Annotated in this window: 74 protein-coding genes and 7 tRNA genes (1 of these 81 running past the window's edge); 77 read left to right on the top strand and 4 right to left on the bottom strand. The window is 36.2% G+C overall.

The window, feature by feature from the left end:
• The 5 genes in view from C8E03_RS20530 to C8E03_RS20510 are tightly spaced (at most 59 nt apart) and all read left to right on the top strand, a layout consistent with a single transcriptional unit that may run on beyond the window.
• Positions 1-144, top strand: the final stretch of a protein-coding gene (locus C8E03_RS20530; protein ID WP_094376980.1) for an ABC transporter permease. 777 nt of this gene lie to the left of the window's left edge; the window shows 144 of its 921 coding nt (coding positions 778-921); its start codon lies off the left edge, out of view; it ends in the stop codon at positions 142-144.
• A gap of 12 nt (positions 145-156) precedes the next feature.
• Positions 157-1,164: an ABC transporter permease gene (locus C8E03_RS20525; protein WP_094376981.1), complete on the top strand. Its 1,008-nt coding sequence runs from the start codon at positions 157-159 to the stop codon at positions 1,162-1,164.
• A 12-nt stretch (positions 1,165-1,176) separates the two neighbouring features.
• Complete coding sequence (locus C8E03_RS20520; protein ID WP_110292012.1) at positions 1,177-2,187, top strand: ABC transporter ATP-binding protein; 1,011 nt, start codon at positions 1,177-1,179, stop codon at positions 2,185-2,187.
• Entirely contained in the window at positions 2,187-3,161 is a 975-nt protein-coding gene (locus C8E03_RS20515) for an ABC transporter ATP-binding protein (RefSeq protein ID WP_094376983.1), read from the top strand. The genes C8E03_RS20520 and C8E03_RS20515 overlap by 1 nt, the downstream gene beginning before the upstream one ends.
• Before the next feature lie 59 nt (positions 3,162-3,220).
• Entirely contained in the window at positions 3,221-4,912 is a 1,692-nt protein-coding gene (locus C8E03_RS20510) for a peptide ABC transporter substrate-binding protein (RefSeq protein WP_242993671.1), read from the top strand.
• Between the two features lie 192 nt (positions 4,913-5,104).
• Here C8E03_RS20510 and C8E03_RS20505 read toward each other — a convergent pair whose 3' ends face one another.
• Positions 5,105-6,247 (bottom strand): pyridoxal-phosphate-dependent aminotransferase family protein, encoded by a 1,143-nt coding sequence (locus tag C8E03_RS20505; RefSeq protein WP_094376984.1) that lies wholly within the window; start codon positions 6,245-6,247, stop codon positions 5,105-5,107.
• A 329-nt stretch (positions 6,248-6,576) separates the two neighbouring features.
• On the opposite strand from C8E03_RS20505, the gene C8E03_RS20500 reads away from it, so the two are divergent.
• Positions 6,577-7,062: a DUF1700 domain-containing protein gene (locus C8E03_RS20500; protein ID WP_094376985.1), complete on the top strand. Its 486-nt coding sequence runs from the start codon at positions 6,577-6,579 to the stop codon at positions 7,060-7,062.
• Positions 7,063-7,091: 29 nt separating this feature from the next.
• Here C8E03_RS20500 and C8E03_RS20495 read toward each other — a convergent pair whose 3' ends face one another.
• A complete protein-coding gene (locus C8E03_RS20495; protein WP_110292011.1) occupies positions 7,092-7,673 on the bottom strand; it encodes an ECF transporter S component in 582 nt (193 codons plus the stop codon).
• Positions 7,674-8,134: 461 nt separating this feature from the next.
• Between C8E03_RS20495 and C8E03_RS20490 the strand changes: the two genes are divergently transcribed.
• The 15 genes from C8E03_RS20490 to C8E03_RS20420 all read left to right on the top strand — a co-directional run bounded on the left by C8E03_RS20490 (position 8,135) and on the right by C8E03_RS20420 (position 15,843).
• A complete protein-coding gene (locus tag C8E03_RS20490) occupies positions 8,135-8,335 on the top strand; it encodes a hypothetical protein (protein ID WP_110292010.1) in 201 nt (66 codons plus the stop codon).
• 380 nt (positions 8,336-8,715) lie between these two features.
• Entirely contained in the window at positions 8,716-9,018 is a 303-nt protein-coding gene (locus C8E03_RS20485) for a rhodanese-like domain-containing protein (protein ID WP_094376988.1), read from the top strand.
• Positions 9,019-9,125: 107 nt separating this feature from the next.
• On the top strand, positions 9,126-9,668 hold the full coding sequence (gene yfcE, locus C8E03_RS20480) for a phosphodiesterase (protein ID WP_110292016.1): 543 nt from the start codon (positions 9,126-9,128) through the stop codon (positions 9,666-9,668).
• Between the two features lie 50 nt (positions 9,669-9,718).
• Positions 9,719-10,867, top strand: coding sequence for a THUMP domain-containing class I SAM-dependent RNA methyltransferase (locus C8E03_RS20475; protein WP_094376989.1), 1,149 nt, complete (start codon positions 9,719-9,721; stop codon positions 10,865-10,867).
• Positions 10,868-10,869: 2 nt separating this feature from the next.
• The gene (locus C8E03_RS20470) at positions 10,870-12,582 is read left to right on the top strand and encodes a lectin like domain-containing protein (protein ID WP_110292009.1); all 1,713 of its coding nucleotides are present in this window, start codon (positions 10,870-10,872) and stop codon (positions 12,580-12,582) included.
• A gap of 42 nt (positions 12,583-12,624) precedes the next feature.
• Positions 12,625-13,716, top strand: a complete 1,092-nt coding sequence (locus C8E03_RS20465) for an N-acetylmuramoyl-L-alanine amidase family protein (protein ID WP_110292008.1) — start codon at positions 12,625-12,627, stop codon at positions 13,714-13,716.
• Positions 13,709-14,308: an XTP/dITP diphosphatase gene (locus tag C8E03_RS20460; protein WP_110292007.1), complete on the top strand. Its 600-nt coding sequence runs from the start codon at positions 13,709-13,711 to the stop codon at positions 14,306-14,308. Before C8E03_RS20465 ends, C8E03_RS20460 begins: the two co-directional genes overlap by 8 nt.
• Positions 14,309-14,806, top strand: a complete 498-nt coding sequence (locus C8E03_RS20455) for a YfcE family phosphodiesterase (protein ID WP_110292006.1) — start codon at positions 14,309-14,311, stop codon at positions 14,804-14,806.
• Between the two features lie 316 nt (positions 14,807-15,122).
• A tRNA-Pro gene (locus C8E03_RS20450) sits at positions 15,123-15,197 on the top strand.
• A gap of 25 nt (positions 15,198-15,222) precedes the next feature.
• A tRNA-Gly gene (locus C8E03_RS20445) sits at positions 15,223-15,293 on the top strand.
• Between the two features lie 58 nt (positions 15,294-15,351).
• Positions 15,352-15,425 (top strand) — tRNA-Arg (locus tag C8E03_RS20440).
• 25 nt (positions 15,426-15,450) lie between these two features.
• A tRNA-His gene (locus tag C8E03_RS20435) sits at positions 15,451-15,524 on the top strand.
• Positions 15,525-15,553: 29 nt separating this feature from the next.
• Positions 15,554-15,625 (top strand) — tRNA-Gln (locus C8E03_RS20430).
• 43 nt (positions 15,626-15,668) lie between these two features.
• Positions 15,669-15,741, top strand: a tRNA-Lys gene (locus C8E03_RS20425).
• A 22-nt stretch (positions 15,742-15,763) separates the two neighbouring features.
• A tRNA-Leu gene (locus C8E03_RS20420) sits at positions 15,764-15,843 on the top strand.
• A gap of 83 nt (positions 15,844-15,926) precedes the next feature.
• Here the strand turns inward: C8E03_RS20420 and C8E03_RS20415 are convergent.
• Both C8E03_RS20415 and C8E03_RS20410 read right to left on the bottom strand, forming a co-directional pair.
• Entirely contained in the window at positions 15,927-17,165 is a 1,239-nt protein-coding gene (locus C8E03_RS20415) for a tyrosine-type recombinase/integrase (RefSeq protein ID WP_110292005.1), read from the bottom strand.
• 5 nt (positions 17,166-17,170) lie between these two features.
• On the bottom strand, positions 17,171-17,479 hold the full coding sequence (locus C8E03_RS20410) for a helix-turn-helix domain-containing protein (protein ID WP_110292004.1): 309 nt from the start codon (positions 17,477-17,479) through the stop codon (positions 17,171-17,173).
• A gap of 162 nt (positions 17,480-17,641) precedes the next feature.
• Here C8E03_RS20410 and C8E03_RS20405 point away from each other — a divergent pair, with 162 nt between their 5' ends.
• The 56 genes from C8E03_RS20405 (at position 17,642) to C8E03_RS20160 (ending at position 55,614) form a co-directional block, all read left to right on the top strand.
• Positions 17,642-17,881, top strand: a complete 240-nt coding sequence (locus C8E03_RS20405; protein WP_110292003.1) for a helix-turn-helix domain-containing protein — start codon at positions 17,642-17,644, stop codon at positions 17,879-17,881.
• A gap of 41 nt (positions 17,882-17,922) precedes the next feature.
• Positions 17,923-18,162 carry a hypothetical protein gene (locus tag C8E03_RS20400; protein WP_110292002.1) on the top strand — a complete coding sequence of 80 codons (240 nt, stop codon included), beginning with the start codon at positions 17,923-17,925 and terminating at the stop codon, positions 18,160-18,162.
• A gap of 347 nt (positions 18,163-18,509) precedes the next feature.
• Entirely contained in the window at positions 18,510-19,295 is a 786-nt protein-coding gene (locus tag C8E03_RS20390) for a Rha family transcriptional regulator (RefSeq protein WP_110292000.1), read from the top strand.
• A gap of 13 nt (positions 19,296-19,308) precedes the next feature.
• A complete protein-coding gene (locus C8E03_RS20385; RefSeq protein WP_110291999.1) occupies positions 19,309-19,512 on the top strand; it encodes a helix-turn-helix domain-containing protein in 204 nt (67 codons plus the stop codon).
• Positions 19,513-19,600: 88 nt separating this feature from the next.
• Positions 19,601-19,786, top strand: coding sequence for a hypothetical protein (locus C8E03_RS21805; RefSeq protein WP_146212346.1), 186 nt, complete (start codon positions 19,601-19,603; stop codon positions 19,784-19,786).
• Between the two features lie 13 nt (positions 19,787-19,799).
• Entirely contained in the window at positions 19,800-20,042 is a 243-nt protein-coding gene (locus tag C8E03_RS20375; protein ID WP_110291997.1) for a hypothetical protein, read from the top strand.
• On the top strand, positions 20,039-20,740 hold the full coding sequence (locus C8E03_RS20370; RefSeq protein WP_110291996.1) for a bactofilin family protein: 702 nt from the start codon (positions 20,039-20,041) through the stop codon (positions 20,738-20,740). The genes C8E03_RS20375 and C8E03_RS20370 overlap by 4 nt, the downstream gene beginning before the upstream one ends.
• 3 nt (positions 20,741-20,743) lie before the next feature.
• A complete protein-coding gene (locus C8E03_RS20365; protein ID WP_110292015.1) occupies positions 20,744-21,004 on the top strand; it encodes an AbrB/MazE/SpoVT family DNA-binding domain-containing protein in 261 nt (86 codons plus the stop codon).
• Positions 21,001-21,123, top strand: a complete 123-nt coding sequence (locus tag C8E03_RS22655; RefSeq protein WP_278321207.1) for a hypothetical protein — start codon at positions 21,001-21,003, stop codon at positions 21,121-21,123. The genes C8E03_RS20365 and C8E03_RS22655 overlap by 4 nt, the downstream gene beginning before the upstream one ends.
• Positions 21,107-21,574: a hypothetical protein gene (locus tag C8E03_RS20360; RefSeq protein ID WP_242993669.1), complete on the top strand. Its 468-nt coding sequence runs from the start codon at positions 21,107-21,109 to the stop codon at positions 21,572-21,574. Before C8E03_RS22655 ends, C8E03_RS20360 begins: the two co-directional genes overlap by 17 nt.
• Positions 21,574-22,758 (top strand): DUF2800 domain-containing protein, encoded by a 1,185-nt coding sequence (locus tag C8E03_RS20355; RefSeq protein WP_110291995.1) that lies wholly within the window; start codon positions 21,574-21,576, stop codon positions 22,756-22,758. Before C8E03_RS20360 ends, C8E03_RS20355 begins: the two co-directional genes overlap by 1 nt.
• Before the next feature lies 1 nt (position 22,759).
• On the top strand, positions 22,760-23,542 hold the full coding sequence (locus C8E03_RS20350; RefSeq protein WP_110291994.1) for a DUF2815 family protein: 783 nt from the start codon (positions 22,760-22,762) through the stop codon (positions 23,540-23,542).
• A gap of 53 nt (positions 23,543-23,595) precedes the next feature.
• A complete protein-coding gene (locus C8E03_RS20345; protein WP_110291993.1) occupies positions 23,596-25,575 on the top strand; it encodes a DNA polymerase in 1,980 nt (659 codons plus the stop codon).
• A gap of 12 nt (positions 25,576-25,587) precedes the next feature.
• Entirely contained in the window at positions 25,588-27,996 is a 2,409-nt protein-coding gene (locus C8E03_RS20340; RefSeq protein WP_110291992.1) for a virulence-associated E family protein, read from the top strand.
• A 350-nt stretch (positions 27,997-28,346) separates the two neighbouring features.
• Entirely contained in the window at positions 28,347-28,523 is a 177-nt protein-coding gene (locus C8E03_RS22160; protein WP_170123085.1) for a hypothetical protein, read from the top strand.
• 11 nt (positions 28,524-28,534) lie between these two features.
• Positions 28,535-28,852, top strand: a complete 318-nt coding sequence (locus C8E03_RS20335) for a VRR-NUC domain-containing protein (RefSeq protein WP_110291991.1) — start codon at positions 28,535-28,537, stop codon at positions 28,850-28,852.
• A gap of 148 nt (positions 28,853-29,000) precedes the next feature.
• Positions 29,001-30,284, top strand: coding sequence for a DEAD/DEAH box helicase (locus C8E03_RS22900; protein ID WP_110291990.1), 1,284 nt, complete (start codon positions 29,001-29,003; stop codon positions 30,282-30,284).
• Between the two features lie 190 nt (positions 30,285-30,474).
• Positions 30,475-31,251 carry a DNA adenine methylase gene (locus C8E03_RS20325; protein ID WP_110291989.1) on the top strand — a complete coding sequence of 259 codons (777 nt, stop codon included), beginning with the start codon at positions 30,475-30,477 and terminating at the stop codon, positions 31,249-31,251.
• Between the two features lie 30 nt (positions 31,252-31,281).
• Positions 31,282-31,470: a hypothetical protein gene (locus C8E03_RS20320; RefSeq protein ID WP_110291988.1), complete on the top strand. Its 189-nt coding sequence runs from the start codon at positions 31,282-31,284 to the stop codon at positions 31,468-31,470.
• Positions 31,471-31,513: 43 nt separating this feature from the next.
• Positions 31,514-31,672, top strand: a complete 159-nt coding sequence (locus C8E03_RS22155; protein WP_170123084.1) for a hypothetical protein — start codon at positions 31,514-31,516, stop codon at positions 31,670-31,672.
• A gap of 16 nt (positions 31,673-31,688) precedes the next feature.
• Complete coding sequence (locus tag C8E03_RS20315; protein WP_110291987.1) at positions 31,689-31,997, top strand: hypothetical protein; 309 nt, start codon at positions 31,689-31,691, stop codon at positions 31,995-31,997.
• A gap of 77 nt (positions 31,998-32,074) precedes the next feature.
• Complete coding sequence (locus C8E03_RS20310; RefSeq protein ID WP_110291986.1) at positions 32,075-32,701, top strand: DNA cytosine methyltransferase; 627 nt, start codon at positions 32,075-32,077, stop codon at positions 32,699-32,701.
• Between the two features lie 34 nt (positions 32,702-32,735).
• Positions 32,736-32,963, top strand: coding sequence for a hypothetical protein (locus tag C8E03_RS20305; RefSeq protein WP_094375899.1), 228 nt, complete (start codon positions 32,736-32,738; stop codon positions 32,961-32,963).
• A gap of 11 nt (positions 32,964-32,974) precedes the next feature.
• The gene (locus C8E03_RS22150) at positions 32,975-33,115 is read left to right on the top strand and encodes a hypothetical protein (protein WP_170123083.1); all 141 of its coding nucleotides are present in this window, start codon (positions 32,975-32,977) and stop codon (positions 33,113-33,115) included.
• A 73-nt stretch (positions 33,116-33,188) separates the two neighbouring features.
• A complete protein-coding gene (locus C8E03_RS20300; protein WP_110291985.1) occupies positions 33,189-34,316 on the top strand; it encodes a hypothetical protein in 1,128 nt (375 codons plus the stop codon).
• A 58-nt stretch (positions 34,317-34,374) separates the two neighbouring features.
• The gene (locus C8E03_RS20295) at positions 34,375-34,800 is read left to right on the top strand and encodes a hypothetical protein (RefSeq protein ID WP_110291984.1); all 426 of its coding nucleotides are present in this window, start codon (positions 34,375-34,377) and stop codon (positions 34,798-34,800) included.
• A 270-nt stretch (positions 34,801-35,070) separates the two neighbouring features.
• Complete coding sequence (locus tag C8E03_RS22145) at positions 35,071-35,298, top strand: hypothetical protein (RefSeq protein ID WP_170123082.1); 228 nt, start codon at positions 35,071-35,073, stop codon at positions 35,296-35,298.
• A complete protein-coding gene (locus C8E03_RS20290) occupies positions 35,255-35,701 on the top strand; it encodes a DUF2335 domain-containing protein (RefSeq protein ID WP_170123081.1) in 447 nt (148 codons plus the stop codon). Before C8E03_RS22145 ends, C8E03_RS20290 begins: the two co-directional genes overlap by 44 nt.
• 93 nt (positions 35,702-35,794) lie before the next feature.
• Positions 35,795-36,541: a phage terminase small subunit gene (terS, locus tag C8E03_RS20285; protein ID WP_110291982.1), complete on the top strand. Its 747-nt coding sequence runs from the start codon at positions 35,795-35,797 to the stop codon at positions 36,539-36,541.
• Positions 36,526-37,803: a PBSX family phage terminase large subunit gene (locus tag C8E03_RS20280; protein ID WP_110291981.1), complete on the top strand. Its 1,278-nt coding sequence runs from the start codon at positions 36,526-36,528 to the stop codon at positions 37,801-37,803. Before terS ends, C8E03_RS20280 begins: the two co-directional genes overlap by 16 nt.
• Before the next feature lie 13 nt (positions 37,804-37,816).
• On the top strand, positions 37,817-39,202 hold the full coding sequence (locus C8E03_RS20275; RefSeq protein ID WP_110291980.1) for a phage portal protein: 1,386 nt from the start codon (positions 37,817-37,819) through the stop codon (positions 39,200-39,202).
• Complete coding sequence (locus C8E03_RS20270; RefSeq protein WP_110291979.1) at positions 39,189-40,220, top strand: minor capsid protein; 1,032 nt, start codon at positions 39,189-39,191, stop codon at positions 40,218-40,220. The genes C8E03_RS20275 and C8E03_RS20270 overlap by 14 nt, the downstream gene beginning before the upstream one ends.
• A 22-nt stretch (positions 40,221-40,242) precedes the next feature.
• Positions 40,243-40,602 carry a hypothetical protein gene (locus tag C8E03_RS20265; protein ID WP_242993667.1) on the top strand — a complete coding sequence of 120 codons (360 nt, stop codon included), beginning with the start codon at positions 40,243-40,245 and terminating at the stop codon, positions 40,600-40,602.
• 110 nt (positions 40,603-40,712) lie between these two features.
• The gene (locus tag C8E03_RS20260) at positions 40,713-41,417 is read left to right on the top strand and encodes a phage scaffolding protein (protein WP_242993666.1); all 705 of its coding nucleotides are present in this window, start codon (positions 40,713-40,715) and stop codon (positions 41,415-41,417) included.
• Positions 41,418-41,437: 20 nt separating this feature from the next.
• Positions 41,438-42,385 carry a major capsid protein gene (locus tag C8E03_RS20255; RefSeq protein ID WP_110291976.1) on the top strand — a complete coding sequence of 316 codons (948 nt, stop codon included), beginning with the start codon at positions 41,438-41,440 and terminating at the stop codon, positions 42,383-42,385.
• A gap of 14 nt (positions 42,386-42,399) precedes the next feature.
• Positions 42,400-42,528, top strand: coding sequence for a hypothetical protein (locus tag C8E03_RS22650; RefSeq protein WP_278321206.1), 129 nt, complete (start codon positions 42,400-42,402; stop codon positions 42,526-42,528).
• 11 nt (positions 42,529-42,539) lie between these two features.
• Positions 42,540-42,884 (top strand): phage head-tail connector protein, encoded by a 345-nt coding sequence (locus C8E03_RS20250; RefSeq protein ID WP_110291975.1) that lies wholly within the window; start codon positions 42,540-42,542, stop codon positions 42,882-42,884.
• A complete protein-coding gene (locus C8E03_RS20245; RefSeq protein WP_110291974.1) occupies positions 42,875-43,255 on the top strand; it encodes a hypothetical protein in 381 nt (126 codons plus the stop codon). The genes C8E03_RS20250 and C8E03_RS20245 overlap by 10 nt, the downstream gene beginning before the upstream one ends.
• Positions 43,256-43,266: 11 nt before the next feature.
• Complete coding sequence (locus C8E03_RS20240) at positions 43,267-43,764, top strand: HK97 gp10 family phage protein (protein ID WP_110291973.1); 498 nt, start codon at positions 43,267-43,269, stop codon at positions 43,762-43,764.
• A complete protein-coding gene (locus C8E03_RS20235) occupies positions 43,764-44,195 on the top strand; it encodes a phage tail terminator family protein (protein WP_110291972.1) in 432 nt (143 codons plus the stop codon). Before C8E03_RS20240 ends, C8E03_RS20235 begins: the two co-directional genes overlap by 1 nt.
• A complete protein-coding gene (locus C8E03_RS20230; protein WP_110291971.1) occupies positions 44,196-44,381 on the top strand; it encodes a hypothetical protein in 186 nt (61 codons plus the stop codon).
• On the top strand, positions 44,378-45,685 hold the full coding sequence (locus C8E03_RS20225) for a phage tail sheath family protein (RefSeq protein ID WP_110291970.1): 1,308 nt from the start codon (positions 44,378-44,380) through the stop codon (positions 45,683-45,685). The genes C8E03_RS20230 and C8E03_RS20225 overlap by 4 nt, the downstream gene beginning before the upstream one ends.
• 15 nt (positions 45,686-45,700) lie before the next feature.
• Entirely contained in the window at positions 45,701-46,201 is a 501-nt protein-coding gene (locus C8E03_RS20220) for a phage tail tube protein (RefSeq protein ID WP_242993664.1), read from the top strand.
• A 10-nt stretch (positions 46,202-46,211) separates the two neighbouring features.
• Positions 46,212-46,628, top strand: coding sequence for a phage tail assembly chaperone (locus C8E03_RS20215; RefSeq protein ID WP_110291969.1), 417 nt, complete (start codon positions 46,212-46,214; stop codon positions 46,626-46,628).
• Positions 46,629-46,868: 240 nt separating this feature from the next.
• Positions 46,869-47,354 carry a hypothetical protein gene (locus tag C8E03_RS20210; protein WP_110291968.1) on the top strand — a complete coding sequence of 162 codons (486 nt, stop codon included), beginning with the start codon at positions 46,869-46,871 and terminating at the stop codon, positions 47,352-47,354.
• Between the two features lie 58 nt (positions 47,355-47,412).
• The gene (locus C8E03_RS20205) at positions 47,413-49,539 is read left to right on the top strand and encodes a tape measure protein (protein WP_110291967.1); all 2,127 of its coding nucleotides are present in this window, start codon (positions 47,413-47,415) and stop codon (positions 49,537-49,539) included.
• A gap of 3 nt (positions 49,540-49,542) precedes the next feature.
• Positions 49,543-50,226, top strand: coding sequence for a LysM peptidoglycan-binding domain-containing protein (locus C8E03_RS20200; protein WP_110291966.1), 684 nt, complete (start codon positions 49,543-49,545; stop codon positions 50,224-50,226).
• Positions 50,227-50,239: 13 nt separating this feature from the next.
• Positions 50,240-51,199, top strand: coding sequence for an XkdQ/YqbQ family protein (locus C8E03_RS20195; RefSeq protein WP_110291965.1), 960 nt, complete (start codon positions 50,240-50,242; stop codon positions 51,197-51,199).
• Positions 51,199-51,558, top strand: a complete 360-nt coding sequence (locus C8E03_RS20190) for a DUF2577 domain-containing protein (RefSeq protein WP_110291964.1) — start codon at positions 51,199-51,201, stop codon at positions 51,556-51,558. The genes C8E03_RS20195 and C8E03_RS20190 overlap by 1 nt, the downstream gene beginning before the upstream one ends.
• An 11-nt stretch (positions 51,559-51,569) precedes the next feature.
• Positions 51,570-51,980: a DUF2634 domain-containing protein gene (locus tag C8E03_RS20185; protein WP_110291963.1), complete on the top strand. Its 411-nt coding sequence runs from the start codon at positions 51,570-51,572 to the stop codon at positions 51,978-51,980.
• Positions 51,980-53,056 (top strand): baseplate J/gp47 family protein, encoded by a 1,077-nt coding sequence (locus C8E03_RS20180; protein ID WP_110291962.1) that lies wholly within the window; start codon positions 51,980-51,982, stop codon positions 53,054-53,056. Before C8E03_RS20185 ends, C8E03_RS20180 begins: the two co-directional genes overlap by 1 nt.
• On the top strand, positions 53,049-53,594 hold the full coding sequence (locus tag C8E03_RS20175) for a putative phage tail protein (protein ID WP_110291961.1): 546 nt from the start codon (positions 53,049-53,051) through the stop codon (positions 53,592-53,594). The genes C8E03_RS20180 and C8E03_RS20175 overlap by 8 nt, the downstream gene beginning before the upstream one ends.
• A gap of 11 nt (positions 53,595-53,605) precedes the next feature.
• The gene (locus C8E03_RS20170; RefSeq protein ID WP_110291960.1) at positions 53,606-54,601 is read left to right on the top strand and encodes a phage baseplate protein; all 996 of its coding nucleotides are present in this window, start codon (positions 53,606-53,608) and stop codon (positions 54,599-54,601) included.
• Between the two features lie 16 nt (positions 54,602-54,617).
• A complete protein-coding gene (locus C8E03_RS20165) occupies positions 54,618-54,995 on the top strand; it encodes a hypothetical protein (RefSeq protein WP_110291959.1) in 378 nt (125 codons plus the stop codon).
• Entirely contained in the window at positions 54,995-55,120 is a 126-nt protein-coding gene (locus tag C8E03_RS22645; protein WP_278321205.1) for a CD1375 family protein, read from the top strand. Before C8E03_RS20165 ends, C8E03_RS22645 begins: the two co-directional genes overlap by 1 nt.
• A 20-nt stretch (positions 55,121-55,140) precedes the next feature.
• Positions 55,141-55,614: a phage holin family protein gene (locus C8E03_RS20160; RefSeq protein ID WP_110291958.1), complete on the top strand. Its 474-nt coding sequence runs from the start codon at positions 55,141-55,143 to the stop codon at positions 55,612-55,614.
• Positions 55,615-55,661: the final 47 nt, after the last annotated feature.

Here is a 55,661-nt window from a genome sequence, read left to right as displayed (position 1 = left end):
TATTTTATAAAGGCTATAGAAAATAGAGACTATTCACTCATTATGGGAACTACAGTTTTTTTAGCAGTACTGATTATAGTAATGAATCTGTTTTGTGACATCTTATATAAGGTAGTAGACCCTAGAATAAAACTTGGTGAATAGGAGGAAAAAGGAATGGTATTAAATAATGAAAGATTTTTTAGCTTACACATAGAAGTAAATGATGAGGACTTTAAGCCTGTTTTAAAGGAGGAGCAAAAGCAGTTAGTTCAAATGAGGACAAATGTCAGCTATTGGAAAGATGCATGGAGGAGATTAAAAGGGAATAGAATAGCAATGATATCTCTTATTGTTATTATAGCAGTTATTATTTTTGCATTTATTGGACCTCTATTTAGTCCATATACATATGATATGCAAAACAGGGGAGACGAGAGTTTGTTTCCATGTACTGAATATCCATTTGGAACAGATCAGTTTGGAAGGGATCTTTTGGTTAGAACAATGATTGGTGCACGCATTTCCTTAATTATTGGTATTGGAGCCTCTTTTTTAGTCTTAGTGATAGGATCCGTTTATGGTGCAATATCAGGTTTATTTGGGGGAAAAGTCGACAGTATTATGATGAGAATTTGTGAGCTTATTTATTCAGTTCCAGATATTTTAATTATTATTCTATTGCAGATTACGCTAAAGGATCCTTTGATAGCCCTAGCTAATGCAGGAAAATTGGGGCCACTGCAAAAGTTAGGACCTGGTATATTAGCTATTTTTATTGTTTATGCACTTTTATATTGGGTGGGCATGGCAAGAATTATTCGAGGACAGGTTCTTCAATTAAAGGAGATGGAATTTATTAGTGCAGCAAGAGCGTTAGGAGCAGATAATAAGAGACTAATTTTTAAACATCTCCTTCCAAACTGCACAGGTCAAATAGTAGTAACAGCAATGTTGCAGATACCGTCTGCTATTTTCACAGAGGCATTTTTGAGCTTTTTAGGTCTGGGAGTCAGTATGCCAATGGCCAGTTTAGGTTCCTTGGCGTCAGAAGCATTAAACGGCCTTTCTTCTTATCCTTATAAATTAATATTTCCGGCTCTAACAATTAGTATTATTATTCTGGCATTTAATTTATTTGGTGATGGTCTTCGTGATGCTCTTGATCCGATGATGAAGAAATAAGGAGGGGACAAAATGCAATCAAATGAACACATACCTTTATTAAGGGTACAGGATTTAGAGATATCTTTCTTTACGTATGTAGGAGAGGTGAAAGCTGTTAGGAAGATATCCTATGATCTTTATCCGGGAGAAGTCATGGGAATTGTAGGTGAATCTGGTTCTGGTAAATCAGTATCCTCTTATGGGGTGATGGGAATTTTACCTAATCCCGGAAAAATTGTAGGAGGTCGAATTCTATTTGATGGTAGGGATATCACTCATTTACCTGAAAAAGAGCTTTTAAAGATACGTGGAAAAGATATCAGTATGATTTTTCAAGATCCTATGACATCTTTAAATCCTGTGTTTACTGTTGGAAATCAAATTAATGAGGTTCTAATAAAACACACAAGCCTAACAAATAAAGAACGCCTAGACAGAATAATTGAATTGTTTGAATTAGTCGGAATTACTCAGCCGGAAAAAAGAATACAACAATATCCACATGAATTTTCCGGCGGTATGCGACAGCGCGTTATGATTGCTATGGCTTTGGCTTGTAATCCTAAGCTGTTGATTGCAGATGAACCTACCACGGCACTTGATGTCACAATTCAAGCACAAATTATAGCTTTATTAAAGGAATTGAAAGACAAAATTGACATGTCTGTTATTTTTATTACGCATGATTTAGGTGTTGTTGCCGATGTTTGTGATAAGGTTGCAGTGATGTATGGAGGCAGTTTAATTGAAAAAGGAAATATTGATGATATTTTCTATGAACCAAAGCATCCGTATACATGGGGACTATTAAGGTCTGTACCTAAAATTAATGCAGATGAGCATGAACGGTTAATTCCGATTGAAGGCAATCCAGTCGATTTAATTAATCCGCCAAAGGGATGTGCTTTTGCTCCGAGATGTGAGCATTGTATGAAAGTTTGTATGACAAAAAGACCACCAGTATATGCTGTTAATAAAGAGCATGAAGTTGATTGCTGGCTTACTGTGAAAGAAGTCTATGAAAAGGAGAAAAATCAATAATGATTACTAATAAGAATGAAAATTTACTTGAGATTACTGGACTTAAAAAGTATTTTTCTGTAAAAGCCGGTTTTGCTAAAACTTCTTATGTAAAGGCTGTAGATGATGTAAGTCTGACAATTAGAAAAGGTGAAACACTTGGTCTTGTTGGTGAATCTGGGTGTGGAAAAACTACTTTTGGGCGTACTTTATTACGGTTATATGAGCCGACAGAGGGAAAAATAATTTATGATGGAGTAGATATTACAAAGGTAGATATGCTTTCTTATCGAAAAAAAATGCAGATTATTTTTCAGGATCCATATGCATCATTAGATCCTAGAATGACGATAGGTGATATTATAGGTGAGCCATTGGATATTCATAAGCTTTATTCTTCAAAGGTACAAAGGCAGGCCAGAATATATGAGTTGTTAAAAACAGTTGGTTTAAATGAAGAACATGCTGATCGATTTCCTCATGAGTTTTCAGGAGGTCAAAGACAAAGAATTGGAATAGCAAGAGCTTTGGCAGTGAATCCTGAATTTATTGTTTGCGATGAACCAATTTCAGCATTGGATGTTTCGATTCAGGCACAAGTAGTTAATATGTTAGAAGATTTACAAAAGGAAAAGGGGTTTACTTATTTATTTATCGCACATGATTTATCAGTAGTTAAGCATATCAGTAATCGTATTGGTGTTATGTATTTGGGGCATCTTGTAGAGCTTAGCAATAGTAATGAGCTTTATAAAAATCCGATGCATCCGTATACACAAACATTGTTATCAGCAATACCAATTGCCGATCCCAAAGAGTCTAGAATAAAGGAAAGAAAAATTTTAACAGGTGATATTCCAAGTCCATTGGATTCGCCCAGTGGCTGTACTTTTCAAACGCGCTGTCCATACGCAACCGAGATTTGCACAAAAAAGGCTCCAGAGTTTAGGGAGCATAAAAAAGGGCATCTTGTGGCATGTCACAATCTTAAGTGAATCAGTAGATTTTAGGGCAGATTGCTTTAGAATAAATATAAAATAGAGGAGAGTTATAAATGAAAATGTTCAAGAAAATTATGACGTTGGTATTAGCTGTGAGTATGATTATGGTATCCGCAACCGGTTGTCAGTCTAAAGAAGAACAAAAACAAAAAACAGTTGTTGCTACAGAAGCATCATTGGCTGATACAAATGATACAAATGCAACGAATGATACAACTGCAAAAGGCGGAACGATTAATGTACATGTAGGACCAGAACCAAATTCGATTGACCCTGCGCTTAATGTTACAGTGGATGGAGGAAGCTTACTAAACCATGCATTTGAAGGCTTAACGAAAATAGACCAAGATGGCATTTATGTAGATGCGCAGGCTGCATCTCATACGGTAAGTGAGGATGGATTAGTATATACATTTACACTTCGTGATGATATTAGATGGTCAGATGGACAGTCTGTTAAAGCTTCTGATTTTGTTTATGCATGGCAGAGATTAGTTGATCCAGCAACAGGAGCAGAATACAATTATATTATTGATATGGTACAAAATGCAAATGCAATTATGACAGGTGATGCAAAGCCGGATACATTAGGGATAAAAGCACTTGATGACAAGACAGTTGAAATAACTCTTGTTGCTCCGTGTGCTTATTTCTTAGAAATTTGTGCTTTCCCAAATACTTTTCCGGTCAGGCAGGATATTATAGAAGCTTATGGTGATGCATGGGCAACGGAACCAGAGCATTATGTAAGCAATGGACCTTACACATTAACAGAGTGGGATCATCAGTCTAAGATGGTGTATTCAAAAAATCAAAATTATTACGGTGTTGATGCATTAGGTCCAGATCAGATTAATTTCATGCTGATTGAGGACTGGAATTCAGTTTTAACTGCATTTAAGAACGGAGATATATTATTTGGTGATGAATTGCCTTCAGAGGAAATGGAGGCTATGAAAGGAAATGGACTTTATTTTGCACCACAATTGGGAACTTACTTTCTATGCATTAATAATCAAAAGGAAGAATTTAAGGATGTTAATGTTAGGAAAGCATTGGCATTAGCAATTGACAGACAATATATTATTGATTCTGTTAAGAAAAATGGAGCTGTCCCTGCTGATACTTTCGTGGCGAAAAGCCTGACCGAGCCAAATGGAACAGAATTTCACAGTAATGCCGATGCGTGGTATGACACTTCAGATTATGATGCAAATGTTTCTAAAGCACAGAAGCTATTAGAAGATGCAGGCTATCCAAACGGAGTGGGTTTTCCGTCTATTGAAATTATGATTAATCCCGGTCATGAGGATGTGGCACAGGCAGTACAGAATATGTGGCAGGAAAAGCTGGGATTAAATGTAACAGTAGCTACGAATGACTGGGCTGTATTTGTAGAAACAAGGCAAAATGGCGAATATCAGATTGCACGTCATGGCTGGTTGGCTGACTATAATGACCCCATTTCTTTTCTTGATATGTGGGTATCAGGCGGTGGAAATAATGATGCTAAATTCAGCAATGAGGAATATGATAAATTAATTCAAGAAGTTAAGACTACCACAGATAATAATGAAAGATATACAAAAATGCATGAAGCAGAGAAGATACTTGGGGAAGAAATGCCAATTATTCCAATCTATTATTACACAGACCCATACTTACAGTCAGATTCCTTAAGGGGAGTTTATACAGCTCCATTGGGATATAAATTCTTTATGTACTGTGAGACTGTTCAACAATAATAGGTTAAGCCTTTGAACCATAACAATTAGGTTTGGCAGTTTAACAGGGATTGGTTATAGGCTCAATATTAACATTTAATAATATAGGAAAGAAGACAGAATTTTGACTTTTACAGTCTTTTTTCCTATATGCGTTTTGTTCATTTCATAATGTAGTACGAACTCTTTTTTAATAAATTGGCTATTTAGTGGTTAGTCATGTGATTCATTTAAATTATAAAGAAATATATCCTTTAGATTATTGGTTAGTGGAAAATTCAATTGCCTTAAAACCTCTGTCAATGCATTCAGTGTCAATGCAACATCATCTATGTTACAGTTTTCACCCATATGGCCGATTCTGATAACCTTATCAGCCATAACATCAAAGCTTCCAGCAATCATTATTTGATATTTTTCTTTTAATATTGTCAAAATATCTTTGCAATTTATTCCAGAAGGTACTTGAATCACAGTTACGGTGTTTGAAAAGCCACTTTTAAGATAGAGTTGTAGTCCTCCTACTGTGATTGCATTTCTTACAGCATTTGCAATTCGCTTATGTCTTAGATAAATATCAAGATCAAGAGATACATTGTCAAGAGCCGCCCTCAATCCATAAATATCACTAATTGGCATCGAATAAGGAAACCATTTATTTTGGTAATAATCTTTTAAGTTTAGTATATTTGCATAGTAGGATGCAATTGGCGTTTGGCGGTTTCGCATGGCTTCAAAGGCAGAGTTACTTACCGCTATCATGGATAAACCGGGAGGAGCAGACAGGGCTTTTTGTGACCCGCCGCATACGATATCAATGTTACATCTATCTACATTCAATGGCTCTCCAAACATAGCGGATACAGAGTCAACAACAGTCAGAATTCCATATTGGTGAAGGAGAGGACATATTTCACTCACATTGTTTAGTACTCCACTGGGAGTATCACAGTGAACCAATGTTGCATATTTATAATTATGATTAAATTTTAGAAATTTTGCTAATCTGGCAACATCAATTTCATCTGTATAGCTATCTGTATAATAGACAGGAATCCCTCCGTATATAGTTATGAAATCTGCAAATCCTTTTCCAAATACGCCATTGTCAAGAACCAGGACCTTATCGCCTGGTTCTGTTAAGGAGGCACAAGCGGATTCAAGACCTAAAATACCTTCTCCACTCATGATATATACGGGATTATCGGTTTGCAGCAGTTTGCCTATCAGCATACAAGTATCCTTATAGTAATCATAAAATTCTAAATCCAAGTCAGGATTGGTAGTTTCAATGCTTCGGGCATAGCGTACATTATCTCTAACCTGTGTCGGACCGGGAGTCATTAACTTAACCATTTTGTATCCCCTTTCTATATGTAATGATAGTTATCTAAGACAGCACATGTACTACTTATTAAATTGAATTATATAAATCACATTCTTATATTATAAAATAAATGGATTATTTAAAATAGCCAATTTTAAACAAATCAAACATACCAGTTTTAAGATGATTATGTGATAAAAATTAGTGAATTGGGTGAAACATATTCTATAATAATGAATTAATTGTGAAAGTGTAGTATTTTTAAAAGCAATGGTATATAATAAAACATATTTTAAAGGATAATATGATGATATAAGCAATAATATAAATTTGCTTCTAAGCTATATAGGAGGAAAAAATGAGTAAGCACGAATTTTTAAATACCTTGCAAGAGGCTCTGGAAGGTGAAGTTACACAAAATGTTATGAATGAAAATCTTTCTTATTATAAAAACTATATTGATGGAGAAATTAGAAAAGGAAAAAGTGAGTCAATGGTATTGCAGCAACTTGGAGAACCTAGATTAATTGCTAAAACAATCATTGATACAAATAGTATTGAAAAAAACAGCAGAACTTATACTTACAGTAATGAAAATGCAGAAGAACAAAAGGAAGAAAGTAGAAGAAAAGGTTTTAATGCGGCTTATGATGAGCAAGATGGTTGGGATGTTAGATTTGGAAATTTTAAAATAAATTCGTGGTATGGAAAAATGCTAATAATAATTATGTTGATTGTTATTTTGTGTATAGTTGGGCAAATTGCGATTGCCATTCTTCCAATCTTATTTCCTGTTATTGTAATTTTTTTCCTTGTTTCTTATTTTACGGGTGGAAGACGTTAAGATATTAGTATAAAAAAGATAAGCAGAAATCAAATTTGCTTATCTTTTTTTATACTATGCATCTCATGATAAATACAGTCACGGATATCATTAATTTTTAATAAAACCGGAAGCAAGGCCAGAGAAATAAGAATACCGGCAATACCTTGAAGTATATTAAATGGAACTCCCAATAGTGATGCAGACATTGCAGCAGCTAAGGAAGTGCCGGTGGTACTTTTTGCCGTTGTAATGAATAGGAAAACTTCATAAGCATAATAGCCAGATACCATAAAAAGCTCGCCTGGTATTCCGGCTATAATAGTTCGCATTGTGTGATTACAATTAGTATGATTGAATATTAAGCCTGCAATTAGAGCAGTTATAGCCTTAATAACTAGTGTAGCCGGTGCAAATGAGATATAGCCTGAGAAAATATCGGCAAACATAGAACCGATTCCGGCTGAAAGTGCACCTGCCACAGGTCCTAAGATAATACCACACATTAGAACCAAACTATCACCGGGATGAATATATCCAAAGCTTGGGGTTGGGAGTTTTAACATGGTAGTAACTGTTGTTAGTGCAGCAAATAAGGAACCTATTACTATTTTTTTAGTTTTATTATTCATATCGAACCTCCTTTTGTGCAATAGAGATAAAACATAAAAATCAATAAATTTTATACAGTCTATTGTTAAGTTGAGGTAATTATACAAGACATATGGCATATTCGAAATAGCCAGTTTTGTTAAAAATTATCATACCAGTTTTGCTTATTAGCCAGGGGTGATTGAAAAAGAAAAATACAAAGATCAAAGGCTTGGTAGGGGAGCTACCAAGCCTTCAATGAGGGGAGTATAAATAATTAATAAGGGGTTATATAATGTAAAAAAAATTCTTTGAAGGGTAAATTCTTTTTACAAGAAGATTATAACTCATCTTGTCGAAAAATGCAATATATAATATAAAAAATGTTTTTTATGTAAGTTATGTTAATAAAATGATATTTTTGATTTTATATTTTGTGAATAATAAATATAAAAATAGGGATAATAGAATTTGTAAATAAAATAATTTAGGAGGAATTAAAATGGCAAAGTCTAATACTACTAATTCAGCAAACTCAACAAACTCAACAAACTCAACAAACGAAGCTAAAAATTATACTTCAAAAAGTGCTTATAATGCAAATAACTGCAAGGATTCCACATCTGATACAACTAAGTCATCTAACTTAAAAGATAAAGAATCTTCTAAGACTTCATCAAAGAGTACAAATAAGCTTAGCTAATAGGATTTATTTTGAAGTAAATCAAAATTCAATATTTTGCATAAAGAAGCAATGGAGTAATCGTGCCATTGCTTTTTTATGCAATAGGAAATCGTCCTATTACATAAAAATGCTTCGTGGAATGCGCACGAATGCAAGTAGAAAATGTCACTGCGTGACTGCATTCGGAGCTAGAAAGCAGTCAAGTAAGTCCCTCATGAGTGAGGATTAGGGAGCTGATGCGCACTTGTTCGCTATTGTATTTAATAGGAAAGTTATACGAACAAAATCATATTAATTATTAAACATCTTGACATTATAAGAAATTAGTAATGTACTTAGAAACAAACTAAGGTCAGTAGAATATAATAAGATAAGAAAGCAAGCAAGGTAGTGTTAATATGAGATTTGAAACAATATCAGCGAATGAGCTTGATTTTTATATAAATAACAATAATTATTTGATAGTTGACTTGCGTGAGGAAGAAGACTATGTAAAAAGCCATATTACTGGAGCTATTTATATGGATTATGATTTAATAGAAAGTAACAGCATTGAGCTGCCAAGTAATAAAATTATTATTTTGTATTGCGACAGAGGAGGATTAAGTCTGATGGCTGCAAAAAAAATGAGTGTAATGGGGTACCGGACAATTAGTGTAGTAGGAGGATTTAACTCGTATCACGGAAAAAATTTGACATAAGATGTATAAACTTATTGACAGCATATTTTGCGGGAGATAGTATAGAGAGTGAGATTTGTTTATCGATATTAAATATTTTGTATTTTGAAGATACGGAGGAAAAGAAAGTGAAGTTAATGTTTGCATCAGATATTCATGGATCAGCATATTACTGTGAGAAGATGATAGAAGCTTATAAAAAAGAAAAAGCAGATAGATTAATATTATTAGGTGATTTACTTTATCATGGCCCAAGAAATGATTTACCTAAGGAGTATGCACCAAAGAAAGTGATAGCAATGCTAAATGCAATAAAGAATGAGATATGTGCGATAAGGGGAAACTGTGATGCTGAGGTAGATCAAATGGTATTGGAGTTTCCTATTATGGCAGATTACTGTATTTTATTTTTAAATGGAAGAACAATTTATGCTTCTCATGGTCATATATATCATACAGATAATTTGCCACCTTTAAAAAAGGGAGATATTTTTATACAAGGACATACTCATGTACTCATGGCTCAAAAGGATGAAGCAGTTATCCTATTAAATCCAGGGTCTATTTCCTTGCCGAAAGAAAATAATGAACAAACCTATGGTATAATAGAAGAAAATAATTTTCAAATTAAAAACTTTAATTATGATGTTGTTAAGGAGCTAAGGCTGTAGCAAAAGTTTAATATCATGAAATATAAATGAAATGGAGAAATATACTAATTATGAAAAAATTTCAACTTGTTATACCATGCCATTTTGGCTTAGAAGCGGTTTTAAAGAGAGAAATAATAGATTTAGGTTATGAGGTAAGTCTTGTGGAGGATGGAAGGATTACTTTTGAAGGTGATGCAGAGGCCATTTGTAGAGCAAATATATTTCTTCGCAGCGGAGAACGTGTTTTATTACAGGTTGCTAGATTTAGGGCAGAGACCTTTGAAGAGTTATTTCAAAATGTTAAATCTATACCATGGGAAGAATATATTCCGGTGGATGGAAAGTTTTGGGTAACAAAGGCATCAAGTGTGAAAAGTAAATTATTTAGCAGTTCGGATATACAGTCGATTATAAAAAAAGCAATTGTTGAAAGAATGAAATTAAAATATAATGTTTCATGGTTTGAGGAAAACGGGTGCGATTATCCCATCAGAGTGTTTCTTATCAAAGATGAGGTTACAATTGCTCTTGATACGACTGGGGATTCCCTGCATAAACGAGGATACAGACTAAACTCTGCTATTGCACCTATATCGGAAACTCTTGCAGCAGCTCTAATTATGCTCACTCCTTGGAAGAGAGACAGAATATTAGTAGATCCGTTTTGTGGAAGTGGAACATTTCCAATTGAAGCAGCTATGATTGGAGCCAATATAGCTCCTGGTATGAACCGTTCTTTTATTGCTGAAAATTGGACAAACCTAATTGATAAAAAGGAATGGTACGACTCTGTAAATGAAGCAAATGACTTAATTCGGTTGAATATTGAAATGGATATTCAAGGATATGATATTGATCCCACAGTTATTAAGGCTGCAAGAGAAAACGCAAAGCTTGCAGGAGTAGATAAGTTCATACATTTTCAAAGAAGGGCTGTAAGTGAATTAAGTCATCCTAAAAAGTTTGGCTTTGTAATTTCCAATCCGCCTTATGGAGAACGTTTGGAGGATAAAAAGGATTTGCCGCAATTATATCATGAAATTGGAGAATCTATGAAACGACTGGATTCATGGTCTGTATATTTGATTACGAGCTATGAAGAAGCTGAAAAGTATATCGGTAGAAAGTCGGATAAGAATCGTAAACTTTATAATGGAATGATAAAAACTTATTACTATCAGTTTTTAGGACCAAAACCTAAGAAAAGTGGGAGATAATTTTGAAATATTCTATAAAATATATAGTTTTTACAATTATATTATTTGGACTATTAAACTTAAATACCAATGTATTTAATAAAAATGCTTCTGTTGTAAAGACCAATGATATTAGCTATGTAAAGGATATCTGGAATCCACTGATTTCAGATAGTGTAAATGAAAAAAAGATTATTTTAGTGGTGGATGGCTTAGAGGTTGATGTGGACAAGCAGGATATGTTTATGGATGAAAATCTGAATATTATGATATCATATAAAAAGTTAAAACAGAACTTTGACTGTGCGGTTAATCTTTATGATAACGACAGACTTGTGTTTGAAAAATATAATACAAAAATTGAGTTAGAGATAAATTCTAATACTGCTTATATCAATAATGCTGAAATTGAATTGGATTCAGAACCATTTATTTGTGATTCAGAGATTTATGTGCCTCTTGAATTAGTAGCCAGGGAATTTGATTATGATTATCAGTGGGATATTGCAGCTAATAAAATTTCAGCTTTGAATAATTCATTAGATAATCCGATTGTACCATATTCCTATGATTTGCGAGATGTGGCAAGAAACAGCAAAGTAAAAAATCAGGGTAGCTTTGGAACCTGCTGGGCGTTTGCTTCTTTAACTGCGATTGAGTCATCTCTATTGCCAGAGGAAGAATTAGAGCTTGCACCAGATCATATGTCGTTGCAAAATAGCTTCAGCTCTTCTCAAAATGATGGCGGTGAATATACTATGGCTGCCGCTTATTTAACCAGTTGGCAAGGACCTGTTTATGAAAAGGACGATCCATATGGAGATGGAGTATCAAATCCTAATCTAACTGCTGTAAAGCATGTTCAGGAGGTACAAATTCTGCCTGAGAAAAATTATGAGAAAATAAAGGAAGCTGTGTATAAATATGGAGGTGTACAATCCTCGTTGTATTTATCTTTAACAAGTCCTACCAGCAAGTCTGTGTATTATAATAGAAAAAACTATGCTTATTGCTATAAAGGGGAAGAACGCCCAAATCATGATATTGTAATCATTGGTTGGGATGACAACTATCCAAAAGAAAATTTCAACATGGTACTGGAACAGAATGGAGCTTTTATATGCCAGAACAGTTGGGGTGAAAGCTTTGGAGATGATGGTGTTTTTTATGTATCCTATTATGATGTTAATATAGGTATTCATAATGTTGTTTATTCCTTGATAGAGGATACGAATAATTATGATAATATCTATCAGTCCGATTTGTGCGGTTGGGTGGGACAGTTGGGATACGGAAGGGAAAGTGTTTATTTTGCTAATGCTTATACAGCAAATACAAAAGAAGAGGTAAGTGCTGCCGGATTTTACGCAACTGGAGAAAACACGGATTATGAAATGTACTATATTAGTAATTTTGAAAATATTGAATCATTAGATGTAAATAATAGGAAGCTAATTAAGAAAGGAAAATTCGAAAATGCTGGTTTTTATACAGTTAAATTTGATACCCCTAAGCTAGTAGCTGAAGGTGAAAAATTTGCAATCATGATATATATAAATACTCCAAACTCCGTTCATCCGGCTGCAATTGAATATCATGCAGAAGAATCAACAAAAAATGTGGATTTAAGTGATGGAGAAGGATATATTAGCAACAGAGGAAAAAAATGGGATAGTGTTGAGGAAACACAAAGCTGCAATTTGTGTCTTAAGGTATATACCAAAAATGTACCCTAATAGTAATATCCCAGTTAATCTATGAGAGGAGCCGCTTAGGTAATGTTAGCAGAAGAAAGACTAATAAAAAGGACCGCAATCGGCAGTACGTTATTTGCTATTGGAGTATCCATTATCTTGTTTCAACTTCCAAACCAAATAGTGGTTGAAACAGTAACGAAGCAGGTTGAAGAAAGTCAGGATGTAAACGAAGAAACAATGAATTATTATGATGAGGCAGAAATAGATGGAGAGAATGCTTCCAAAGTAACGAGCTATTTAAAAATTCCCTTGCCAGAGGAAGTGAAAGAAGAAGATATTACGATAGAGGACAGCTATATTAGTCAAACGATAAGTATAACAATCCATAATATAGATGAAAACTTTTTTAATGACAACCCATTGGTGGGCAGCAGTGATCATATTAGTAATATTGCGTACAGTTCTTCGAACCAAGGTGCTACAATTGAGCTGTTATTAGATAATGTATATGAATATAATACGGAGTATGTGAATAATAGTTTAAATATGACCTTTATCGAGCCTAGAAGCATGTATGACAAAATAGTTGTTATTGATGCGGGACATGGTGGTAAGGATGATGGTACTGAGCATTTTAACACAGTTGAAAAGGAAGTTAATCTGGATATAGTTTTAAAGCTAAAAGAATTGCTGGATGCATCTGATATAAAAGCATATTATACAAGGCTTGATGATACAAAGCCTAGTAATGCAGACCGGGTAGCCTTTGCCAACAGTATAAAGCCTGATTTTTTTATCAGTGTACATAATAATGGAGATACAAAAGCATCCAGTTCAAGTGGAACAGAGGTTTTATATAATGACAATGAAGAAAGTACTGGGTTTGGCAGTAAGGAATTAGCTCAGATATGTCAAGACGAATTAGTGGAAAAACTAGGAAGTAGAGACAGAGGTCTTGTAAATGGAAGTACAATTAAAATTATCAGGCTTTCGGAAATCCCGGTTGCATTAGTTGAGGTAGGATTTATAACAAATAAGACTGAGGCTGCCAATTTAAAAAGTGAAAGTTATCAAAAAAAGGCCGCACAAGCTATCTATGATGCAATTGAAAAAGCGTATGAAGCAAGGGACAATACAGGTGTAAATAGTACACAGGAGACGGAAAATGAATAATAAAATTATATTTGCAACAGGCAATGAAGGCAAGATGAAAGAAGTAAGGAGTATATTATCAGACTTAGGAATGGAAATACTATCTATGAAAGAAGCCGGAATCGATGTTGATATTGAAGAAAATGGGACAACTTTTGAGGAAAATGCCTTGATTAAAGCAAATGCAATAAAAGCTATCTCAAATAGCATTGTATTAGCGGATGATTCGGGACTAGAAGTAGATTACCTGAATAGGGAACCGGGAATCTATTCAGCCCGTTATATGGGCGAGAATACGCCTTACACGGTTAAAAATAGTAAAATTCTTGAACTGCTTAAGGATGTTACGCCGGAAAATAGAACGGCAAGATTTGTATGTGCAATAGCAGCAGTGCTGCCTAATGGTAAGGTATTTACCACCAGAGGGACAGTTGAGGGGATGATAGGATATGAGATAAGCGGTGAAAACGGTTTTGGTTATGATCCGATCTTTTATCTGCCGGAATTTGGTTGTACCACAGCACAGCTTGATATGAATAAAAAAAATGAAGTAAGTCATAGGGGTAAAGCATTACAAGCAATGAAAGAGATTCTTAGGAAAGAGGAAGAATAGATGAAAATATTAATTGTAAGTGATACTCACAGACAGAACAAGAACTTGTTTGAAGTAATTAAAAAGGTTGGACCCCTGGATTTGTTGATTCATCTGGGGGATGCTGAGGGCAGTGAAGATAGAATTACATTAGAGGCTGACTGTCCGGTAGAAATGATAGCTGGGAATAATGATTATTTTTCTGATTTAGCAAGAGAGAAGGAGATAAAAATTGGGAAATACAGGGTTTTGTTAACACATGGCCACTTTTACTATGTAAGTGTTGATACTGAGAATATAAAAACTGAAGCTATCAGCAGACAGTTTGATATTGTAATGTTTGGGCATACTCACAGACCTTTATTGGAAATAGAGGATAATATTATAGCACTTAATCCGGGCAGTTTATCCTTTCCAAGGCAGAGTAATAGAATCCCTACCTATGCGATTATGGAAATTGATGCAAAAGGTGAGGCTCATTTTACGATTAATGAGTATAAAGGAAAAAGAGAAGAATAATAGAATATTGAGAAGAGAATAAGGGGTTAATTAAATCTATTATGGAACGAGAATAGATTAGTAGAAGGAGTTTTAAATAAAAGCGTAATTTAGAGTATGAAAAAATTTTATCAATAGTTTAAATAATTAAAAATTTTAAAATAATATAAATATTTCAAACAAAGAACTTGAAATAGGTAACAAAAATTACTGTAAGGCGCATAAATACTAGGTTTATGATGAAAATAAAAAAGTTTGAAAAAGATGTTGACAATAAGCCATTCCTAAGATATAATATATCTTGCGTCATAGGAAAGCAGTGAGGCAAGAGAAATAACGGGGTGTGGCTCAGCTTGGCTAGAGCGCCTGGTTTGGGACCAGGAGGTCGCAGGTTCGAATCCTGTCACCCCGATTCGCTAACAATTTAATATTGATTTGCGGGTGTAGTTCAATGGTAGAACACTAGCCTTCCAAGCTAGATACGTGGGTTCGATTCCCATCACCCGCTTTATGATACAATTTGTTTATGGACAAGATATATCATACAAATATAATTTTTATGACATGTGTTTGTAGCTCAGTTGGATAGAGCAACGGCCTTCTAAGCCGTGGGTCGGGGGTTCGAATCCCTTCAAGCACATTTTTTTTCGCCAAAATTGCTTATGGTGGGTATAGCGCAGTTGGTTAGCGCGCCAGATTGTGGCTCTGGAGGCCCAGGGTTCGAATCCCTGTATCCACCTTGGTTTTTCGTTTTAGAAAAGCGTATAGTGGGCTATCGCCAAGCGGTAAGGCACAGGATTTTGATTCCTGCACTCGCTGGTTCAAATCCAGCTAGCCCAGTTAGCTAAAGTAAATGTTAATTTTAATCATATGAATTGGTTATGGGATATTAGCTCAGTTGGTAGAGCACTTGACTTTTAATCAAGTTGTCCGGGGTTCGAATCCCCGATGTCTCACTTGTTATCATTGATAACATATGCGGATGTGGCGGAACTGGCAGACGCGCTAGACTTAGGATCTAGTGGGAGACCGTGCAGGTTCGATTCCTGTCATCCGCAGTACTAAGGGTACAGAGATTTTTGATTTTATTAAAAATTTAATGTAGCCGAAAATGTAGCCAATGTTTTAATTACATTGGCTATTATACTATTTTAAATGACCTTTTTAATTCTTCTTTTGTTTCTTCCTTATTTTCCTTTTCTTTGTTATTTACAAATGATATAGATTCATTTATTTTATTAGCAGCTTCCTCATCCATTTCCTTTAATACATGTTGATATACCTCTCTGAGCGTCGAAACATTTGAATGCCCTAGTCTTTCAGCAGCTACCTTATCAGAAATTCCATTGTGAAGCATAATAACCGCGTTATAGTGTCTAAGATCATGCAAACGTATTTGGTCTAGATTGTGTTTTTTTAACAAGTTTGAAAACATTTCAGATAAAGACTGTGGTTTCCAGCGTGTAATTATATTCTCTAATTTAGGAGGATTGTTTTTTCTTTCATAATAATCTCTTAATGTATCGATTACATAGTCAGGAGCTATTATTGTTCTTTTACTTGTTTCGTTTTTGGGCATTTTCTCTAAATTATCATTAAATCTTACTTGCGTTTTTTCTATTGTAATTACTTTTTTATCAAAATCAATATTATCCCAGGTTAGTCCGCACATCTCACCGCGACGCAACCCACACCCAGCTCCTAAAATAACAGGTATTTCTTCATCTTCACCACGTACAGCAATAAGTAATTTAAAAAATTTATCCTTATCATATACATTTGGACTGAATTTTTCAGGAGAGGATAATTTAACTCCGCTTGTGGGGTTCTTTTTGAGTTGATCATTAACTATAGCATAATTAAAAGCTGCCTTTAAAAATTTATTTAACTTAATAACCGAATTGATACTAAGAGGTTTTTGTTTTTTGGTCACCATTTTATTTCCTTGTTTAATCTTATAATCTCTTTCAATAGACATTTTGTTATTATAAAATGCATCAAGGGTAATTGCTTTTATATCTTTAAGTTTTGTAGACTGAAAGTATGGTTCAAAATGAACATCTATATACATTTTGAAAAGTTCTGCTGTTGTTTTTTGCCATTTAGCGCTGTCAGGATAAATGTATTTAGATTTCCACATATCACAGCCAGAGCATATTCTGTGGTAATCTTTTAGAAATTCAATTAAGGTGTCTTTCGAATCTCCTATATATTGGTCTGTTTGTAATTCATATAAAACAATATTAACTTTTTCTTCTACTTCTTTTTTTGAACCTCCATAAATGACTTTTCGTTTTCTTTTGCCCTTATTGTCCCTCCCTAATTCGATTTGACCAACCCATTTTTTATCTTCGTCTCTTTGATAAATAGAAGCTTTCATTTTAATTACTCCTTTATTACATCAATCAATTTTTCAAGTTTTTCAGGTGTTATGTCTTCTTTTACACATTTATTAATCGCATTTTCATAATTTTTATACTGTATGCTATTGATGTCTCCATTTCCTGCAATCCAATCAAGTGTAACTTCAAAATATTCTGCCAAAGTTATAAGTGTGGACAAACCAGGTTCTGATTTTCCAGCTTCATATCTCCATAATAATGATTTTGCCAATCCCAATGATAACGCCAATTCTGAAAGTGACAAATTTCTTTTTTCTCTTAATTTTTTTAATCTTTTACTAAATTCGTTCATTTTGGTTTCCTTTCGTTTGAAACGTTTAATATTTGAGTACAATTATATCAAATTTGTTTAAAATAAGCAATAAAAACATATTGACTTGCTTTGATTCATGTGCTATATTTTAAATATGTTCTTTATATAGAACGATATAATTACTGGAAAGGAGATATTGATATGTTGCAAAAACAAGATAAAAAGCTTCACAAACTCAAATATTATCGTGCTTTAGCAGGACTTAAGCAATCTGACTTTGGAACTCTTTTGGGCTGTACAGAACAAAATTACTCATTAAAAGAGAGTGGACACACAGAATTAAAAAGAAAAGAAATGTTACTTATTCAATCAGCTTTAAACAAAAAAATGAAAGCGATGGGGGAAGAATCGCTATCACTGGATGAAATTTTTTTACCCTGAAACGTTCTAAATATAGAACAATACAAAGAAAGGATGATTAAATGAATCAAATAGAATACGTATCAGAAAGAATTGTTAATATAGCTGTACTAGAAGAGACAATCGAATCGGCATATTTGGATATTTTGAACATAAGGAATGAATTGGAAAAAGACACTCCCTCAATAGATTTCTTGGAAGAAGTGTCAAAAAGACTACACATGAATATTTTGAAAGCAAAAGATTTTGAATTTCGTGTAGAACAAAGAAAAGTATTTACTGAGAATAGCCGTCAGTATTAATATTGATAACTTTCTTAAATTGGTCTAGTAGTTCACAGCGATTATCTTTATTTGGACAACGCAATAATTTAAAATTATTAATTTGTTTTGATAATGGTAGTTTACTGTTTTCAACGATAGGACAAGTAGCATATAAAAATTTAGCTATATCGGTGTCACTGGATAATAAGTATTTACCTTTTAGAGTTATTTTTTCATTCCAGTGAGGACAAGTAACAGTTTTTCCAACAATTGTGTAATAAGTCAATAAATATTTTCTCCTCTCTTATGTACTTAGCTTGGCAGAGCCTGTATTTAAATTATAGGAGAATACAAACAAAAAATCAAATAAGAAAGGAAATTAAACTATGAAACAAATTGAACAGACAATAACCACTTTAGAAGTCGCAGAAATGATGGAAACAGAACATTACAAAATACTTGAAAAGTTAGAGGGCACAAAGGATAAGAAAACAAAGGGTATTATACCAACAATGTGCGCCCACGAAATTGTGGTGGCTGATTACTTCAAGGAAAGTACATATCAAGATGCACAGGATAAGCCAAGAAAATGTTATTTAGTAACAAAAATAGGTTGTGACTTCCTAGCAAACAAATTCACAGGAGAAAAAGGAATATTATTCACTGCTAAGTATGTAAAAAGATTTAGAGATATGGAACAAATTATCGTGAATAAAATTTTACCTGTTCAAGAATTATCTCCAGAACTTCAATTATTCAAAAGCATATTTGACCAAGTGGCAAAACAGGAACTCGAAAATAAGCAAATCAAGCAAGATGTACAAGAGGTTCGACATAATGTCGAGGATATTCGTGAAATTGTAGCGTTGAATCCGAACGACTGGAGAAAAGACTCATCCGCGCTTATTAATAAAATGGCTTTAACCTGTGGTGGATATGAACATATCAGAGTTATCCGTGAAGAAAGTTACAAATTACTAGAACAGCGTTTCGGAGTAGCTCTTGGTATTCGTCTTACTAATAAGAAAAAGACAATGTCTCTGAATGGTGTTTGTAAGTCCAGATTGGACAAGCTTAATCAACTTGATGTAATTGCAGAGGATAAGAAGCTAATCGAGGGATATATTGCAATCATTAAGGAAATGGCTGTCAAATATAAAATTTCTTTATAGGGAGGTAATTAGATTGGTAGAACCTTATAAACCTATTTATACAGCAAAAGAGGTATCAAAGATGCTTCATGTAAGCACGAACGCAGTGTATGAATTTATGAATAATGGGCAACTTCCATATTTACAACTTGGAAGTAAAAAAGTTAGAGGGATTGACTTAGAAAATTTTATTAATACTTATCCATCGGGACAGGAGGACAAGCCATGTACGGATTAGGACTAACCTTAATCATAATAGGTGGATGTTGCATGGACAGTGTGGATTTACGCATTCCTGTAGCATTAATTTTATTTGGTGCTGGGACATGCTTAATCAAATATACGAAGTTGCACCGGTGCAACAGAAAGGTGGAAGATTGGAAGATGCAAAAATATTTAAAGCCGTGATGAAAATGTACATTGATCAGATCGATGATAACCACTTGAAATTGTTACAAAATAATTGTGCATTGCTTCGGGCGGCGGTAATCAAGAGTCGGAGAGAAAATTGAAAGGATGTGAAGTATGAACGAAGAATTCTACAGGCAACAGATTCATGAAATGGTTGACAGCATTACACAACTTAAAAGGCTAACAATTGTTTATTTCTTTATAGTTGGATTAGTAGGAAGCTTTAACAAGAATGATATTAGTACAAAACGTTTAACAGAAGAAAAAAGGACTCACAAAGCAGCAACTTTGATAAGTCCAGTAACTAATAACAAATTATATGTGCATAGTAGCACAGAAATGGAGAAAAAGCAATGAAAAAATATGAGTTCACAGGGGAAACCAAGACAAATATCTTTGGAAAAACGTTAAGAAGAATCAAAGCATCTATCAGTTTTGGAATCGTAGAAGTTGGAAAATTAGGCGGCTGGATTGAAAAAGAAGAAAACTTGTCAGATGAGAACGATGCATGGGTTTCCGGCAATGCAGAGGTTTACGGCAATGCATGGGTTTCCGGCAATGCAAGGGTTTCCGGCAATGCAAGGGTTTACGGCGATGCAGAGGTTTACGGCAATGCATGGGTTTCCGGCAATGCATGGGTTTCCGGCAATGCAAGGGTTTCCGGCAATGCAAGGGTTTCCGGCGATGCATGGGTTTCCGGCGATGCAAGGGTTTACGGCGATGCAGAGGTTTACGGCAATGCAGAGGTTTACGGCAATGCATGGGTTTCCGGCAATGCAAGGGTTTCCGGCAATGCAAGGGTTTCCGAAATTACACACTTGGTTGTAATTGGACCGATTGGTTCTCGAAATGATTTTACTACATTTTACAGAGACAAGGACAAGGAAATCTCGGTAAGTTGTGGATGTTTCTTGGGAAAAATAGATAAATTTATTCAGAAAGTGAGTAAAACTCGGGGACTGGCAAATGGTGAAACAAAACATGCGATTGTTTACAAATTAGCTGCGGAACTTGCTAAGACACAGATAGATTTGTCAACCGAAAGTGAGGATTAATTAATGATTAAAGGAGTAGTTAGACAAGTTGATCAGTTAGGTAGAATTGTACTACCAAAAGAAATGAGAAGATCACTAAATATTGAAACAGGTGAACCGCTAGATATTTATCTAAGGGAGGGAATTATCAGTATTGAAAAATGCAAACTACAATGTGCTATCTGTGGTAGTTCAGAGGAAAATGAGTTGCTTACTATAGATGGTATCCATATTTGTAGAGAATGCGCGACTAAGGTGCATTCAGTGTGGGAGAGTAAGAAATGAAACATTACTATGTGACTTGCCTGAATTGTGGTGCAAATTTAGACCCTGACGAAAAATGTGATTGCAAAGAAAAATATTCAAATATTAAGGAGGAAAAGGAAGATGGAAATAACGATTAATATTCAAGGTTTAGAAGTAATTGCAAGTGCTATTAACAATATGGCGGAGGCACTAAAAACGAGTAAGGTACAAACAGTATCAAACTTAGCGCCTATCCCGGTAATGCAGAAAGCTATGGAACAGGATGTATCAGCTAACCAAAATATGACGGTTCAACAATCAAGTCAACCGGCTATACAAGCACAGATACCAACACAACAACCAATTAATACATATACTCAGACACAACCGACATCAGCTACGAACCAACAGACGACTATTCAGACAGCCACAACAAGTTATACACTTGATAATCTATCAGCAGCCGCAATGACTTTATTAGATACAGGAAGACAACCGGATTTACTTAATCTACTTGCACAGTTTGGAGTTGAGTCTTTACCAGCATTGCCACAAGAGCAGTACGGGGCATTCGCAACAGCACTTCGTGGATTGGGGGCACAAATATAATGGCTCATTCAGAAGAAAGGGCACACGCTATTTTAAGTGCCTCAGGATCACATCGGTGGATGAATTGTACACCGAGTGCTCTACTGGAACAACAGTTTCCAGATACCACGTCAGAAGCGGCGAAAGAGGGTACTCTTGCGCATAAGTTAGCAGAGTTAAAAGTTAGAAATTATTTTTATACTGTAGACTTTGGAAAACGTAAGCTTACAGCCGCGATTAATAAACTAAAAAAGGAAGAGCTTTGGCAAGACGAAATGATGAGTTACACAGATGAATATCTTGATTATATTAAGACAACTGCTCTTGCGCTGAAAAGCGCTCCATACGTAGTAATAGAAAAACAGGTTGATTTCAGTACCTATGTTCCAGAAGGGTTTGGAACAGCAGATTGTGTCATGATAAGCGGCAAAACACTACACGTTATTGATTTTAAATACGGAAAGAGTCCAGGTGGACGTGTTGATGCAATAGGAAATCCACAACTCGCTTTATATGCCTTGGGAGCTTATGAAGCATACAAGATACTTTATTTTATTGAAGAAATAAAGTTATCCATTGTTCAGCCAAGGCTTCCTGATGGCATATCAGAATGGAGTTGTTCGCTAAGTGAGTTACTTGCTTTTGGAAATTATGTTAAAGAAAGAGCCGAGCTTGCAATAAAAGGGGAGGGCGATTTTAAACCAGATGTGAAAACTTGCGAGTACTGTAGGGCAAAAGGAAAGTGCCGTGCAAGATCAGAAGAAAATGTGAAGCTTGCATTTGATGTTGGAAAGATACCACCTCTTATATCAAATGAGGAAATGGGACAATTTCTGAAACAAGGAGAGGATGTAGCCAAGTGGTTAAGTGATCTACAAGATTGTGCCTTAGCTGAATGCCTAGCAGGAAATGAAGTGGCAGGATGGAAAGCGGTTGAAGGTAGAGGCTCAAGAAACTGGACTGATATGGATTCGGCGTTTGATAAATTATCAGCAAATGGAATATCAGAAACTGTTTTATGGGAAAAGAAACCTCTTACATTGGCGCAAGTAGAGAAAGTAGTAGGTAAGAAAGATTTTGAATCCTTTGTAGGAGAAATGGTGGTAAAAGCACCGGGAAAACCTACTTTAGTGAAGGAATCAGATAAAAGAGAAGCAATTACAAACATTATAAGCGCAAAAGACGCTTTCAAGGAGGAAAATTAATATGAATGATTTAACAAATGTAACAACCGGAGAAGTGAGATTATCTTACGTACACTTATTTAAACCTTATTCACCAATGCCAGGACAAGAAGAAAAGTACAGCACTACCATTTTAGTGCCAAAATCAGATGTTGACACAATGAATCGTATTAATGCAGCCATTGAGACAGCGAAACAAAAAGGAATTACTGAAAAATGGAATGGCGTGTGCCCTCCTATGATTCCAACTCCTGTTTATGATGGTGACGGAGTAAGACCATCGGACGGTATGGCGTTTGGTCCCGAATGCAAAGGTCAGTGGGTGTTCACTGCAAGTGCAAAATCAGATTATCCACCCGAAGTAGTGGATGCAAATGGAAACCCTATTATCAACCAGTCAGAGGTTTATAGCGGTATTTATGCTCGTGTGAATGTAACATTTTTCCCTTATGCGTTTGGTGGAAAGAAAGGTGTTGGCTGTGGATTAGGACCAGTACAAAAGAGAAGAGATGGAGAATCATTAGGCGGCAGTGCATTATCAGCGTCACAAGCGTTTGGAGCTTCACCACAGCAAGCTGTACAGCCACAATTCAACCAACAACAGCCTCATACTCAATCACAGCCACAATATAATCAACAACAGGCTTACGGACAGCCTCAACAATATGCGCAGCCACAATTCAACCAACAACAGCCTCATACTCAATCACAGCCACAATATAATCAACAACAGGCTTACGGACAGCCTCAACAATATGCGCAGCAACCAACAGGGATTAATCCAATTACCGGACTTCCATATTAATTAAAAGAGGGGCATATGCCCCTCAATCTATAAGGGAGGAAAGGGAGGACTACATGATAGAACATCATTTGAGTATAGATATAGAAACAAGGAGCAGTGTAGACATAAAAAAGGCAGGAGCTTATAAATATGCTCAATCACCAGATTTTCAAGTTTTATTGTTCGCCTATGAGTGGAATAACAATGGTGTAGAACTTATTGATTTGGCAAATGGAGAAATCATTCCAGATTATATCAATCAAGCCTTGTCGGACAACAGAGTAGTCAAACATGCTTACAATGCGGCATTTGAGTGGTATTGCTTGAATAAGGCCAGCTATAGTACCCCAATTGAACAATGGCGTTGTACTATGGCGCATGGACTTTATTGCGGGTATACCGCAGGACTGGAAGCAACCGGAAAAGCAATTGGTCTTTCACAGGATAAACAAAAGCTTACAGTTGGTAAGGCATTGATTAAATATTTTTGTACTCCTTGTAAACCAACTAGGACGAATGGCGGTCGTACATGGAATCAACCATGGCACGATAAGGAGAAGTGGGAATTATTTAAAGAATATTGTAAACAAGATGTTGTTACAGAAAGAGAAATATTAAAACGATTGAGTCTTTTTCCTGTCCCGGATGATGAATGGTATATGTGGCAGCTTGATATCCTGATGAACGCTTACGGAGTTAAGGTTGACAGAAAAGTTATTGAGGGAGCTTTGTGTATTGATACCGTTAGCACCGAAAAATTGACAGAGGAAGCCATCAAAATTACAGGGTTATCAAACCCAAACAGTCCAGCGCAACTTACTGAATGGCTAGAAAAGGAAACAGGAAATAAGATTGATAACTTGCAAAAAGCAACGGTTATAGAGCTTTTAGATAAAGATTATCCGGAGAATGTTAGACGCGCTCTTGAAATCCGTCAGCAGCTTGGTAAAACATCCATAAAAAAATATGTAGCTATGGATGAAGCTTGCGGAGAAGGTGAAAGAGTGCGAGGACTTACCCAATACTACGGAGCAAATCGGACAGGACGATGGGCGGGAAGATTAGTACAGTTGCAGAATCTTCCTAGAAATTACATAAAGACCTTAGATTACGCTAGAGAGCTTATTAGGAACAAAAATTATAGCGGACTTAAATTACTTTATGGAAATGTACCAGATACTCTTTCACAATTGATCAGGACAACTTTTATACCATCAGATGGCAATAAGTTTGTGGTAGCAGATTTTTCCGCCATTGAAGCCCGTGTGATTGCATGGCTCGCGGGAGAACAGTGGGTTAATGAAGTATTTGCTACACACGGGAGAATATATGAAGCTACAGCTTCTCAAATGTTTCATGTCCCGATCGAGAAGATTACAAAAGGAAATCCAGAATATGATCTAAGACAAAAAGGTAAAGTGGCAACACTAGCACTTGGATACCAAGGCGGGACAAACGCCCTTATTGCTATGGGGGCACTAGATATGGGGTTATCAGAAGACGAATTACCAGACATTGTTCAAAGATGGAGACAGGCAAATCCTAGAATAAGGGACTTGTGGTACGCGGTGGAACAAGCAGCCTTGACCGTAATGCAGACAGCGCAGCCACAAGGAATCTATGGACTCATTTTTGCTTTAGAAGGTGACGTGGTATACGGACAATCTTTCTTAACGGTACAACTTCCAAGTGGAAGAAAGTTATATTATCCAAAACCATTTTTAAAGGAAAATCAATTTGATAAGATGGCTATCCATTATTATACCGTTGGACAGCAGACAAAAAAATGGGAAGTGACTTCAACCTACGGAGGAAAAATGACAGAGAACATCGTGCAGGCTATCGCAAGAGATTGCCTTGCGATAACAATTAAACGCATTCACGACAAAGGATTACAGACAGTATTTCATGTCCATGATGAAGTGATTGTTGATGCTCCTTTGGGTGTGCAGGTAGATTATTTATGTAATATCATGTCAGAGCCTATATCGTGGGCGCCCGGGCTTCTACTAAAAGGAGCAGGATTTGAAAGTAGTTATTATATGAAGGACTAGGAGGAAGCAAGTATGCAGAATAATAAAAAACTGCAAATAAGTATGGCCGGAAGTAGAAAAGCTATGCACTGGCCAAAAAGTATTATCATGTGGTCAGAATTCATTGACCGGTTAAAAAATCCTGTCCGGAGCACTGAAACATTAGAACAGTATTTAGCTTTGCCTAAATCCCAACAAGACGATCTGAAAGACATAGGAGGCTTTGTTGGGGGAACCTTTCTGGGCAATAGAAGAAAAGCTTCATTAGTAGAAGGAAGAGACTTGATCACCCTAGATATGGATAATATACCAACGGGTCAGACGTCAGATATTTTAAAAAGAGTCCATGGGTTAGGTTGTGCTGCAGTAATCTATAGTACCCGTAAACATGCTGAATTTGCCCCGAGATTAAGAGTTATTGTGCCCCTTGATAGAACATCCACAGCAGATGAATATGAACCAGCAACACGAAAATTAGCTGCACTTATCGGGATTGAATTTTGTGATCCTACCACTTTTGAGGCTTCTCGCTTGATGTATTGGCCGAGCTGTAGCGCAGACAGTGTTTATGTCTGTGAGGCATATGACAATGCATTTTGTAGCCTTGATGGACTCCTTGGAATGTATGGGGATTGGCAAGACGTTTCATCATGGCCACAGGTTCCTGGAACTGAAGCTTTAGAACGCAGACGTTTGGCAAAGCAAGAAGACCCAACTGTTAAGAAGGGAATTATTGGTGCATTTTGCCGTACATATACGATTACTGAGGCAATGGATAAATTTATACCAGGAATGTACGAAGATACAGCAATTTCTGGAAGATACACCTATGTAGGTGGTCATACAACAGGTGGGGCCATCGTTTATGACGGAGATATGTTTCTTTTCTCCCACCACGCAACAGACCCGTGTTCTGGTCAGCTAGTGAATGCTTTTGACTTTATCAGACTTCATATGTACGGAGATAAAGATGTTGAAGCCAAGGAGGGAACCCCAGTTAATAAGCTGCCATCTTTCGTGGCTATGAATCAATTGGCGCTAAGAGATAAAGCAGTAACGGATTTAATAGCAAAGGAGAAGTTTGAAGCAGCAAGAGAAGCGTTTTGTACCCCTGAGCAATTTGAACAACATCCACAAGATGATTTAAGTTGGATTAGTAAATTATCAGTGGATGGTAATGGAAATTATCAAAAGACAGTCAACAACGTGATTATCATATTGGAAAATGATCTTCTACTGAGAGGAAAAATTGTTACGGATGAATTTGCAAACAGAGGTCTTGTACTTGGTTCGGTTCCATGGAATACCGTGGATGAAAAACGTCAATGGGTTGATCCGGATGATGCAGGATTTTTCTGGTACATGGAAACTTATTACGGGATTACTTCAAGAGATAAACTAGACGCTGCGCTAACAATAGTAGGCGGACAGAACATGATTAATGATGTAAAACGGTATTTAAAAGGCCTTAAGTGGGACGGAGTAAAGCGCCTTGATACGCTATTGTCCGATTATCTGGGTTCAGAAGATACAACTTACACAAGGGCAGTTATGAGAAAATCCCTTTGCGCAGCGGTCGCAAGAGGTGTTGTAGGTGGTGTTAAATATGATTATATGCCTATTTTTACAGGTCCTCAGGGAATCGGAAAAAGTACGTTTTTAAGTGTACTAGGGAAAGAGTGGTTTTCTGATAGTCTTGCAAGTTTTGAGGGCAAAGACGCGGCTGAAATGATACAAGGTACTTGGATCAATGAAGTTGGCGAACTAACAGCCATGACAAAACAGGAAACGTCAGCAGTTAAACAATTTTTAAGTAAACGAGAAGATATCTACAGGGCAGCATATGGTAGGCGTACAGAGCGATATCCAAGGCGTTGTGTATTTTTTGGAACAAGTAATGACAGTGAGTTTTTAAAGGACTCCACAGGCAACAGACGCTTTTGGCCAGTGGATGTGGGCGCGCATCCTGCTAAGAAATCAGTCTGGAACGATTTACCGAAAGAGGTAGATCAGATATGGGCGGAGGCATACACATATTGGATATTGGGAGAAGAACTATTTCTTTCAAAAGAGATTGAAGAAATGGCATTTGAAGAACAGGAAAGTCACAGGGAGACTTCCGGGAAAGAGGGAATTATATCAGATTTCCTTGATAAGAAAATTCCTTCAAATTGGGATCAGATGGATTTACAAAAAAGGAGAATGTTTTGGAACGGACAGCTTCATTTATCAGAGAATGAGGTTCTAGTTGTCCGAGATAAGGTGTGTGCAATGGAAATATGGGCGGAATGTTTTAATGGTGATACCAAATATATGAAGCGTCAGGACAGTACGGAAATAAACAATATTATGTTGAGTATGAAAGAATGGAAACGCAATAAATCAATGCGCAGATATGGGCCATATGGCAGGCAAAAAGGATTTGAAAGAGTGTCAACTTAAGTTGGTTGACACCTTAAAATTTTGGTTGACGGTGGGTGTCAACCATGTCAACTAATAAGTCATAAAAGTTGACATACTTATTTGACACCTTAAACAGCATAGATACTGATAAAACAATTAAATGTCAACTATGTCAACCAATTATCTATATTAATATAAAAATAGATATATTAGGTATATATGTGTATTACCTGAATTACCTGTTATACATATCACATTACATGTTATATGACGGAGTTGACAGCAATTTTTAGAAGGGACGGAATATGAATAACGAGAAAAACATTTTATGCGCAGAAATACTTCTTGCAAAATACTTTACCGAAAACAATAATCCTGATTGACATCCTGTGAAAGATGTACTGGAGGAAGTAAAGTTTCAGGGCATACAAAAATCAGAATTTAAGGATGCAAGAAAAAGGCTAGAAATAGAATCAAAATCATTTGAAGATGGATACCATTGGAGATGGACCAAAGAGGATAATCCTGAAAAGTTATGGAGGGATCTAAGCAAGGAAGTTTTTTGAGGTGAGAGCAATTGAAAGAAAGCGATATAGAAAAAATGTTAGTAAGTGTAGTAAAGAAGTTAGGTGGCAGAGCCTATAAATGGATAAGCCCAGGCAACGATGGAGTGCCAGACAGAATTGTTATTTTTCCTGATAGGCAACCCATATTTGTGGAATTAAAGACAGACAAAGGAAAATTAAGTGCATTGCAATCTGTACAGATAAAGAGACTTAGAGAATTAGGGCAGCCTGTGGAAGTGGTAAAAGGAATCAACGGACTAAGTCAGTTCTTCCAAGATTACGGATACGAAGAAGTAAGCAAAGCAATTGATTGCAAATATGATTTATAGAGTTGCGCCGGCGCAACAGAAAGCAGAAAAGAGGTGATGCCACATGATATTCAAGCCACATGCCTACCAACAACATTGTATTGATAAAATTTATGATACCAAAAAAATAGGACTGTTCCTTGATATGGGTTAAGGCCTCGGGAAAACAGTGACAACATTGACAGCCATAAAGGATTTAAAATATAACCGATTCCAAGTTCGTAAGGTTTTAGTAATAGCCCCAAAGAAAGTAGCAGAGGGTACATGGACGAAAGAAAAGGATAAATGGGAACACACAAAAATGCTTCGTGTTTCAACAGTACTAGGAAGTTTACAAAAGAGAATTAGAGCTTTAAATACGCCGGCAGATATTTATATCATTAACCGTGAAAATGTTGCGTGGTTGGTTGATTATTATCGAAATGCTTGGCCATTTGACATGGTGGTTGTAGATGAATCAAGTAGTTTTAAGAGTCATAAAGCAAAGAGATTTAAAGCCTTAGCAAGCATGGGCGGTCATATTGATAGAATGATAGAACTTACCGGAACACCGTCACCTAATGGACTAAATGATTTATGGTCGCAGGTATTCCTGTTAGACGGTGGAGAGCGATTGGGAAAAAAATATACACAATTTAGAGAAAGATACTTTGATCCAGGCGATAGGGGAAACAATGTAATCTATAACTACAAAGCGAAACCCGGAAGTGAAAATAGTATTCTGGAAAAGATATCAGATATCTGCATCAGCATGAAATCAGAGGATTATTTACAACTTCCGGATATCACATATCACCAAATACCGGTGGAGTTGGATTCAAAATCAAGTAAGGCATATTACGAACTTGAACGACAAATGGTATTAGCATTACCGGATACGGAAGATGAGATAAGTGTTACGAGCGCGGCGGCTTTAAGCAATAAGCTTTTACAGCTTGCCAATGGTGCCCTTTATGATGAGGACCATGTCGCACATGAAGTACATAATTGTAAGATTGAAGCATTCATGGAACTAATTGAATCCTTACAAGGTAAACCGGCTTTGGTATTTTATAATTATCAACACGACCGTGAGAGAATCCTAAAGGTACTTAAACCTACAGGATTAAGGGTAAGGGAACTTAAGACTACACAGGACGAAGATGATTGGAATAATCATGAAATTGATATCCTGCTAACACATCCTGCAAGCAGTGCGTATGGACTTAATTTGCAACAAGGAGGCAATCATGTAATCTGGTTTGGCCTTACATGGAATTATGAATTATATACACAGGCAAATAAAAGACTACACCGTCAAGGACAATTGGGCAAGGTTATTATCCATCATTTAGTTTGTAGCGGTACCAGAGACGAGGATGTCATGGAAGCACTTGAACGCAAGGACGATGTACAGAATTGGGTAATGAAAAGTCTTAAAGCCAGAATACAAAAATATAAAGAATCGGCTTAGTAAGGAGCGGTGAATAAACGGGAAAAGGTAGAACCACAAAGGAAATAAAGAACGATAAAAGCAGAGAACATGATCGTTTAGAAAAGGATATATCACGTACAGCACGTGAAACCTTTGAACGACCTGCTTATGATACAGGGTGTAACCGACAGTGTTCTTTGTGTAAGAAGATAAAGTAAAGGAGTAAAGCATGAAAAATCTACTAAGATATCCAGGAAGTAAAAAAAGGATAGCACCTTGGATTATATCACATATTCCAAAGCATCATAGTTATTTAGAGCCATATGCAGGAGGTCTGGCCGTATTATTAAATAAAGAACCATCTAGGATAGAGACAGTAAATGATTTGGATGATGATGTAATTAATCTATTTAGGGTAATAAAAAATGATGGTACCAGAGAAGATTTAATACATAAAATCGTATATACACCATATGCAAGAAAAGAGTATGATAATTCCTTTCCGGAAAGTGATGATAATTTATCAGACGTGGAAAGAGCAAAAAACTTTCTTATTCGGTCGGGCATGGGGCATGGTTTTAGACTTTGTGAAAAATGCGGGTGGAAGAAAGATGTTTATGCAAGAGAAGCGGCATACGCAGTTAGATATTGGAATGATTTACCTACAAATATTACTAATGTAGCACAAAGGCTTAAAATGGTTCAAATCGAACATAAGCCGGCAATTGAATTAATTAAATCTTTTAATCATGACAATGTTTTAATTTATGCTGATCCACCATATGTTTTGTCAACAAGAACTAGAAAACAGTATAAACATGAAATGACAAACGAGGATCATATTGAACTGCTAGAAGTTTTGTTGCAGCATACTGGACCAGTAATGTTATCGGGGTACGACAGCGAATTATATAATACATATTTATCAAATTGGAGAAAAGAATCCATTCCGGCAAGAGCGGAAAAATCACTACCGAGAACGGAATATTTGTGGATGAATTACTAAAGTAAATTAGGTTTTGGGAAAGGAGTATATATGAATTGGATTAAATATATTCTTCATCGTCATAAATGGTATTACAGCGGTAATTTTAGTGACCAGTATATATTTAAATGTGCAATCTGCCATAAAGAAAATAAAATTAATGTTATCAATAAATATTCAAAAGAAAAGATTAATGATATTAGAAAACAAATGAATGAATCAGTTAGTCATTTAAATTAATATTTAACGAGTAAAAGCAAACATTAATTAAGGAGGAATAAATATGTATAGCGTAGAAGATATGAAACAGTGTATACAAGAATGGTTTACAGATTGTTCTGATCCTATAGAGGTTGCTAGAACATATGCGGAAATTGAAAAAGAAACAGAAAAGCAGCTTGTATTTATGTTAGATACTTTTACAGTAAGCAATGAAAAGTAAGCATTAGGAGGGAAAAATGTTGCAGGTAGAAAAAGAACATAAGAGAACAACTCTTATTAGTAGCAAAAAAGAAGATTTAGTAAATCAGATCATGCACTTAGAGCATAACAATAATGTTTTACATGACACTATAAATCAGCAAGTAGAAAATTATAAAATGATGGAGAAAAATATAATTAAAAAATTACAAGAGAGAATTGCAAGTGCAGAGAAAGTTATTGTAAAAGAGTCATGCGATAAATTAGATGAAATTGCAAATGATACAGCAGAAGCATTTATATCAGCTTATCAAGACGCTATAGAAATCATTAAAGAAACTAGTTAATTTTAACATTAACAATTAAAAATAGAAAGGAGAACAGTTCCGGCCGGATAAAAGGGTACCCTTTCTTACATAGAAAAATGAAAATATTAGTAGCTTGTGAAGAAAGTCAAGCAGTAACAATAGAATTGAGAAAGTTAGGACACGAAGCATATTCTTGCGATATAGAGCCATGTAGCGGAGGGCATCCAGAGTGGCATATACAACAAGACGTGATTCCTATTTTGAAAGAAAAGTGGGATATGATAGTTGCTTTTCCTCCATGCACTTATCTTACAAATGCAGGAGCAAGGCATCTTTGGAAGAATCACCAATTGAATTTAGAGAGGTATCAAAAAGGATTAGAAGCAAAAGAATTTTTTATGATGTTTTACAATGCAGATTGTGAAAGAATTGGAGTAGAGAATCCAACACCAAGTCGAATATATGAGTTGCCAGAAAAAACACAGGTTATACAGCCGTATCAATTCGGGCATCCGTATACAAAACGTACACAATTATGGCTTAAGGGATTACCTAATCTGATACCAACGAATGAAGTAGAACCAGAACGGACCCAGTGCCCAAGCGGTTCATATTCGCATAAACATGGAGAAAAGCACAGAGGAATGTTTACAACAGATAGAGCTAAGAATCGTAGCAAAACATTTCCAGGAATCGCAAAGGCAAAGGCAATGGCAGAGCAATGGGCAGGAAAAGCGAAATAAAGTAGACTTTAACGAGGAAAGTGAGGTACTAAAATTGACATTAGAACAAGCAAAAGGACAGGACGAAGGAATACCTAATTTTAAAGTATTTGCATCTAAGTGTTGTGATTCTTGTACATCAGAAGATTATTGTCCATCATATTGCGATATGCTATCAAAAGCAGAGAAAATGCATTATGAAAAAATAGTTCAATCGTACGCGAAACATGATGGAGATTTAGTAAAAGTATCAAATTATATCAAAAGATATAAAGATAGATAGGGAGAAAAAATATGGAAAATATTAAAGAAATTGTAGAATCATTGTTAGGAGTAGCAGAATCTGTTTATGAAGTGTGTGAAGATGAAATTGAAAAGGCAAGAATGGATGGACAAGTAAGAGCATACAGAGAAGTCCTATCTCACCTAAATTAGTAATTAACAAAAAAAGGAAAGGAGTAAGAGGTTTGCGGCCGCATAAAGACGTCTTTACTCTAAGTACAAAATAATGAAAGAAAATTGTTTAGAAAGAATGGAACGGATTGACGGTAAAAAGAAAATTGCAGATTTTATGGTTAAGGAACAACAAACATATGAATTTAAAATAAAATATGCTGCTATCAGAGCAAGAGAGTTTGTAGAGGAATGCGAGAAGAGAGGACTTAATTACCATGTGTCTGTTGGTGGATTAGATAGCATCACCCTTTACTATTTCCTTAGAAGTATAGGAATTGAAGCCCAAGGTATATCAGTATCATATTTGGAGGATATTAGTATTCAAAAAGTTCATAGGGAACTTGGTTTAATAAGATTAAAATCTGTTCAAAAAGCAGATGGAACATATTGGAATAAGTCAAGTGTTTTGAATGAGTTTGGTTTTCCTGTTTTGTCAAAAGAAATTGCATCCAAGATTGAAACCCTTGCAAATCCTACCGAAAAGAATAAAACAGTGAGACATGCAATTGTTACTGGTGAAACAGGTGAATATGGTGGATTTCAGAAAAACAGTAGAATGAAAATGTCTCAAAAATGGCTTGAAAAGTTTGGTGGATATTCAAATGAAGAAGAGGGAACAGCTTATCAAATACCTTGCTTTAAGGTATCGTCAAAATGCTGTTATTACTTGAAAGAAAAGCCATGTGACGATTGGGCAAAGCAAAATAAAAGTGTTCCATTTTTGGGACTTATGGCATCAGAAGGTGGGCGTAGAGCAAAGAGCTTAAGACTAAATGGATGTAATTATTTTGGTAAATCAACAGTACGTTCAGCACCATTTGCTATTTTCAATAGACAGGACTTATTACAGTTAACACTTGATCTAAATGTTCCAGTACCAGAAATTTACGGAACGATTGAAAGAAAAGAGGATGGAACTCTTTATACTACAAAAGCGCAAAGAACAGGATGCAGTATGTGTGGCTTCGGTATCCACTTAGAAAAAAGACCGCATAGATTTGACCAGCTAAGAGAACGAAACCCAAAAGAATGGCACTACTGGATGTATGAGTGTTGTGAGGATAAACAAGGAAATAAATATGGCTGGGGAAAAGTGCTTGATTATATAGGTGTTAGATGGGAAAACCGACCAGAAGATATACAAGTATCAGGGCAACTTGAAATGGACTTAGGTAATTAAACTAATCTAATCATTAACCAAGTAAGAAAAAACCGAGAAAGAAAAGAGGTGAATAAATTTGACAAAGGAAGAATTACAAAGAGAGAATGAAAATAAAAAAGAGTATCTTAGGTCGTATCAGGGGCTATTGAAGAACATAAAACTTCTGCAGGTTGAGATAGATCAACTTAGGATATCAAAAATGAATCCCAGCGTTACATATGACGATATGCCGCACCCAAACAACAATACTGACCTATCCACATACGCGGCAGTGTTAGACAGCAAAGAGAGACAGTTAGCTGACGTGAAAGAGCGGGCTTTGATACGATATGGGGAGATAGCGGACAAGATTGAAAACATGAGTGATGCCACCGAGAGGTCACTGCTTACATTGAAATATCTTAGGTTATTAACGTTTGACGAAGTTGCGGAGAAGTTGGATTACAGTGCACGCAATACGATAAGAAAGCATGGCATTGCATTAAAACACTTTATGATGTAAGTTGGCATAGTATGTCATAGCGTGTCACTAGATTGCGCCATAGATAACGTGTTATAGTTAAAGTGCGAAGAATGGATTTAAAGAATCCTCCTTAATTATTTTTAGAAAGCATTCTACAATTGTGTAGGGTGCTTTTTTGAAAAATTATTAAAGCACTAATACGAAATATTGTATTAAATTTACATTTTCATTGCATTTTTACAGTATATTTGATATAAATATAGTATACACATGGTATATTTTGACATGCAAGTAATAGGAGGTGTCAGTATGTATAAAAGTCAATATATGGAAAAGGTTCCCAATTCTAAAGAGGGATTAGCTAGGGTTTTGGATATGGGTTCAACAATAAATAAAAAAAAGTATGGAATAACAAAAAATGCTACTAAAGTAGATGAAGAAGCCATACACTCAGACTGGGAAGCGATTGGTACGGATATTAGGAGGGCTATTGATGAATTCAGAGATAGTAAATACCACGGAATCAACAGAGGATGATGAGGGTTTATATCCTTATGAAGAAGAATTAAGTAATTCTGAGATGGCAGTTTCTTATGAACATAGCAGTATGCATATAGGACCAATACCTTCTCCAGAAGTGTTAGCTGAATACAATAAGATTGATCCTACTTTTGCAAATAGAATACTGGTGATGGCGGAACAACAATCTTTGCATAGACAGGAAATAGAAAAGCGAATAGTAAAATCTGGAGTTAATGATAGTAAGCTAGGTATCATATTTGGATTTATTATTGGGCTAGCTGCTTTGATTGTAAGTTTAGTACTTGGTTTAAACGGCAGAACTATAGCATCCTCTTTGTTGGGAGTATCAGGATTAGTTGGATTAGTTTCAGTCTTTATATACGGAACTAGGAGTAACGGGAACGAAGATAAGAGTTAGAAGAATAGACAAAATCAAGGAATCAAGGAATCATCGTTTTTGATGATTCCTTTTTTAATACAACAAATCAGAACGAATACGAGGTGGTGGTGAATGCCAAGAGCAAGGGACCCTAATAGGGAAGCCGCTTTTTTAATTTATAAAGAGCATAAGGGTAATATCGATTTGGTTGAGATTGCAAGTCAACTAAATTTATCAGCCGGAACAATAAGGGGCTGGAAGTCAAAAGACAAATGGGAACAGCAGTTGAATGGAACGCTCCCAACAAGTACGGAACGTTCTAAACGTTCTAAAGGTGGTCAGCCGGGGAATAAAAATTCCGTTGGTCATGCCTCAAGTACGCCAGAGGGAAATAAGAGAGCAGAGAAGCACGGCTTCTTTGCCAAGTGGCTGCCAGAGGAAACCGCCGAGATAATGCAAGCGATTGAAAAAACAAATCCACTTGATATCCTCTGGGATAATATTCAGCTACAGTTTACTGCCATTGTAAGGGCGCAAAAGCTTATGTTTGTAAAAGACCAGGAAGACGTCACTACAACAAAGATAGGAGAGGGTTACAGCGATACAGGAAGTAGTGAAAAGTGGGAAGTGCAGCAGGCATGGGATAAACATGCAACCTTTCTAAAAGCGCAGTCAAGAGCCATGGGTGAACTAAGGTCCATGATAAAACAATATGATGAAATGCTGCATAAAAATTGGGAGGATGCTACAGAAGAACAAAAGGCAAGAATTGCCTTACTCAAAGCCAAAGCTTACACGGATGAGAATGACCAGATAGAGGATGATGGATTTCTTGAAGCTTTATCAGGAAAGGTTGATGTAGTATGGCAGGAGGAATAAGGCGGGCAATCTTCAAATTCAAACCATTTTCAAACAAGCAACTGAAAGTATTAACCTGGTGGCTTCCAAACTCTCCTGTAAAGGATAGAGATGGTGTTATAGCAGATGGAGCAATACGGTCAGGAAAGACCTTATCCATGTCATTGTCTTATGTTATGTGGGCTATGGAAACATTTGACGGGCAAAACTTTGGAATGTGTGGTAAGACGATAGGATCCTTTCGAAGAAACGTTTTATTTTGGCTGAAACTAATGCTGCGGTCAAGAGGTTATGGTGTTACCGATCACAGAGCCGATAATTTGGTTGTTATAACAAAAGGCAATAAGACAAATCTTTTTTATATATTTGGTGGTAAAGATGAACGGTCACAAGATTTGATACAAGGTATCACTCTTGCAGGCTGTTTTTTTGATGAAGTTGCACTTATGCCGGAATCATTTGTAAATCAGGCAACAGGGCGCTGTTCCGTAGATGATTCAAAGTATTGGTTCAATTGTAACCCTGATGGACCATATCATTGGTTTAAAACAAACTGGATTGATAAGCAGGTAGAAAAGAATTTATTATACTTACATTTCACAATGGATGATAATCTAAGTCTATCCGAAAAGATAAAGGCCAGATATCGATCAATGTATTCAGGGGTATTCTTTCAGCGATATATTCAAGGATTGTGGGTAGTAGCTGAGGGAATTATTTATGATATGTTTGATAAGGCCAAACACACGGTACAAAGCCTATCAGATTTATTAAAAGATACTTATTATGTCAGTGTCGATTATGGAACACAGAATGCAACCGTTTTTCTTTTATGGAGTAAAAGCACAGACGGAAAATGGATATGTATTAAAGAGTATTATTATTCTGGCCGCGATGAAGATAGCCAGAAAACAGATAGTGAGTATGCTGACGATCTGAAAGTTTTTTTGGAAATCATAAAGCCCAAAGCAATTGTAATTGACCCAAGTGCAGCCTCTTTCATAGCTGAACTTAGAAAACGAGGGTACCAGATAAAAAAAGCAAATAATGATGTGCTTGACGGTATCCGGTATGTAGCAACGCTCCTGAATCAAGAAAAAATTGCATTTTCTGAGCAGTGCATTAACACAATAAAAGAATTTAATTCTTATATCTGGGATGCAAAGGCAACTGAACGAGGAGAGGATAAGCCAGTGAAACAACATGATCATGCAATGGATGCAGTTAGATATTTTTGCTATACAATAATTCGCAAGAAGAATGGAATATCAATATTAAAATAAAGCAGGTGAGAAAATGGAATTAGAAGTAATTAAGAAGCTAATTAAAAAGCATGAAATGGGACATGCATCATTTGTTACAAAAGCAATGACAGCAGAGAGATATTATCGCAATGAAACAGATGTATTAAACCAAAAAAGAAAAGAAGATGAAGAGGGGAATCCACTTAGAAATGCAGATAATAGAATCCCTCGCAATTTTCACGGTCTTATTGTTAATCAGAAAACTTCCTATACTTTCACGGCACCGCCACTATTCGATATTGGCAATAGTGCTAATAATAAGAGAATAACGGAGATTCTTGGTGATGAGTACGCAAAAAACTGCATGGAGTTATGTGTTAATGCCGCGAATGCTTCTACCGCATGGATTCATTATTGGAAGTCTGACGACGGTTTTGAATGGGCGGTAGTTGATAGCAAACAAATCATTCCGGTATGGTCCAAAAATCTAAAAAAGAAGTTACAAGGTGTATTTCGGGTATATAGTGATATAGATGAGGATACAGGTGATAAATATACTATTTATGAGTACTGGACAGATAATGAGTGTCAGGCTTATAGGAGAAAGGCATCTGATACATTAGATGAGGGATTAGCGATTTACAATATGTTTATTAATGCGGAAAGCGGAGAAGAATTTGCGAATTACCAACATGGATTCAACAGAGTACCTTTTATACCTTTCAGAAATAATAATATTGGTACTGGTGATCTAGATAATATTAAACGTCTTATCGATGTGTACGACAAGGTATATAGTGGTTTCATAAATGACCTAGACGATATTCAAGAACTTATATTTGTGTTATCAGGATATGGAGGCGAATCACTTAATGGATTCCTGCAAGAGCTTAAGAAGTATAAGACTATCAAGGTAGATGGTGACGAAAGTAATAATCCGGGAGTAAGTACGTTAAGCATAGAAATACCTTTAGAAGCGCGTAAGACCGTCTTGGACGTTACAAGAAAAGCTATATTTGAGCAAGGACAGGGATTTGACCCACAGCCCGAAAACTTTGGTAATCAGTCGGGAGAAGCTCTTAAATTTATGTACTCATTGCTTGAAATGAAAGCAGGGTTGATGGAAACAGAGTTTAAATTAGGATTTGCTGAACTTATTAGAGCTATTTGTGAATTTTACAATATAGAATGCAAAACTATTATCCAAACATGGACCCGCACTAGTATTAAGAGCGATACGGAGCAGGCTCAAATTTGTAAGGATAGTGTAGGCATAGTATCAACACGTACAATCCTAAAGAATCATCCGCTTGTTGAGGACGCGGATAAAGAATTGAAATATCTGCAAGAAGAAGAGGAGGAAAAACAAAAAAAGGAAAATCAGTATAAAGACGCATTCAATCAATTTACTGTAGGTGATAATAATGCCACAGAATAATGAATACTGGAAAAATCGTTATTTACAGCTAGAAGAGGCAGCTCATAGAAACAGTTTAGAATTAGTAAACGTACTGGAAAATCAATACTATAAAGCTCAGCAGGAAATTGAAGCTAAAATAGCAGTATGGTATCAAAGATTTGCGGATAACAATAACATTTTTTTAGTCGAGACAAGAAAATTTCTTAATTCAGAAGAGCTAAAAGAGCTTAAATGGAATGTAAAAGAGTATATTAAATATGGCAAGGAAAATGCTATCAGTGAAGTGTGGATGAAGCAGTTAGAGAACGCTTCGGCTAAGTATCATATTACACGATTAGAAGCTTTAGAGCTGCAACTACAGCAAGAAATTGAAAAACTATATGGTAATCAATTAGACCAAATCGATAAGGAAATGAAAGAAGTATACTTGTCGAGATATTACCATACAGCATATGAGGTACAGAAAGGATTTAAGATAGCTTGGGACGTAGCGGTAGTTAATGATAAGCAGTTAACCACTATCATATCTAAGCCTTGGGCGGTTGACGGTAAGAATTTTTCCGAACGCATATGGGGGAGTAAGTCAAAGCTACTCAATGAGATACATACAGAACTTACACAAAGCATTATGCTAGGCAGAACACCTGATAAAACAATTAGTAATATTGCTAAACGCATGAATGTTTCAAAAACACAAGCAGGACGGCTTGTAATGACCGAGCAGGCTTATTTTTCCAGTGTAGCACAAAAAGATTCCTTTAATGAATTAGACGTTGAGAAATATGAAATAGTAGCTACGTTAGACAGTCATACGTCAGATATATGCCGGACATTGGACGGCAAAGTGTATGAAATGAAAGATTATGTCGCAGGTTCAACCGCCCCGCCGTATCATGTATGGTGCAGGACTACAACGGTACCGTATTTTGATGACAACTACGGTAAGAGAATAGCAAGAAAAGCAGATGGTAAGACATATTATATTGATGCAGATATGAACTATAATGAGTGGTATGACAAATATATAGCGGATTAAATAAATAAAAATGGAGGTGGATATGAAAGTAGATGTTCTTGGAACAGAGTATAAGATAGAAATACATAAGTTTGATAACGATGTCACTTTAAAAAACAATTCGTGGGCGGCGTATTGTTGCAGTGACAAGCCACTTATTGTTATTGGCGATTTGGACGATGACCAAAATTTTAAATTTCATGATGATAAAGAAAAGGATACTTACTTTAAAAGTTGTTTACGGCATGAAATAGTCCACGCATTTTTAAATGAATCAGGGTTAAAGGACAGCGCGCAAAGCCCTAATGGGCCTTGGAGTAAGAATGAGGAAATGGTGGATTGGATAGCAATTCAGTTTCCCAAAATATTGCAAGCTTTTAGAGAAATTAAATGCGAAGAATAAAAAAGGAAGGTAATCCAGCTATCTCCCTATAAGACCAGGGTAAGGTCTTATTTTTGTGTCCGAAATGACGTTTAAACTAAATTAACTCTAGCATGACGAGATATAAACTCATGTATCGCAGTGGTGACACCACGTTTAAAAACACAGCGATTGAAAGGAGCACCATGGAATTTTTAAAAGAACTTTTAGGAGAGAATTACTCAGTCATTGAAACTGCTATCAATACTCATAATGCAAAGCCGGAAAACAAAGATAAACAAATAAAAATTGGTAATCTTGCAAATGGTGAATATGTGAGTAAAGATAAGTATGCGACATTAGAGAGTGAAAAGAAGAATCTCGAGATTCAGATTACTACTTTAAATGGAACAATTGAGACTCTCAAAAAAGACAACAAGGGCAATGATGCACCTCAAAACACGATTAAAGAGAATGAAACAACTATTAACAATTTGAAGTTAGAGAATGAAACTATTAAGAAAGAGTATAGCTTAAAAGATAAGCTAAGAGAGGCGGGGGTTAATGATCCTGACTATTTAATTTACAAGCATGGTGGGGTTGAAAAATTTAATTATGACAAAGACGGGAGTCCAGTAGGAGTTGAGGACTCTATTAAGCGGTATAAGGATGATAAGACATTGGCGCATCTATTCAAAGCAGATAAGCCGCCATATAATCCGGCAGGTGGTGGAGATTACAATGGCAAAAATCCTTTTGAAAAGGATAGTTTCAATCTAACAGAACAAGGAAAATTAATGAAAGAGAATCCGGCACAAGCAAAAGAGTTGGCAAGTGCGGCAGGAATCGTTATTTAAGAAAGGTAAAGGTGTTTTAAATGGCAAAAACAAAAATTAGTGACATAATTGTACCCGAGGTATTTAACCCCTACGTTATCCAAAGAACAATGCAGTTATCAGCGTTATATAACAGTGGGATAATATCAAATAATCCAGAATTAGATCGATTGGCTTCTTCTGGTGGTTCTACAATCAATATGCCATATTGGGAAGATTTAGGCGGAGACGATGAAGTGTTATCTGATGATGGAGCGTTAATCCCGGGTAAAATTACCGCTGGACGGGATGGCGCGGCTCTATTGATGCGCGGTAGAGCATGGAGTACAAATGATTTAGCAAAAGCTTTGTCCGGTTCAGACCCAATGGCAGCTATAGGTGACTTGGTTGCGGAGTATTGGGCTAGGCGAATGCAAGCAACTACTATTAAATTATTAGATGGTGCATTTGCAGCAAGCAATATGACCAATAAAGTGTCTGATATTTCAGCAGCAGCGGGTGACGCGGCTAAGATAGATGGTGAGACATTTCTGGATGCATTACAGAAGATGGGAGACGCTAAAGATAAACTGACTGGTGTTATTATGCACTCCGCTACAGAAACGCAGTTACGTAAAAACAATTTAATTCAAACTGAATTAGATTCAAATAATAAGCCTATCTCATTATTCATGGAAAAGAGAGTTATTATTGACGATTCATGCCCGATTGCAAATGGAGTATACACCACTTATTTATTCGGACAAGGTGCAATTGGTCTAGGTAACGGGGCAGCGCCAGTTCCTACGGAAACAGACAGAGATAGCCTTGCAGGTGATGATATCTTAATCAACCGTAAACATTATATCTTGCATCCAAGAGGGGTAAAATGGATTGGAACAGCGGCAGGTTCTTCCCCTACTAATGTAGAATTAGCAACAGGTACAAACTGGTCTAAGGTGTATGAAGATAAAGCGATTCGTATGGTTAAATTCATACACAAGCTGTAAGAAAGGGTGATTTTATGAGTGCTACAGCATTCCAGAGAATGAGGCGTGAAGCGAAATTGGAAGAATTACAGGAGCCTAAGAAAAAGGCTTCTAACACAGAAAAAGAGGTAAAAGAGCCTAAGAAAAAGGCTCCTAATAGTTAGGAGTTGGTAGTATGGATTTAAGCAAATTGAAACGGCTACTAGGACTAGATATAGACGATAAAACAAAAGACGTTCCTCTGCAATTTATTATTGATAATGTAAAAGAAATGATATTGAATTACTGCAATATGGATGAACTTCCGGAGGGGCTATTTAACACTGCTTACCGCATGGCTATTGACCTATATAGAAACGAGTCACCGGGGGACGAAAGTACTCCCCTTGGTACGGTTTCATCTATTACGACGGGAGATACCTCAACAAGCTTTTTGAGTACGACTAATGAATTTAAAGATAGTCTTTTAAAAGATTATAAAAAGCAATTGAACCGGTACAGGAGGATAGAATGGATGTAATTGGAAAAGCTATGGAGCAGTCAAGAAAAGCGATAGAAAAGTTTTATAAAGGCACATGCAATGTTTATGAAAGACAGAATGTAACGGATGCTGATATACATATTACGAAGAAACAGGAAGTACTTGTGTTAGAGAATCAGCCTTGCAAGCTGTCTTTTACGTCTCTAAAGGCTACAGATATGCAGGGCGGTGCTGCAACTGTTACGCAGACCCCTAAGCTGTTTATTGCTCCTGAAATCAATATTAAACCCGGCTCAAAGATTGAAGTTACACAAAACAATGCGACTAAATTATATCAACGAAGCGGAGAAAGCGGAAAGTTTACCACGCATCAAGAAATAGTATTAGAATTATTCGCGAAGTATGCATAGGGGGTTACGCAATGGCTGATTGGGGTTCTTGTGATTTTACAGAATTAAAAAAGTTCAGGGATAAAATAGAATCATTATCAGAGGGGCGGGTGGATGAATTCTGCACGGTTGTAGCGAAAGAGCTTGCAGCCAGGTTAATTGCAAAAGTGATAAAGCGTACTCCGGTTAGAAAATCAGAGGATTGTCCGGCAGGGGTAAAAGGCGGAACATTAAGGCGTGGTTGGACTACGCAGAAATCCGGTGGTGGTTCGGAAGGACTAAAAACCAATGGTGCATCAGAATATGTTAACACATTAAAAGTGCATCATTACGGTGGTTATTATGTCGTAGAAATTACTAATCCGGTTGAGTATGCGTCATATGTTGAATACGGACACCGAAAGCGCGGCGGGAAAGGATGGGTGAATGGCCGGTTTATGATGACCATGTCAGAAAAGGAACTGGAAAGGCAGGCACCTGCAGTTATTCAAAAGAAATTAATGAGCTATCTGAAAGGAGTGTTTAATTAATGCTTAAAAAGACAATTGTAGGTATTTCCAAAGCTCTACACGAGGTATTCAAAGAAGCATACGCAATACATATTGATGATATAGAGCAAGACCTGAACACTCCCTGTTTTAAAATCACCTCGCTCAATCCGTCACAGGAACAAAGATTAGGAAAACGGTATGAGCGCTTTCAACCTTTCGATATTATTTATTTTCCTAACAATGAAAAGGAGTGCACATGTGAGTGCATGGAAGTGACAGAAAAGCTGTTTGATGTACTTGAGTATATAAGTATTGACGGTGATTTAGTCAGGGGCATTAATATGAGTGCAGAGATACAAGATGGCATATTGCATTTCTTTGTAGATTTCAATATGTTTGTGATAAAGCAGCAAGAGCGAATCAATATGAACGATATTAATTCGGATGTATCACTAAAGGAGGATGAATAGATGGCATCAAAAAAAGAAGCTGCTGAAAAGGCAGCAAATACATTTACAAAAGAACAAATACTAAATTCAAAAAAGTATGTTCACTTGAAAGATTTGGTGAATGTACTTCTTTTAGATTCCAAGACTTATACATCGGCGGAAGTTGATAAAAAAATTGAAGATTTCAAGAAAGGCAAGGTGAAATAATGCTAGGTGGCGGAACATTTACAACACAAAATAAAGTATTACCGGGTGCTTACATTAACTTTGTTAGTGTAGCAAGAGCAAGTGCTACATTATCTGATCGAGGTATTTGTGCAATCCCTATGGAATTAAATTGGGGCATGGACGGTGAAGTATTTACTGTAGAAAATAGCGATTTTGAGAAGAATTCTCTTAAGATATTAGGCTACAGCTATGATGCAGACGAAGTATTAAACATTAGAGAAGTATTCAAGCACGCAAGGACATTACATGTGTATCGTTTAAACTCTGGTGAGAAAGCAACGAATACATATGCTACCGCTAAATATTCAGGTACAAGAGGAAATGATATTAAAATCGTTATTCAGGCGAATGCAGATGATGAAAATCAGTTTGATGTAATTACCTACTTAGGTGCTTCTAAAGTTGACACACAGACGGTTTCAGTTTCAAATGAATTAGTCGCAAACGATTACATTATGTTTAAGACGGGAGCCACATTAGAAGCGACGGCGGGAATTGCATTGTCAGGTGGTACTAATTTAGCAACCCTAACTGGTACACAGTATCAGGATGCACTTGACAAGCTTGAGAGTTATTCGTTTAACACACTAGGTTGCGTATCTACTACCGATACAATTAAGGCTTTGTTTGTGGCTTATACAAAGCGTATGCGTGATGAAGCAGGTGTGAAGTTCCAGACAGTAATTTATAATTATGGGGCTGATTATGAGGGTGTAATTAATGTAAAGAATAAGATTACAGAAGCGGGAATGCCAGAGCAAAACATTGTTTACTGGACTGTAGGAGCGCAAGCCGGATGCGCAGTAAATAAATCAAATACGAATATCACTTATGATGGTGAATATACGGTTGATGTTAATTACAAACAATCAGAGCTTGAAGCAGCAATTTTGGCCGGAGAATTTGTTTTTCATAAAGTAGGCGTAGAAGTAAGGGTACTAGAGGATATCAACTCATTCGTTACCTTTGTATCGGATAAAAATTCAGATTTCAGTTTAAACCAAGTAATACGTATCCTAGACCAGATTGGGAATGATATTGCGGTATTATTCAATACTCGTTATTTAGGCAAAATCCAGAATAATGAAGCAGGAAGAGTAAGCTTTTGGAATGATATGGTTGTCTACAATAAAGAACTCGAAACACTGAATGCGATTGAGGGATTCGAGAGTACGGACGTTACAGTTAAAGCAGGAAATGACAAACGTTCTGTAGTTGTTACCAATGCAGTACAGCCGGTTGCAGCAATGGAAAAACTATACATGACTGTTATGGCATCCTAAGAAAGGAGTGTTAGAATGTTAAAAATGAATTTACAGTTTCATGCGGGCGAAACAACGATGAATGCCAGGGATGCAGTAAGCGCAAAGTTGGGTTCTTGCTATGTAACTATCGGGGATAACCGTTATCTGCTTATGCAGTTAAAAAACATTGAAGTTAAATATGAGAAATCAAAAAGTGAAGTACCTATACTGGGCAGGACAACCGCGGGCAACAAAACCAATGGGGGCAAAATTACCGGGTCAGCTACTATTTATCATAATACGGATATTTTTACAAATATGATTTATCAGTACCAAGAAACCGGAGAAGATGTATATTTTGATATGGTTCTTACAAATGAGGATCCAACCAGTGCGGCGGGTGTCCGAAGTGTTACAATTAACGGATGTAATATTGACGGTACAGTCATAGCCGGTATGGATGCGGATGGTGACTGGTTAGAGCAGGATATCGACTTCACAGCCGAAAGGTTTGACATTGCAAAAGCATTCGCTGTCTTAAGTGGAATGCAATAAGGAGGAGTATATGAGTAACTTTAATTCATTTATGAAACAAAGTAAAATAGAAAGAAATAATATTCAGATTGCAGCAAGTGAAAGTTTTGAGGATGAAAAAGGGAATTCCCTAATGTGGGAAATTCGTTCGTTAAAAACAAAAGAAGCGGATTATATTCGTAATGAGTGTACTTCAATTAATCAGAAAGGGAAAAAGGTTGATGTTGACAATGCAAAATTCAATCGTATGATTGCGGCAAAATGTACGGTATTTCCTAATCTGAATGATAAAGAGCTGCAAGACAGCTATGGTGTTATGAGTGCCGAAGAACTGATTGTGGAAATGCTTGATAATGACGGAGAATATCAAGCTTATTGCCAAAAGATTCTTGAAATCTCGGGCTACAACAAAACGGATTCACAGTTAGTGGATGAAGCAAAAAACTAATTAATGGGGGTGATAGCGAAGCGAATTTTGCTTACTATTGCCTCCATAAATTCAAAATACTTCCTTCACAATTTGCTGAAATGGATAGATATGAAAAAGCTTTTATTATTGCAGCTATTGATATAAAAATAGAGACAGATAAAAAAGAGCAAGCAAAGGCAAGGAAAGCTGGAAAGAAGTAATTGCCATAATTTACCTTATGTTGTATGATAAAGAAAAACAAATTAGGGAGAAATATAAATGGGATTATTTAAACCAAAGCTTAGAAAAGATATTGAAGAAAAAATTAAAAATTTATCACCCAAATCATTTATATCAGTTGGACTTACAGCAGGCTTGCCATTGCCAGAAACTACAACGTGCCAATTGTATTATTGCGATGATAGAATTGAAATTGATGGAAACAATGTTAATTTTGTCTTACCGTTTAATAAAATTCAAGATATATCAATTAAAACTAGCGTTGAAATAGCTAAAAATTACGTTAGCAGCGCGGGTGGCGCAGTTGCAGGAGCAGTTTTATTCGGGGCGGTAGGTGCATTAATAGGTGGAAGAGTTAAAACAAAAACAGAGAAAAATTTGACTTCGTATCTAATATTTACATATATAGATGATAATAATGAAGTGAAATATATTGGATTTGATGTAACCTATACACCAAAGAGCAAGGAATTTGTTACACTGTACGAAAATCAAAAAGATAATATGCAAACAATAATATTATAGAAATAGGCCACTTACATTAATGTAGGTGGTTTTTTAGTGCGACAAGCGAGGTGATAAAATGGCAGGAATACACACTAGTGTAAATGTAAATGACGGTCTATCAGCGGCATTTAGAACTATGACACAATCTATCAATGTTTGCTTAAGTAGTTTTATAGAAATGCAGGAAGCCGCAGGTCAAGGGGTAAATACGGCATCTATACAAGCTGCTAGAAGTGCACTAAATGATGTAGATATTACAGCTGGTCAAGTTGCAGATGAAATTGCGGAAGCAAGAAATAGACAACAACAGTTTAATAATGAAGTTACAAGAGGAAACTCGGCAATGAGTGGACTTGTAGGTAAAGCAATAGGATTAGTAGGAGCTTATGCATCTTTGCAAGGAATTAAAGGACTTGCTGCAATATCTGACACAATGACACAAACGACAGCGAGACTTGATTTAATGAATGATGATTTACAAACTACCGCCGAACTACAACAAAAGATTTTTCAATCGGCACAGGATTCTCGTGCAGCCTATACAGACATGGCAAGTACCATATCAAAATTAGGATTATTAGCTAGTAAGGCGTTTTCAAGTAATGATGAAATTATAGAGTTTGCAGAATTAATGAACAAGGGTTTTGTTGTTGGTGGCTCGTCAGCAACTGAACAAGCATCTGCAATGTACCAATTAACACAAGCAATGGCAGCAGGAAAGCTACAAGGTGATGAATATAGAAGCATTATAGAAAATTCACCATTGTTAGCAAAATCTATTGAAGACTACATGATAAATGTAAAAGGCGCACAAGGATCCATGAAAGATTGGGCATCAGATGGAAAACTTACAGCAGACGTAATTAAAGCGGCGTTATTCGGTGCATCTAGTGAAATAAATGAAGCATTTGAAACTATGCCCATGACATGGTCACAAGTTGCAACAAGTATTAAAAACCAAGCACTCGTAGCTTTTCAACCGATACTTACAAAAGTCAATGAAATTGCCAATAGCGATAAATTACAAAGTTTTTCTAATGGTATAGTTAATAGCTTATATGCATTAGCAAGCGTTGCGTCAGGAGTATTTGATGTTTTAGTTACAGTAGGTTCGTTTTTATATGATAACTGGGATATGATAAGTCCAGTTATTTACGGTGTAGCTACTGCAATGATATTTTATACTGGAATTATAATTGCGCACAATGTCGTGCTTGGAATTAAAAACACGTTGACTGCTATTGCAGCATTAAGAGATAGTGTATATGCTGCAAAAATTATGTTAGCTACAGGAGCTACGTTTGCACAAACAGCAGCCCAAGTCGGATTAAATGCAGCATTATTAGCATGTCCGCTCACATGGATTATCTTATTAATAATTGCAGTTATAGCTGTAATTTATTTAGTTGTTGCCGCCATTAACCATTTTGCAGGTACAAGTTATAGCGCAACTGGTGTAATTATAGGAGCTTTTGCAGTCTTAGGTGCATTTATATGGAATACTGTAGTTGGGGTTCTTAATGCTATTATTCAATTTTTATGGTCTAGTTTCGTTGAGCCGTTTATTAGTATTATAGAGTGGGTATTAAATGCTGCAAATGGGGGATTTAATAGTTTTGGAGATGCAGTTGCTAACTTAATAGGACAAATAATATCATGGTTTTTGTCCTTAGGTAAGGTAGTAACAAAAATCATAGATGCAATATTCGGAACTGATTGGACTTCTGGACTATCATCCTTGCAAAATAGCGTTCTTGCATGGGGAAAGAACGAAAGTGCTATCACAATCAATCGAGATGCACCAACAATTAATTCAAGAATTGGCTATGGTGATGCTTGGGATACAGGTTATCAGTTTGGAAAGGGAATTGACGATAAAGTATCAGGAATGTTTTCGAGCGACGCTGCAGCCGGAACGCAAGGAAGCATACTAGATTCATTAGGAAACATAGACACCAACACTGCAAGCGGGGCAGAAAGTACAGATAAGATAGCGGACTCCTTAGAAATTACGGATGAGGATTTAAAGTATCTTAGGGATATAGCGGAAAGAGAAATTATTGATAGAACGGTATTCCAATCTCTGACGGTCGATATGGGCGGTGTAAGTAACACGGTTAATAATATGGCTGACTTGGACGGAATTGGAGATTATTTGGGTGATGTAATCATTCAAACAGCATCAGCCAGTATGGAGGGATAGGCTATGTACAGTATGTATTTTAATAAATGGTGGATTCCTGTTATACCTGAAAAAATCGCAATGAAAATTAATGGAAATAATAAAACTGTAAATCTCATAAATAATGGCGAAGTTAATGTCATTAAGCCTACCGGACTGACAGACATTGAATTTGATTTGCTGATTCCTAACATAAAATATCCATTTGTGCCACATGGTCCAGGGGGATTTAAGAGTGCTTACTTTCATCTTGAAAAGCTAGAAAGATTCAAGAAACAAAAAAAGCCTTTTACATGGACGGTATATAGAGAATTGCCGTCCGGCAAAAAGCTATTTTCCACCAGTATGCTTGTAACGCTTGAAGATTACACGATAAAAGAGGATGTAAAAGAGGGTTTTGACGTTATTGCAAGTGTAAAGCTTAAGCAGTATGTAAAGTACGGAGTCAAAAAAGTAAAGCTTGTTACTAATTCAGATGGCACTATATCGGTAAAAAAAAGCGGTAGCAGGGCAAACGTAAGCAGTCCCTCTGAAAGCCTGCCAACTACACATAAAGTAGCTGCAAATGATACGATATGGAGCTTGGCAAAGTATTATTATAATGACGGATTAAAGTATAGTCCAATTTGGCATGCGAACGAAGATAAGCTTAAAAATCCCGAGGATTTAGTTGTTGGGACAGTATTAACGATTCCCAAGACGGAGTAAAGAGGGTGATGCATTGAAAATACAATTATTAACTTATACATCAGATGCGATTTATGAGCCATGTACAGAGGAAAATATTGAGCTTACAAGTGAGCGGAAAGGAATTCCTGCAAAACTAGTGTTTAAAGTATTGAAAGATAGTGGCTATCCTATGTATGAAGGACAGGCTGTCACACTTAAAATCAATGGCACAGGAGTATTTTACGGTTACATTTTTACTAAGAACAGGGATAAAGAGCAGCGTATTACTTACACCTGCTACGACCAGTTGAGATATTTTAAGAACAAAGATACTTATGTGTATACAGGGCTAACAGCAAGTAGTTTAATACAGATGATTTGTGAGGACTTTGGCTTAAAAGTAGGGAATGTATCTGACACGGGCTATGTAATACCCCAAAGGATAGAGAGCAATAAGACCCTATTTGATATTGTGCAGAATGCATTAGATTTAACTATGGTTAATACAAATTCCTTGTATTGTTTATATGATAGTTATGGGTCTATTACTCTTTCCAATGTTTCAGATATGAAAGTACCTATGGTAATTGATTCCGAAACAGGACAAAACTTTGATTATCAGAGCAGTATAGACGAGCAGACTTACAATAAAATAAAACTTACTTATGATAATAAAACTACTGGAAAAAGAGAAGTTTATATTGCACAAGACAGCAATAATATGAACCAATGGGGGATTTTGCAATATTTTGATACTCTCCAAGAGGGGGAAAACGGAGCAGAAAAGGTAAACCAGTTGCTTTCTTACTATGATAAAAAGAGCAGGAAATTAACGATTAAGGATGCATGGGGAGATGTGCGAGTGAGGGCCGGTACATCTCTTATTATTTCTCTTAAATTAGGTGATATATCAGTTAACAATTTTATGTTGTGCGAAAAAGTAACTCATAAATTTGGCAACAATCTTCACACCATGGATTTAACATTGATAGGAGGTGAGTTTATAGCATAATGGCAGATATGAATAAAGCAATCAAACAAGTAGCAATGGCCGCTGTAAATGAAAGTGAGCCGGCTACTTTTTTATATGGGACGGTTACAAGTGTAAGTCCTTTACAAATTCAAGTAGAACAAAAATTACTACTCTCAAAAGAGTTTCTTGTGCTGACAAAGAATGTAATTAACTATGAGGCAGAAATTGAAATTGATTGGAGTACGGAAAGTGAAACCTGTACAGCGGCACACGAGCATAAAATAACAGGAAAAAAGAAAGTAAAAGTATTAAATGCTTTAAAGTCAAATGACAAGGTAATCTTGTTAAAGCAACAAGGCGGTCAAATGTACTTAGTTATTGATAGGGTAAAGAGTTAGGCGGTGATGGAATGATTCCAGTTTTAAATTTAGATGATGATATACTAGAAGATTTAGAAGAAACGAGCGAACCGTCATACACTTATGAAATGAATCTTGAAACAGAGCGAATTAATGACTATTGTGACAATCTAGAAGCTGTGAAGCAGGCTATTTACAAAATTTTATGTACCGAACGATACAATTATATAATTTACTCGCAAGACTACGGGATAGAGTTGGAGGAATTAATTGGACAACCGACCTCCTATGTGATTCCAGAGTTGGAGCGTAGAATTATAGATGCTCTCATGCAAGATGATAGAATCATAGATGTATATAATTTTGAATTTGCTACTCCAAAGAAGAATGTTGTAACTGTAACTTTTAATGTCGATACCCAGTTCGGTACTTTAGCTATGGAAAGAGAGGTTGAATACTAATGTTTGAAGATAAAGATTATGAATCGCTCTTAGATGAAAAGCTAAGTAAAGTTGACTCAAAGTATGACAAACGAGAGGGTTCAATTATTTATGATGCATTAGCTCCGAACAGTGCAGAAGCTGCCATGATATATATTCAACTCGAATGGATGTTTAAACAAATGTTTGGAGACACTGCTGATCGGGAATATCTCATAAAGATTGCAAAAGACACAAGAGGTTTAGAGCCTAACAAAGCCACATATGCAATCTTAAAAGGTGAATTTAACATTGCTGTTGACATTGGTACAAGATTTAGCCTAGATACCTTAAATTATGCAGTTACAGAATTAATTGACGATTCTTTGCATACATACAAAGTTCAATGCGAAAAGGCAGGTGTAGAGGGAAATAAACACTTTGGCACAATGATACCGATTAACTACATTTCAGGACTTACACGGTGTGAATTAACCGGATTACTAATACCTGGTGAGGAGGAAGAGGGCACAGAAGTATTTAGGAAACGCTGGAGAGATGCGTTTAATGCGACTGCATTCGGAGGTAATAGAGCCGACTATACAGAAAAAATAAAGGCAATTGCAGGTGTTGGTGGGTGCAAGTGCTACAGAGCTACAAACGAGTCGGGCGAGCTTGTAGGGGGACATGTAAAATGTGTCATAATAGCATCGGATTATTCTGTCCCTACAAAAGAATTGGTAAATACAGTACAGCAAGTTATTGACCCAACACAGGACATGGAGGGATATGGACTTGCTCCGATTGGCCACGTAGCACATATACAATCTGTGACAGGCACTGTGATTAATATAGTAAGTACAATAACATATGATGCAGGTATTGCTTTTGTAGATATAAAAACACAAATCGAATCTGTAGTGGATAATTACTTTCTTTCATTGGCAAAAGCCTGGGAAACAAGCTCAAATCTTGTAGCTAGAATAAGTCAAATAGAGTCAGCCATTTTGAATGTTGATGGTGTGCAGGATATTGCTGATACAAAGCTAAATGGGGTAGCAAGCAATGTTATTCTAAGCGTTGATGCAATACCAGTTAGGGGGGAGATAAGTGGATAGAAAGCTTATTAAGTACTTACCTCTTTTTATGCAGACGTACGGTGAAATGGAACAAATAATGAATGTAGAGCAAGAAGAAATAGAGAGGGTGTGGGATGCCCTAAAAAATTTGTTAAGAGAGGCGTTCGTGACAGACGAAACTGAGATAGGTGCAACAAGATGGGAACGTATCTTAGAAATTAATCCCCTCGATACAGACACTCTTCTGCTTAGAAACTTTCGAATACAATGCAGACTAATTGAAGATTTACCTTTTACATATAGAACTTTGAACAATCAAATTAGGGCTTTATGTGGCAAGGATGGATATGAGATTAAATTAAATGAGGATGAATTCATATTGAGTGTTAGGGTAGCACTTACAACAAAAAAAATGGAATCTGAAGTAGCGAGGTTATGTGAAAGGGTGGTTCCGTTGAATTTGTTTTTGGATGTTACACTTAAGTATAATACACACGGGTTGTTGCATCCATACACTCATGGGTACCTTGGTGGATTCACACATCAACAATTAAGAGATGAACCATTTGAAGAATAGGAGGGACTAAAGTGGAGATCACAGAACATGGGCTAAAAAAGCCGGCCAGTGAAGATTTTTACAACGTAGAAGATTTTAATGATAATGCTCAGATTATTGAGGAACATTTGAGTGATACAGATATTCATGTTAATGCACAAAAAATAGCAGAAATAACTGAACCTGATGAATTGACTCAAATTGATATTACAGATACAAACAGTAATATGTGGGGAAAACTTAAAAAAGCAATTACAGTAATAAGTGAACATATTAATCAAGTAGCGACAGAAACAACCTTAGGGCACATTAAAATCGGCTTGGGTCTACAAATTTCAGATGGAGTAGCAAGTGTAAATATAGCTACACTGCTTGATAAGATTTATCCCATAGGATCAATTTATTTAAGCATTAACAATGTATCTCCAGCTGAATTTATAGGAGGAACATGGGAGCGATTTGCGCAGGGACGAACTTTAATCGGGGTCGATACTAATAATAGCAGCTATATTGATTCCCAAAAGATTGGCGGAAGTGAGACTACAATCCTACAAGTAAAAAATATGCCAGCTCATACACACAGCTATTCTTGGACAGGTAAGCCAAGCGGTTCAGCAAGTACAAGTGTTAACATTGGAGCCGCAGATAATCACTACCATAACTCTGGATCGCTTAGCGTGGGTTGGGCAGATATTCAAGGTAACGCCAATAATTTTGCAATCGACATGAACGATGGCATTGGGACGGGAGGGGTTTTTTCAGGAGGTGCATCTAATGCCTTAAGAGGAGTGAAGTCACCTGTAATACCAAACACAATTGATAATATATATTTAAATGCAAGCCATAGTCATACGGTAGGTGGGACAACTGATTGGGGTGGAGGGCACAATCATACCGTCACAGCAAGTACAAGTGTTAACATGAATAATTTAACAATCAATGGAACAACTGGAAGTAGCGGTAACGGATCTGCTGTTAATAACTTACAGCCTTTTATTACTTGTTACATGTGGAAGAGAATTGCTTAGAATGGAGGTAATAATTATGTTTAAATTAATTTTAAATGAAGTAGAAAAAGAATATGATATTTTAACAAATGCAAATGATAGTAGCTTTACTGTGATATGCGGCACATTGGACGAGGCTCTCAGTGTAAAAGATTTGCTTACGGTCAATGCTTTAAAGTTAGTTAAGTATAAGCAGGGAGAAGGTGTTTATAGCATAGTAGAAAACAAAGAGTACGCGAATAAATATCTTGTAGAAGAGATAAGTGATAAGTGCCAGGTTACATACTATCTAATCAATCACGTGGAAAATACCCTTGATAGCATAATTACTAGGCTTGCAGCTATGGAAGTCGCTAATAGTGTCACTTCCGAAGCTGTTGTAGAATTGGCATCTGCACTAGGAGGTGGTGAATAATGGTAGCACTCTATGTATACATGATTAATAATGGTAAATATACACTTAAACAAGTGCCGGTGCGTTGGTACAAGGAAGTAAAGGCTATTATAGAACCGGAATCAGCTATAGAAGAAAACAAATAAAAGAAAAGAGGTAAAGGACTATGACAAAATTAACAGAATTGCATAACACGACAAATTTAATTTATGGCACAATTGCAACGGTTGGAGCTGCACTATTAGGGAGATACTGGTTTCTATTCCTTGGATTTTTAGTAGCCAATATCATAGATTATACTACCGGCTTTATCAAAGCAAAATACTATTTGAAGAATGAAAGTTCAGCAGTCGGAGCAAAAGGAATCTTCAAGAAAGTTTGGTATTGGGTGGTGATTTGCATTGCCTTTTTTGTTTCCATTGTATTTCAGGATATGGGAAACATGGTGGGAATTGATTTAGGCTTCGTGGTACTGTTTGGTTATTTCACGTTGGCTACATATTTGATTAATGAGTTACGCAGTATCTTGGAAAACGTAGTTGCTATGGGAGCTAATGTACCAACATTCCTAATCAAAGGACTAGATATTGTCAATAAGAAAGTAGAAGATATAACAAATTCAGGTACAGAGGGTGAATAATCGCCCTCTTTTTAAACGTAGAAAGAGAGGTTAATATATATGGATAA

The organism is Lachnotalea glycerini, from assembly GCF_003201285.1.
Classification (GTDB): Bacteria; Bacillota; Clostridia; order Lachnospirales; family Lachnospiraceae; genus Lachnotalea; species Lachnotalea glycerini.
The sequence above is the reverse complement of the archived record's forward strand: the minus strand, read 5'-3'. Positions and strand labels throughout refer to the sequence as shown.

Excerpts from the sequence above, each read along its gene's own strand:
- C8E03_RS20525 (WP_094376981.1), top strand. The coding sequence starts at position 157 with ATGGTATTAAATAATGAAAGATTTTTTAGCTTACACATAGAAGTAAAT.
- C8E03_RS20520 (WP_110292012.1), top strand. The coding sequence starts at position 1,177 with ATGCAATCAAATGAACACATACCTTTATTAAGGGTACAGGATTTAGAG.
- C8E03_RS20515 (WP_094376983.1), top strand. The coding sequence starts at position 2,187 with ATGATTACTAATAAGAATGAAAATTTACTTGAGATTACTGGACTTAAA.
- C8E03_RS20510 (WP_242993671.1), top strand. The coding sequence starts at position 3,221 with ATGAAAATGTTCAAGAAAATTATGACGTTGGTATTAGCTGTGAGTATG.
- C8E03_RS20505 (WP_094376984.1), bottom strand. The coding sequence starts at position 6,247 with ATGGTTAAGTTAATGACTCCCGGTCCGACACAGGTTAGAGATAATGTA.
- C8E03_RS20500 (WP_094376985.1), top strand. The coding sequence starts at position 6,577 with ATGAGTAAGCACGAATTTTTAAATACCTTGCAAGAGGCTCTGGAAGGT.
- C8E03_RS20495 (WP_110292011.1), bottom strand. The coding sequence starts at position 7,673 with ATGAATAATAAAACTAAAAAAATAGTAATAGGTTCCTTATTTGCTGCA.
- C8E03_RS20490 (WP_110292010.1), top strand. The coding sequence starts at position 8,135 with ATGGCAAAGTCTAATACTACTAATTCAGCAAACTCAACAAACTCAACA.
- C8E03_RS20485 (WP_094376988.1), top strand. The coding sequence starts at position 8,716 with ATGAGATTTGAAACAATATCAGCGAATGAGCTTGATTTTTATATAAAT.
- C8E03_RS20475 (WP_094376989.1), top strand. The coding sequence starts at position 9,719 with ATGAAAAAATTTCAACTTGTTATACCATGCCATTTTGGCTTAGAAGCG.
- C8E03_RS20465 (WP_110292008.1), top strand. The coding sequence starts at position 12,625 with ATGTTAGCAGAAGAAAGACTAATAAAAAGGACCGCAATCGGCAGTACG.
- C8E03_RS20460 (WP_110292007.1), top strand. The coding sequence starts at position 13,709 with ATGAATAATAAAATTATATTTGCAACAGGCAATGAAGGCAAGATGAAA.
- C8E03_RS20455 (WP_110292006.1), top strand. The coding sequence starts at position 14,309 with ATGAAAATATTAATTGTAAGTGATACTCACAGACAGAACAAGAACTTG.
- C8E03_RS20415 (WP_110292005.1), bottom strand. The coding sequence starts at position 17,165 with ATGAAAGCTTCTATTTATCAAAGAGACGAAGATAAAAAATGGGTTGGT.
- C8E03_RS20410 (WP_110292004.1), bottom strand. The coding sequence starts at position 17,479 with ATGAACGAATTTAGTAAAAGATTAAAAAAATTAAGAGAAAAAAGAAAT.
- C8E03_RS20405 (WP_110292003.1), top strand. The coding sequence starts at position 17,642 with ATGTTGCAAAAACAAGATAAAAAGCTTCACAAACTCAAATATTATCGT.
- C8E03_RS20400 (WP_110292002.1), top strand. The coding sequence starts at position 17,923 with ATGAATCAAATAGAATACGTATCAGAAAGAATTGTTAATATAGCTGTA.
- C8E03_RS20390 (WP_110292000.1), top strand. The coding sequence starts at position 18,510 with ATGAAACAAATTGAACAGACAATAACCACTTTAGAAGTCGCAGAAATG.
- C8E03_RS21805 (WP_146212346.1), top strand. The coding sequence starts at position 19,601 with ATGCTTAATCAAATATACGAAGTTGCACCGGTGCAACAGAAAGGTGGA.
- C8E03_RS20375 (WP_110291997.1), top strand. The coding sequence starts at position 19,800 with ATGAACGAAGAATTCTACAGGCAACAGATTCATGAAATGGTTGACAGC.
- C8E03_RS20370 (WP_110291996.1), top strand. The coding sequence starts at position 20,039 with ATGAAAAAATATGAGTTCACAGGGGAAACCAAGACAAATATCTTTGGA.
- C8E03_RS20365 (WP_110292015.1), top strand. The coding sequence starts at position 20,744 with ATGATTAAAGGAGTAGTTAGACAAGTTGATCAGTTAGGTAGAATTGTA.
- C8E03_RS22655 (WP_278321207.1), top strand. The coding sequence starts at position 21,001 with ATGAAACATTACTATGTGACTTGCCTGAATTGTGGTGCAAATTTAGAC.
- C8E03_RS20360 (WP_242993669.1), top strand. The coding sequence starts at position 21,107 with ATGGAAATAACGATTAATATTCAAGGTTTAGAAGTAATTGCAAGTGCT.
- C8E03_RS20355 (WP_110291995.1), top strand. The coding sequence starts at position 21,574 with ATGGCTCATTCAGAAGAAAGGGCACACGCTATTTTAAGTGCCTCAGGA.
- C8E03_RS20350 (WP_110291994.1), top strand. The coding sequence starts at position 22,760 with ATGAATGATTTAACAAATGTAACAACCGGAGAAGTGAGATTATCTTAC.
- C8E03_RS20345 (WP_110291993.1), top strand. The coding sequence starts at position 23,596 with ATGATAGAACATCATTTGAGTATAGATATAGAAACAAGGAGCAGTGTA.
- C8E03_RS20340 (WP_110291992.1), top strand. The coding sequence starts at position 25,588 with ATGCAGAATAATAAAAAACTGCAAATAAGTATGGCCGGAAGTAGAAAA.
- C8E03_RS20325 (WP_110291989.1), top strand. The coding sequence starts at position 30,475 with ATGAAAAATCTACTAAGATATCCAGGAAGTAAAAAAAGGATAGCACCT.
- C8E03_RS20320 (WP_110291988.1), top strand. The coding sequence starts at position 31,282 with ATGAATTGGATTAAATATATTCTTCATCGTCATAAATGGTATTACAGC.
- C8E03_RS22155 (WP_170123084.1), top strand. The coding sequence starts at position 31,514 with ATGTATAGCGTAGAAGATATGAAACAGTGTATACAAGAATGGTTTACA.
- C8E03_RS20315 (WP_110291987.1), top strand. The coding sequence starts at position 31,689 with ATGTTGCAGGTAGAAAAAGAACATAAGAGAACAACTCTTATTAGTAGC.
- C8E03_RS20310 (WP_110291986.1), top strand. The coding sequence starts at position 32,075 with ATGAAAATATTAGTAGCTTGTGAAGAAAGTCAAGCAGTAACAATAGAA.
- C8E03_RS22150 (WP_170123083.1), top strand. The coding sequence starts at position 32,975 with ATGGAAAATATTAAAGAAATTGTAGAATCATTGTTAGGAGTAGCAGAA.
- C8E03_RS20300 (WP_110291985.1), top strand. The coding sequence starts at position 33,189 with ATGAAAGAAAATTGTTTAGAAAGAATGGAACGGATTGACGGTAAAAAG.
- C8E03_RS22145 (WP_170123082.1), top strand. The coding sequence starts at position 35,071 with ATGTATAAAAGTCAATATATGGAAAAGGTTCCCAATTCTAAAGAGGGA.
- C8E03_RS20290 (WP_170123081.1), top strand. The coding sequence starts at position 35,255 with ATGAATTCAGAGATAGTAAATACCACGGAATCAACAGAGGATGATGAG.
- terS (WP_110291982.1), top strand. The coding sequence starts at position 35,795 with ATGCCAAGAGCAAGGGACCCTAATAGGGAAGCCGCTTTTTTAATTTAT.
- C8E03_RS20280 (WP_110291981.1), top strand. The coding sequence starts at position 36,526 with ATGGCAGGAGGAATAAGGCGGGCAATCTTCAAATTCAAACCATTTTCA.
- C8E03_RS20275 (WP_110291980.1), top strand. The coding sequence starts at position 37,817 with ATGGAATTAGAAGTAATTAAGAAGCTAATTAAAAAGCATGAAATGGGA.
- C8E03_RS20270 (WP_110291979.1), top strand. The coding sequence starts at position 39,189 with ATGCCACAGAATAATGAATACTGGAAAAATCGTTATTTACAGCTAGAA.
- C8E03_RS20265 (WP_242993667.1), top strand. The coding sequence starts at position 40,243 with ATGAAAGTAGATGTTCTTGGAACAGAGTATAAGATAGAAATACATAAG.
- C8E03_RS20260 (WP_242993666.1), top strand. The coding sequence starts at position 40,713 with ATGTATCGCAGTGGTGACACCACGTTTAAAAACACAGCGATTGAAAGG.
- C8E03_RS20255 (WP_110291976.1), top strand. The coding sequence starts at position 41,438 with ATGGCAAAAACAAAAATTAGTGACATAATTGTACCCGAGGTATTTAAC.
- C8E03_RS22650 (WP_278321206.1), top strand. The coding sequence starts at position 42,400 with ATGAGTGCTACAGCATTCCAGAGAATGAGGCGTGAAGCGAAATTGGAA.
- C8E03_RS20250 (WP_110291975.1), top strand. The coding sequence starts at position 42,540 with ATGGATTTAAGCAAATTGAAACGGCTACTAGGACTAGATATAGACGAT.
- C8E03_RS20245 (WP_110291974.1), top strand. The coding sequence starts at position 42,875 with ATGGATGTAATTGGAAAAGCTATGGAGCAGTCAAGAAAAGCGATAGAA.
- C8E03_RS20240 (WP_110291973.1), top strand. The coding sequence starts at position 43,267 with ATGGCTGATTGGGGTTCTTGTGATTTTACAGAATTAAAAAAGTTCAGG.
- C8E03_RS20235 (WP_110291972.1), top strand. The coding sequence starts at position 43,764 with ATGCTTAAAAAGACAATTGTAGGTATTTCCAAAGCTCTACACGAGGTA.
- C8E03_RS20230 (WP_110291971.1), top strand. The coding sequence starts at position 44,196 with ATGGCATCAAAAAAAGAAGCTGCTGAAAAGGCAGCAAATACATTTACA.
- C8E03_RS20220 (WP_242993664.1), top strand. The coding sequence starts at position 45,701 with ATGTTAAAAATGAATTTACAGTTTCATGCGGGCGAAACAACGATGAAT.
- C8E03_RS20215 (WP_110291969.1), top strand. The coding sequence starts at position 46,212 with ATGAGTAACTTTAATTCATTTATGAAACAAAGTAAAATAGAAAGAAAT.
- C8E03_RS20210 (WP_110291968.1), top strand. The coding sequence starts at position 46,869 with ATGGGATTATTTAAACCAAAGCTTAGAAAAGATATTGAAGAAAAAATT.
- C8E03_RS20205 (WP_110291967.1), top strand. The coding sequence starts at position 47,413 with ATGGCAGGAATACACACTAGTGTAAATGTAAATGACGGTCTATCAGCG.
- C8E03_RS20200 (WP_110291966.1), top strand. The coding sequence starts at position 49,543 with ATGTACAGTATGTATTTTAATAAATGGTGGATTCCTGTTATACCTGAA.
- C8E03_RS20190 (WP_110291964.1), top strand. The coding sequence starts at position 51,199 with ATGGCAGATATGAATAAAGCAATCAAACAAGTAGCAATGGCCGCTGTA.
- C8E03_RS20185 (WP_110291963.1), top strand. The coding sequence starts at position 51,570 with ATGATTCCAGTTTTAAATTTAGATGATGATATACTAGAAGATTTAGAA.
- C8E03_RS20180 (WP_110291962.1), top strand. The coding sequence starts at position 51,980 with ATGTTTGAAGATAAAGATTATGAATCGCTCTTAGATGAAAAGCTAAGT.
- C8E03_RS20165 (WP_110291959.1), top strand. The coding sequence starts at position 54,618 with ATGTTTAAATTAATTTTAAATGAAGTAGAAAAAGAATATGATATTTTA.
- C8E03_RS22645 (WP_278321205.1), top strand. The coding sequence starts at position 54,995 with ATGGTAGCACTCTATGTATACATGATTAATAATGGTAAATATACACTT.
- C8E03_RS20160 (WP_110291958.1), top strand. The coding sequence starts at position 55,141 with ATGACAAAATTAACAGAATTGCATAACACGACAAATTTAATTTATGGC.